This is a genomic window from Lelliottia sp. RD5 (genome assembly GCF_056032945.1).
Window position 1 is genome coordinate 738,674 of sequence record NZ_JBVYHQ010000001.1, and the last position, 56,518, is coordinate 795,191.

58 protein-coding genes (1 of these 58 only partly in view) are annotated in these 56,518 nt (G+C 53.0%); 35 read left to right on the forward strand and 23 right to left on the reverse strand.

The window, feature by feature from the left end; genetic code table 11:
* The 4 genes in view from AC0LWE_RS03680 to AC0LWE_RS03695 are tightly spaced (each overlapping or abutting the next) and all read left to right on the forward strand, a layout consistent with a single transcriptional unit that may run on beyond the window.
* A protein-coding gene (locus AC0LWE_RS03680; protein WP_474265158.1) for an AMP-binding protein crosses the window boundary here: on the forward strand, positions 1-543 show its 3' end. 714 nt of this gene lie to the left of the window's left edge; the window shows 543 of its 1,257 coding nt (coding positions 715-1,257); the start codon falls outside the window, past its left edge; it ends in the stop codon at positions 541-543.
* Entirely contained in the window at positions 540-1,205 is a 666-nt protein-coding gene (locus AC0LWE_RS03685) for a TenA family transcriptional regulator (RefSeq protein ID WP_059178080.1), read from the forward strand. The genes AC0LWE_RS03680 and AC0LWE_RS03685 overlap by 4 nt, the downstream gene beginning before the upstream one ends.
* Positions 1,192-1,998, forward strand: coding sequence for an SDR family oxidoreductase (locus AC0LWE_RS03690; protein ID WP_131487461.1), 807 nt, complete (start codon positions 1,192-1,194; stop codon positions 1,996-1,998). Before AC0LWE_RS03685 ends, AC0LWE_RS03690 begins: the two co-directional genes overlap by 14 nt.
* Positions 1,995-2,615 (forward strand): tetratricopeptide repeat protein, encoded by a 621-nt coding sequence (locus AC0LWE_RS03695; RefSeq protein ID WP_219346651.1) that lies wholly within the window; start codon positions 1,995-1,997, stop codon positions 2,613-2,615. Before AC0LWE_RS03690 ends, AC0LWE_RS03695 begins: the two co-directional genes overlap by 4 nt.
* Before the next feature lie 256 nt (positions 2,616-2,871).
* Here the strand turns inward: AC0LWE_RS03695 and AC0LWE_RS03700 are convergent, their stop codons facing one another.
* Complete coding sequence (locus AC0LWE_RS03700; RefSeq protein WP_219347697.1) at positions 2,872-3,561, reverse strand: VIT1/CCC1 transporter family protein; 690 nt, start codon at positions 3,559-3,561, stop codon at positions 2,872-2,874.
* Between the two features lie 818 nt (positions 3,562-4,379).
* On the opposite strand from AC0LWE_RS03700, the gene rstB reads away from it, so the two are divergent.
* Complete coding sequence (rstB, locus tag AC0LWE_RS03705) at positions 4,380-5,678, forward strand: two-component system sensor histidine kinase RstB (protein WP_219346652.1); 1,299 nt, start codon at positions 4,380-4,382, stop codon at positions 5,676-5,678.
* A gap of 6 nt (positions 5,679-5,684) precedes the next feature.
* Here the strand turns inward: rstB and nikR are convergent, their stop codons facing one another.
* The 6 genes from nikR to nikA are packed head-to-tail and all read right to left on the reverse strand — an operon-like array spanning position 5,685 to position 10,980.
* Positions 5,685-6,086 (reverse strand): nickel-responsive transcriptional regulator NikR, encoded by a 402-nt coding sequence (gene nikR / locus AC0LWE_RS03710; RefSeq protein WP_059178083.1) that lies wholly within the window; start codon positions 6,084-6,086, stop codon positions 5,685-5,687.
* A complete protein-coding gene (nikE, locus tag AC0LWE_RS03715) occupies positions 6,068-6,874 on the reverse strand; it encodes a nickel import ATP-binding protein NikE (protein ID WP_219346653.1) in 807 nt (268 codons plus the stop codon). The genes nikR and nikE overlap by 19 nt, the downstream gene beginning before the upstream one ends.
* Positions 6,871-7,635 (reverse strand): nickel import ATP-binding protein NikD, encoded by a 765-nt coding sequence (gene nikD, locus AC0LWE_RS03720; RefSeq protein ID WP_219346654.1) that lies wholly within the window; start codon positions 7,633-7,635, stop codon positions 6,871-6,873. Before nikD ends, nikE begins: the two co-directional genes overlap by 4 nt.
* On the reverse strand, positions 7,635-8,468 hold the full coding sequence (gene nikC, locus AC0LWE_RS03725) for a nickel ABC transporter permease subunit NikC (protein ID WP_219346655.1): 834 nt from the start codon (positions 8,466-8,468) through the stop codon (positions 7,635-7,637). The genes nikD and nikC overlap by 1 nt, the downstream gene beginning before the upstream one ends.
* Complete coding sequence (gene nikB / locus AC0LWE_RS03730) at positions 8,465-9,409, reverse strand: nickel ABC transporter permease subunit NikB (protein WP_202712978.1); 945 nt, start codon at positions 9,407-9,409, stop codon at positions 8,465-8,467. The genes nikC and nikB overlap by 4 nt, the downstream gene beginning before the upstream one ends.
* Positions 9,409-10,980, reverse strand: coding sequence for a nickel ABC transporter substrate-binding protein (gene nikA, locus AC0LWE_RS03735; protein WP_267970683.1), 1,572 nt, complete (start codon positions 10,978-10,980; stop codon positions 9,409-9,411). Before nikA ends, nikB begins: the two co-directional genes overlap by 1 nt.
* Positions 10,981-11,220: 240 nt before the next feature.
* Here nikA and tus point away from each other — a divergent pair, with 240 nt between their 5' ends.
* Positions 11,221-12,150, forward strand: a complete 930-nt coding sequence (gene tus / locus AC0LWE_RS03740) for a DNA replication terminus site-binding protein (RefSeq protein ID WP_131487453.1) — start codon at positions 11,221-11,223, stop codon at positions 12,148-12,150.
* Here the strand turns inward: tus and fumC are convergent, their stop codons facing one another.
* Both fumC and fumA read right to left on the reverse strand, forming a co-directional pair.
* Positions 12,151-13,545, reverse strand: coding sequence for a class II fumarate hydratase (gene fumC, locus AC0LWE_RS03745; protein ID WP_219346656.1), 1,395 nt, complete (start codon positions 13,543-13,545; stop codon positions 12,151-12,153).
* Positions 13,546-13,683: 138 nt separating this feature from the next.
* On the reverse strand, positions 13,684-15,330 hold the full coding sequence (fumA, locus tag AC0LWE_RS03750; protein WP_131487452.1) for a class I fumarate hydratase FumA: 1,647 nt from the start codon (positions 15,328-15,330) through the stop codon (positions 13,684-13,686).
* 199 nt (positions 15,331-15,529) lie between these two features.
* Here fumA and manA point away from each other — a divergent pair, with 199 nt between their 5' ends.
* Both manA and AC0LWE_RS03760 read left to right on the forward strand, forming a co-directional pair.
* On the forward strand, positions 15,530-16,705 hold the full coding sequence (gene manA / locus AC0LWE_RS03755; RefSeq protein ID WP_219346657.1) for a mannose-6-phosphate isomerase: 1,176 nt from the start codon (positions 15,530-15,532) through the stop codon (positions 16,703-16,705).
* A gap of 101 nt (positions 16,706-16,806) precedes the next feature.
* Entirely contained in the window at positions 16,807-18,351 is a 1,545-nt protein-coding gene (locus AC0LWE_RS03760; protein ID WP_219346658.1) for a YdgA family protein, read from the forward strand.
* Positions 18,352-18,418: 67 nt separating this feature from the next.
* On the opposite strand, the gene AC0LWE_RS03765 is transcribed toward AC0LWE_RS03760, so the two are convergent.
* Positions 18,419-19,447 (reverse strand): Mal regulon transcriptional regulator MalI, encoded by a 1,029-nt coding sequence (locus AC0LWE_RS03765; RefSeq protein WP_131487449.1) that lies wholly within the window; start codon positions 19,445-19,447, stop codon positions 18,419-18,421.
* A gap of 177 nt (positions 19,448-19,624) precedes the next feature.
* On the opposite strand from AC0LWE_RS03765, the gene malX reads away from it, so the two are divergent.
* The 3 genes from malX (at position 19,625) to add (ending at position 23,536) form a co-directional block, all read left to right on the forward strand.
* Entirely contained in the window at positions 19,625-21,217 is a 1,593-nt protein-coding gene (gene malX, locus AC0LWE_RS03770) for a maltose/glucose-specific PTS transporter subunit IIBC (RefSeq protein ID WP_131487448.1), read from the forward strand.
* A 50-nt stretch (positions 21,218-21,267) separates the two neighbouring features.
* Entirely contained in the window at positions 21,268-22,440 is a 1,173-nt protein-coding gene (locus AC0LWE_RS03775) for a MalY/PatB family protein (RefSeq protein ID WP_474264832.1), read from the forward strand.
* 97 nt (positions 22,441-22,537) lie between these two features.
* Positions 22,538-23,536, forward strand: a complete 999-nt coding sequence (gene add, locus AC0LWE_RS03780) for an adenosine deaminase (RefSeq protein WP_219346660.1) — start codon at positions 22,538-22,540, stop codon at positions 23,534-23,536.
* A 33-nt stretch (positions 23,537-23,569) separates the two neighbouring features.
* Here the strand turns inward: add and AC0LWE_RS03785 are convergent, their stop codons facing one another.
* Complete coding sequence (locus AC0LWE_RS03785; RefSeq protein ID WP_059178097.1) at positions 23,570-24,610, reverse strand: oxidoreductase; 1,041 nt, start codon at positions 24,608-24,610, stop codon at positions 23,570-23,572.
* A 246-nt stretch (positions 24,611-24,856) separates the two neighbouring features.
* Between AC0LWE_RS03785 and blr the strand changes: the two genes are divergently transcribed.
* The 12 genes from blr (at position 24,857) to gstA (ending at position 35,446) form a co-directional block, all read left to right on the forward strand.
* A complete protein-coding gene (blr, locus tag AC0LWE_RS03790) occupies positions 24,857-24,982 on the forward strand; it encodes a division septum protein Blr (protein WP_174342498.1) in 126 nt (41 codons plus the stop codon).
* 234 nt (positions 24,983-25,216) lie between these two features.
* Complete coding sequence (gene ydgT, locus AC0LWE_RS03795; RefSeq protein WP_041689386.1) at positions 25,217-25,432, forward strand: transcription modulator YdgT; 216 nt, start codon at positions 25,217-25,219, stop codon at positions 25,430-25,432.
* A gap of 87 nt (positions 25,433-25,519) precedes the next feature.
* Positions 25,520-25,960 carry a DUF2569 domain-containing protein gene (locus tag AC0LWE_RS03800; protein WP_012017216.1) on the forward strand — a complete coding sequence of 147 codons (441 nt, stop codon included), beginning with the start codon at positions 25,520-25,522 and terminating at the stop codon, positions 25,958-25,960.
* Positions 25,961-26,036: 76 nt separating this feature from the next.
* Positions 26,037-26,618: an electron transport complex subunit RsxA gene (gene rsxA / locus AC0LWE_RS03805; RefSeq protein WP_059178099.1), complete on the forward strand. Its 582-nt coding sequence runs from the start codon at positions 26,037-26,039 to the stop codon at positions 26,616-26,618.
* A complete protein-coding gene (rsxB, locus tag AC0LWE_RS03810) occupies positions 26,618-27,196 on the forward strand; it encodes an electron transport complex subunit RsxB (RefSeq protein WP_131487445.1) in 579 nt (192 codons plus the stop codon). The genes rsxA and rsxB overlap by 1 nt, the downstream gene beginning before the upstream one ends.
* Positions 27,189-29,600 carry an electron transport complex subunit RsxC gene (rsxC, locus tag AC0LWE_RS03815; protein ID WP_219346661.1) on the forward strand — a complete coding sequence of 804 codons (2,412 nt, stop codon included), beginning with the start codon at positions 27,189-27,191 and terminating at the stop codon, positions 29,598-29,600. The genes rsxB and rsxC overlap by 8 nt, the downstream gene beginning before the upstream one ends.
* Positions 29,601-30,653: an electron transport complex subunit RsxD gene (rsxD, locus tag AC0LWE_RS03820; RefSeq protein ID WP_204772679.1), complete on the forward strand. Its 1,053-nt coding sequence runs from the start codon at positions 29,601-29,603 to the stop codon at positions 30,651-30,653.
* 9 nt (positions 30,654-30,662) lie between these two features.
* Positions 30,663-31,283 (forward strand): electron transport complex subunit RsxG, encoded by a 621-nt coding sequence (gene rsxG / locus AC0LWE_RS03825; RefSeq protein WP_204772678.1) that lies wholly within the window; start codon positions 30,663-30,665, stop codon positions 31,281-31,283.
* A gap of 2 nt (positions 31,284-31,285) precedes the next feature.
* Positions 31,286-31,972 carry an electron transport complex subunit E gene (locus tag AC0LWE_RS03830; RefSeq protein ID WP_059178104.1) on the forward strand — a complete coding sequence of 229 codons (687 nt, stop codon included), beginning with the start codon at positions 31,286-31,288 and terminating at the stop codon, positions 31,970-31,972.
* On the forward strand, positions 31,969-32,604 hold the full coding sequence (gene nth, locus AC0LWE_RS03835) for an endonuclease III (RefSeq protein WP_131487441.1): 636 nt from the start codon (positions 31,969-31,971) through the stop codon (positions 32,602-32,604). The genes AC0LWE_RS03830 and nth overlap by 4 nt, the downstream gene beginning before the upstream one ends.
* Positions 32,605-33,222: 618 nt before the next feature.
* Positions 33,223-34,731, forward strand: coding sequence for a dipeptide/tripeptide permease DtpA (gene dtpA, locus AC0LWE_RS03840; protein ID WP_174341960.1), 1,509 nt, complete (start codon positions 33,223-33,225; stop codon positions 34,729-34,731).
* Positions 34,732-34,840: 109 nt separating this feature from the next.
* Positions 34,841-35,446 (forward strand): glutathione transferase GstA, encoded by a 606-nt coding sequence (gene gstA, locus AC0LWE_RS03845; RefSeq protein WP_059178107.1) that lies wholly within the window; start codon positions 34,841-34,843, stop codon positions 35,444-35,446.
* Between the two features lie 56 nt (positions 35,447-35,502).
* Here gstA and pdxY read toward each other — a convergent pair whose 3' ends face one another.
* From pdxY to anmK, 5 genes are all read right to left on the reverse strand, one after another.
* Positions 35,503-36,363 carry a pyridoxal kinase PdxY gene (gene pdxY / locus AC0LWE_RS03850; protein WP_219346662.1) on the reverse strand — a complete coding sequence of 287 codons (861 nt, stop codon included), beginning with the start codon at positions 36,361-36,363 and terminating at the stop codon, positions 35,503-35,505.
* A 65-nt stretch (positions 36,364-36,428) separates the two neighbouring features.
* A complete protein-coding gene (gene tyrS / locus AC0LWE_RS03855; RefSeq protein ID WP_219346663.1) occupies positions 36,429-37,703 on the reverse strand; it encodes a tyrosine--tRNA ligase in 1,275 nt (424 codons plus the stop codon).
* A 125-nt stretch (positions 37,704-37,828) separates the two neighbouring features.
* On the reverse strand, positions 37,829-38,485 hold the full coding sequence (gene pdxH, locus AC0LWE_RS03860; protein WP_202666889.1) for a pyridoxamine 5'-phosphate oxidase: 657 nt from the start codon (positions 38,483-38,485) through the stop codon (positions 37,829-37,831).
* Positions 38,486-38,542: 57 nt separating this feature from the next.
* On the reverse strand, positions 38,543-38,866 hold the full coding sequence (gene mliC / locus AC0LWE_RS03865) for a C-type lysozyme inhibitor (RefSeq protein ID WP_059178111.1): 324 nt from the start codon (positions 38,864-38,866) through the stop codon (positions 38,543-38,545).
* A 96-nt stretch (positions 38,867-38,962) separates the two neighbouring features.
* The gene (gene anmK / locus AC0LWE_RS03870) at positions 38,963-40,087 is read right to left on the reverse strand and encodes an anhydro-N-acetylmuramic acid kinase (RefSeq protein ID WP_202712963.1); all 1,125 of its coding nucleotides are present in this window, start codon (positions 40,085-40,087) and stop codon (positions 38,963-38,965) included.
* Positions 40,088-40,341: 254 nt separating this feature from the next.
* On the opposite strand from anmK, the gene slyB reads away from it, so the two are divergent.
* Both slyB and AC0LWE_RS03880 read left to right on the forward strand, forming a co-directional pair.
* Positions 40,342-40,809: an outer membrane lipoprotein SlyB gene (gene slyB, locus AC0LWE_RS03875; protein WP_059178113.1), complete on the forward strand. Its 468-nt coding sequence runs from the start codon at positions 40,342-40,344 to the stop codon at positions 40,807-40,809.
* A gap of 197 nt (positions 40,810-41,006) precedes the next feature.
* A complete protein-coding gene (locus AC0LWE_RS03880) occupies positions 41,007-42,428 on the forward strand; it encodes a GGDEF domain-containing protein (RefSeq protein WP_219346664.1) in 1,422 nt (473 codons plus the stop codon).
* On the opposite strand, the gene slyA is transcribed toward AC0LWE_RS03880, so the two are convergent.
* Positions 42,403-42,843 carry a transcriptional regulator SlyA gene (gene slyA / locus AC0LWE_RS03885; RefSeq protein ID WP_059178115.1) on the reverse strand — a complete coding sequence of 147 codons (441 nt, stop codon included), beginning with the start codon at positions 42,841-42,843 and terminating at the stop codon, positions 42,403-42,405. The two genes, AC0LWE_RS03880 and slyA, sit on opposite strands and share 26 nt — an antisense overlap.
* Positions 42,844-43,019: 176 nt before the next feature.
* Here slyA and AC0LWE_RS03890 point away from each other — a divergent pair, with 176 nt between their 5' ends.
* The 3 genes from AC0LWE_RS03890 to AC0LWE_RS03900 are packed head-to-tail and all read left to right on the forward strand — an operon-like array spanning position 43,020 to position 46,152.
* Positions 43,020-43,256, forward strand: coding sequence for a DUF1656 domain-containing protein (locus AC0LWE_RS03890; protein ID WP_059178116.1), 237 nt, complete (start codon positions 43,020-43,022; stop codon positions 43,254-43,256).
* Between the two features lie 2 nt (positions 43,257-43,258).
* Entirely contained in the window at positions 43,259-44,119 is an 861-nt protein-coding gene (locus AC0LWE_RS03895) for an efflux RND transporter periplasmic adaptor subunit (protein ID WP_219346665.1), read from the forward strand.
* Positions 44,119-46,152 carry an FUSC family protein gene (locus AC0LWE_RS03900; protein WP_131487436.1) on the forward strand — a complete coding sequence of 678 codons (2,034 nt, stop codon included), beginning with the start codon at positions 44,119-44,121 and terminating at the stop codon, positions 46,150-46,152. Before AC0LWE_RS03895 ends, AC0LWE_RS03900 begins: the two co-directional genes overlap by 1 nt.
* Here AC0LWE_RS03900 and sodC read toward each other — a convergent pair.
* The 3 genes from sodC to AC0LWE_RS03915 all read right to left on the reverse strand — a co-directional run bounded on the left by sodC (position 46,131) and on the right by AC0LWE_RS03915 (position 47,914).
* The gene (sodC, locus tag AC0LWE_RS03905) at positions 46,131-46,649 is read right to left on the reverse strand and encodes a superoxide dismutase [Cu-Zn] SodC (protein WP_174341968.1); all 519 of its coding nucleotides are present in this window, start codon (positions 46,647-46,649) and stop codon (positions 46,131-46,133) included. The genes AC0LWE_RS03900 and sodC overlap by 22 nt on opposite strands.
* Before the next feature lie 80 nt (positions 46,650-46,729).
* Positions 46,730-47,626 (reverse strand): aldo/keto reductase, encoded by an 897-nt coding sequence (locus AC0LWE_RS03910; protein WP_219346666.1) that lies wholly within the window; start codon positions 47,624-47,626, stop codon positions 46,730-46,732.
* Positions 47,627-47,674: 48 nt separating this feature from the next.
* The gene (locus AC0LWE_RS03915; protein ID WP_059178121.1) at positions 47,675-47,914 is read right to left on the reverse strand and encodes a DUF1289 domain-containing protein; all 240 of its coding nucleotides are present in this window, start codon (positions 47,912-47,914) and stop codon (positions 47,675-47,677) included.
* Between the two features lie 145 nt (positions 47,915-48,059).
* Here AC0LWE_RS03915 and eptA point away from each other — a divergent pair, with 145 nt between their 5' ends.
* The 5 genes from eptA (at position 48,060) to rnt (ending at position 52,738) form a co-directional block, all read left to right on the forward strand.
* Positions 48,060-49,688, forward strand: coding sequence for a phosphoethanolamine transferase EptA (gene eptA / locus AC0LWE_RS03920; protein ID WP_474265161.1), 1,629 nt, complete (start codon positions 48,060-48,062; stop codon positions 49,686-49,688).
* A 38-nt stretch (positions 49,689-49,726) separates the two neighbouring features.
* On the forward strand, positions 49,727-50,326 hold the full coding sequence (locus tag AC0LWE_RS03925) for a TetR/AcrR family transcriptional regulator (RefSeq protein WP_219346667.1): 600 nt from the start codon (positions 49,727-49,729) through the stop codon (positions 50,324-50,326).
* 53 nt (positions 50,327-50,379) lie between these two features.
* The gene (nemA, locus tag AC0LWE_RS03930; RefSeq protein WP_059178123.1) at positions 50,380-51,477 is read left to right on the forward strand and encodes an alkene reductase; all 1,098 of its coding nucleotides are present in this window, start codon (positions 50,380-50,382) and stop codon (positions 51,475-51,477) included.
* Between the two features lie 99 nt (positions 51,478-51,576).
* Positions 51,577-51,984 carry a lactoylglutathione lyase gene (gene gloA, locus AC0LWE_RS03935; protein ID WP_059178124.1) on the forward strand — a complete coding sequence of 136 codons (408 nt, stop codon included), beginning with the start codon at positions 51,577-51,579 and terminating at the stop codon, positions 51,982-51,984.
* A gap of 97 nt (positions 51,985-52,081) precedes the next feature.
* The gene (rnt, locus tag AC0LWE_RS03940) at positions 52,082-52,738 is read left to right on the forward strand and encodes a ribonuclease T (RefSeq protein ID WP_059178125.1); all 657 of its coding nucleotides are present in this window, start codon (positions 52,082-52,084) and stop codon (positions 52,736-52,738) included.
* 43 nt (positions 52,739-52,781) lie between these two features.
* On the opposite strand, the gene grxD is transcribed toward rnt, so the two are convergent.
* Positions 52,782-53,129 (reverse strand): monothiol glutaredoxin 4, encoded by a 348-nt coding sequence (gene grxD / locus AC0LWE_RS03945; protein ID WP_012017187.1) that lies wholly within the window; start codon positions 53,127-53,129, stop codon positions 52,782-52,784.
* Positions 53,130-53,467: 338 nt separating this feature from the next.
* Here grxD and AC0LWE_RS03950 point away from each other — a divergent pair, with 338 nt between their 5' ends.
* Together AC0LWE_RS03950 and sodB are read left to right on the forward strand one after the other, a co-directional pair.
* On the forward strand, positions 53,468-54,238 hold the full coding sequence (locus tag AC0LWE_RS03950) for a C40 family peptidase (protein ID WP_059178126.1): 771 nt from the start codon (positions 53,468-53,470) through the stop codon (positions 54,236-54,238).
* Positions 54,239-54,360: 122 nt separating this feature from the next.
* Complete coding sequence (gene sodB, locus AC0LWE_RS03955) at positions 54,361-54,942, forward strand: superoxide dismutase [Fe] (RefSeq protein WP_059178127.1); 582 nt, start codon at positions 54,361-54,363, stop codon at positions 54,940-54,942.
* A gap of 38 nt (positions 54,943-54,980) precedes the next feature.
* Here sodB and AC0LWE_RS03960 read toward each other — a convergent pair whose 3' ends face one another.
* Positions 54,981-56,147, reverse strand: a complete 1,167-nt coding sequence (locus AC0LWE_RS03960) for an MFS transporter (RefSeq protein WP_131487433.1) — start codon at positions 56,145-56,147, stop codon at positions 54,981-54,983.
* 163 nt (positions 56,148-56,310) lie between these two features.
* Positions 56,311-56,400: a cytochrome bd-I oxidase subunit CydH gene (gene cydH / locus AC0LWE_RS03965; protein WP_040075924.1), complete on the reverse strand. Its 90-nt coding sequence runs from the start codon at positions 56,398-56,400 to the stop codon at positions 56,311-56,313.
* Positions 56,401-56,518 lie beyond the last annotated feature (118 nt).

Below are 56,518 nucleotides of genomic sequence, written 5' to 3' on the forward strand. Positions count from 1 at the left end.
GGGGCGACAAAAAAGAACAGTGTCGGCAGACCATTGCCCGGCATAAGGGTGAGTGTTGATCACTTACAGCAACTCAGCGTGATGAGTCCGGCCAATGCCCTGGGGTATCTTGGGGAGGAACCCCAGAAAGCAGACGTGATCACAGGCGACCTTGCGACGGTTGATGAAGAAGGATTTATTCATATTCTCGGTCGATTGAAAAATGTTCAGATCAACGCATATGGTCGTAATTTTTCACCAGAATGGCCTGAAGCAGAAGCGATGGCATGTCCCGCTGTGCGCCGTGTTGTGATTTTCGGTGACGGTTTGAGACGTAACGTTGCTCTCGTAGATGCTTTTGAAGGACAGCAGGATCTGGCGCGTGAGCAGCTTATGGGAGTTTGCGCGCACTTGCCTGACTACGCCCAATTTCATCGACTGCTGTTCACGTCCGAAATATCTTCTCCCGAAATGATTACCGCTAATGGTCGCCCTAAACGGAGCGCCATCTGGCAGTCCCTAAAAGAAAATATTCTCACCTGCAGTGAGGAGGAAGACGCATGAGCTTTTATCAAGAATTACAGAATCAGACCGCTGTTGAACGTCAACGTTTACTTTCGTCCCCTGCTATCGCCCGGTGTAAAACAGGCGATATCTCGCCGGAGATGTATATCGCATTTTTGACGCAAGCTTATTATCACGTCAGCCATACCGTTCCACTGCTGATGTGTGCTGGTGGTCGGCTTCCTTCAACGCACGAAGCAGTGCGCGGCGCACTAGCCGAATATATTGATGAAGAATATGGGCACCAGGAATGGATCCTCAATGATATTCGCGCATGTGGTGGTAATCCTGAGGCTGTTAGAGAGGGTATGCCGGGCCTGCCCATCGAAATGATGATTGCCTATCTTTACTACCGTATTGAGCGGGTAAATCCAATGAGCATATTTGGCATGGTGCTCGTGCTGGAAGGCACCAGCGTGGCAATTGCAACAGCTGTCGCGGCTCAACTGGAGAATACGCTGGCCCTACCTCAACAGGCAACAACCTACCTGCGCTCTCACGGAGAACTCGATCAGGGGCATCTGCAATTCTTTGCATCCCTCATGGATTCAGTCACTGATAAGAGTGACCAGGACGCCATTATCCACACCGCGCGCCGTATTTATCATCTTTATGGGCAGATGCTTGATCAGTTGGGAGAGAGTGCATATGAATCTGCTTAACAAAACCGTTCTGCTCACCGGCGCCAGCGGCGGGATCGGTCAGGCGCTGGCCAGAGAACTGGCGCAAAAAGGGGCGAGACTCTATCTGGTTGGTCGCAATGAAAAAGCAATGACTCTTCTACAGAATACCCTCCCTCACCCGGAGCGCCACAATATCGCGCTGATGCGTAGCTATTCCGACGAAGAGATATCGGCGCTTGCCGCCAGGTTTTTAAAGGACGGTGGGCTGGATATCCTGATCAACAACGCTGGGAGCAGTTGCTTTGCGTTGTTTGAAGAACAATCATTTGATGATATTCGTGAACAGATCCGCACCAATATCGAGATTCCAGCCCTACTGACCCGGGCCTTACTCGATAAAATGAATACGCCTGGCATCGTGCTTAATATTGGTTCAATTTTTGGAGAAATAGGCCATCCGGCATGGAGTGTCTATAGTGCGACCAAGGCTGCGACCCACCGTTTTTCCGAAGCCCTTAGCAGGGAATTACAGGGCAGTGGTATTACCGTTCTGTATGCCGCGCCACGTGCAACAGAAACCTTACTGAACAACGACCACGTGTATGCCCTGAACCGGAAACTCGGTAATAACACCGATTCACCAGTGTATGTGGCTGCCCGACTTGCACGCCTTCTTGAAAAAGAACAGAAATGTTATCGCTTTGGCATGATGGAACGTCTTTTCGTCAAGATTAATGCCTGGTTTCCCACCGTCGTCGACGGAGCATTAGGCAAAAAATTGCCTGTAATTCAGGAATTCGCCAGAAAATCGGTCAGAGGAGACAACAAATGAAAACCCTGTACGCAATCTTGCTTGTTACAGCAGCACCCGCGTCAGCACTGGCGGATACGACACTTGGGGATTTACAACACGACTGGTCTGTCTGTCAGTATCAAACGCTGGAGGCCAAAAAAGAGAACTGCTTCAGTACCGTTAGCCAGAAAGCCCATAATGCCAGTCAGGCACAAAAAAACAGTAACGCGCCACTTTTGATTTGGTCAGCCATTATCGACAGTAGCTGGGCTGGCGCGAAAGGCGGTCTGGGTGCGCTAAGCCTTGTTAAAGAAGCCCGCAGCAACCTCGAAAAAGCGATTGAAATTGACCCATCCGCCCTCCAGGGATCAGCCTGGACCAGTCTGGGCGCTCTGTATTATCAGGTTCCCGGCTGGCCAATTGGCTTTGGTGATAAAGAAAAAGCAGACGAGATGTTGAAAAAAGCGCTGGCCATTAACCCGGATGGTATAGACCCTAACTACTTCTACGGTGACTATCTTCTTAAAGAGAAAAAAACAGATGAAGCCAGGCGCTACCTAACCAAAGCACTTAAAGCCCCAGATCGTCCCGGGCGTGAAATCGCTGACAGTGGTCGCCGCCGTGATATTGCGAGAGACCTGGAGAGCATCCAGTAAAAACATCCTTCGTAACAGAACTCAGGATGCCGTTTGATGAGTAACATGAGAACGGCATCTCTGCCTACGGCGAGTCAAAGAAGTGCGATAGGGCTAAAAACATAAATTAATTGTCGTTCACCATTTGTTATCAGAGTCCAGACTAAATATATGAACCGTTCAAAATATTCAAATTAAATATCAGTTCAACTTCACCAAAGGTTAAATAATAGAACACTTCACTCTGGCCGTTTACTCTCCTTCTCGCTCCATGCTGTTAAATCAAATTCTGACCCGCGAAATGCCCAACACCAATCGATAAGCCCATTGCCATGGCACTCCAGAAAGTAATTCTTATTATGGCTTTTACCGGAGACGCATTGCCAACTACCGAAGAAATATAACCAAGAATAGCGAGTGAAAAAAGCGTGGTAAGAATGATGAATGTAGAAATATAAGCGTGCGGCGCTAACCACGCAACGATTAAGGGTAAAATGGCCCCAGCAGAAAAACTGACTGCCGAGAAGAGAGCGGCTTGCAGTGGCTGCGCAGAATTAGTATCCGTTAATCCTAGTTCTTCACGAGCGTGAGCCCCCAAAGCGTCCTTCTCCATGAGTTGCTCAGCAACCTCACGCGCCAGGGTTGGGTTGAGACCACGTTTTATATACAGAGAAGTAAGTTCCTGTGTCTCTCCTTGAAAATCATTTTCCAGCTCACCTTTCTCCTGAGCAAGAGCTGCGTTCTCAGTATCAACCTGTGAAGAAACAGAAACATACTCGCCTGTTGCCATCGACATTGCACCTGCCACAAGGCCTGCAACCCCGGCAAGTAGAATACCCGATGAAGAAGTATTCGCTGAAGCAACGCCAAGTACAAGACTGGCTGTCGAAACAATGCCATCATTAGCCCCTAGAACAGCAGCCCTAAGCCATCCCACTCTTTCGATACTATGTCGTTCGAGATGCATTATTAAGCCCCCGGTTAAAAAACGATTTAATAAAACCATGCCTGATGAGAATAAACTCATCATAACCTATTTCATTTTATCATTCTTAACAAGTTATTGAGATTGCGCAAGTATAACCCTCAATCTGCATTCACCCTTGAACTTTACTGTTTTAATGAGAAATGATAATAGATATCATGGACATTTAATAATGGCTCGCAAGAGCATATTAATCAGTATAATTGCTAGCTTAATGTATTATTAATAAAGATTAGTGACAGGTATATTTTCAGGGGCTCAACGTTTGATTGCTGATGGCATTCATTCTTTCTCAGATTTAGTGGCTGGGACCTGCTCACAGCATTAGATACACATTTCAGCAAGCCGCTTCACTTAGGAATCTTCATGCCGCCAAACGTCTTGCGCCGAGTGTAAAGGTCGCAACTGAGATAGCATGCTCTCAGGCAGCCCCCCAGTTTCGGCCTCGCGAAGGATACTGACGATCTGTTCTTCGGAAAACGCTTCCTAAAGAGGATGTCTACAGTGGCGAAGAAGGCATTACTGGCATCGCGGTGTGTTAATCAGCGTGGCACAGGCAAGGGTCATACGTCTGCATGTTGGATGTTGTCAGCCGGAGCAAACCCTGCTTTCATAGCAACTCAAATAGGACATAAAAATGCACAGAGGGTTTATTGCGTTTATTCTGCCTGGATACATGCTTTGGACGGCGATCGGATTGCGCTCCTCAATCAGCGCGTAGATGAATATAACCCTGCCCCCATAGCGCCGCTAAAGGTAAAATCAGTTTAGTTAACTCATTGTAATAATGGTGTGATTTCATGAAAAAGCTGTTTGTGCAGTTTTATCTTTTGCTGTTTGTCTGTTTTCTGGTGATGACCATGCTGGTCGGGCTGGTCTATAAATTCACCGCCGAGCGCGCAGGCAGACAGTCTCTGGATGACCTGATGAAAAGTTCGCTCTATTTGATGCGCAGCGAATTACGTGAAATCCCGCCGCACGACTGGGCGCGCACGCTGAAAGAGCTGGATCTGAATCTGTCGTTTAATATGCGCATCGAGCCGCTTAAAAATTACAGTCTGGATGCCCCCACCGCTCAGCGCCTGCGCGAAGGCGACATCGTGGCGCTGGACGACCAGTACACCTTTATCCAGCGGATCCCGCGCAGCCATTACGTGCTGGCCGTCGGCCCGGTTCCATATCTCTATTTTTTACACCAGATGCGGCTGCTGGATATGGCGCTGATGGCCTTTATCGCCATTTCGCTGGCCTTTCCGGTGTTTATCTGGATGCGTCCCCACTGGCAGGATATGTTGCGCCTGGAGGCTGCCGCGCAGCGCTTTGGCGACGGTCATCTGACGGAGCGTATACATTTTGACAGCACCTCCAGCTTTGAACGGCTGGGCGTCGCCTTTAACCAGATGGCCGACAATATCAACGCCCTGATTGCCAGTAAAAAGGCGCTGATTGACGGCATCGCGCATGAGTTACGTACGCCGCTGGTGCGCCTGCGCTATCGTCTGGAGATGAGCGAAAACCTGACCGCTGCGGAGTCTGTGGCGCTGAATCGCGATATCGGTCAGCTCGAAGCGCTGATAGAAGAACTGCTCACCTACGCCCGTCTGGATCGTCCCCAAAATGAACTGAAACTCAGCACCCCGGATTTTTCAGCATGGATAAGCAGCTATGTTGAAGACGTCCAAAGCGTCAACCCGCAGCGCGAGCTGTTACTGGACAATCATCCCGGCGATTACGGCGCGCTGGATATGCGCCTGATGGAACGCGTGCTGGATAATCTGGTGAATAACGCCCTGCGCTACAGTGAGAACCGACTGCGAATTCGTTTAGAGCGGAACGGCAGCGAGGCGAGTTTATCCATTGAGGACGATGGACCCGGTATTGCGGCCGAAGAGCGCCATCGGGTATTTGAACCGTTCGTGCGCCTGGACCCGAGCCGCGACCGTGCCACCGGCGGCTGCGGGCTGGGGCTGGCGATTGTCCATTCAATCTCTCAGGCCATGGGCGGACACGTCAGCTGCGAAGCCAGCGATCTGGGCGGCGCAAAATTCTGCTTTAGCTGGCCGGTTTATCACCACATTGCTCTGCCTGCCGCGGTCTGATGCGGGTTATTCCTCATCAGGAAGACACTGCAGGTGACCATGTCGCACACCGCGCTGGGCGATAACATCATCAGCAAAATGCTGGATATCGCCCATATCGCCTTTTAACACCGCGATCTCAAGACAATCTTCATGGCTGACGTGAACGTGCAGCGTCGCGACGGACAAATCGTGGTGGTGATGTTGGGTCGACACCAGGCGCCGGGCCAAATCGCGCTTCTCATGTTCGTAGACGTAAGAGAGCACCGCAAACCCTTGCGTGCCGTGTTGCTGCGTGGTTTCCTGCGCCAGCGTTGCGCGCAAAATATCGCGAATCGCTTCTGAGCGGTTGTTGTATCCGCGACGTTGACTCAGGCTATCCAGCGTTTCCAGTAAATCATCATCAAGCGTTATGGTGACACGTTGCATAGGGTTTTAGTCTCTGGTGTAGCGCGACGGCGCACGGGGTAAGCGGGAAGCACCGCGTTCTGCAGCATTCTTCCGGCAACGGATGAAAACGTGAGTACCTCACCCACAGATTGAGTTTCTACGATTTGCCCCTGATCCATCACCATCACACGGTGACAAAAACGCTCCACCAGCCGTAAATCATGGGTAATAAACAGACAAGCGGTGCCGAACTGCTGCTGGAGTTTTTTGAGCAGGCGAATCACACCCGCCTGAAGCACCAGATCAAGATTCGACAGGGCTTCATCGAGGATCAATAGTTTAGGTTCAACGGCCAGGGCACGCGCCAGACAAACGCGTTGCAACTGTCCCCCGCTGAGCTGCGGCGGGCGTTTATGCAAAATACTGTCGTCCAGATCCACCGCCTGTAACAGCGAACTGGCGCGCGTCATTTGTTCGGCTTTAGATAACGTCAACAGATGCCGCATCGGTTCACGCAGAATGTCGCACACCGTTTTACGCGGGTTCACGGCGCTGATTGAATCCTGAAAAACCATCTGAACATCGCGGCGAAAGGCTTTGTGTTGTACCCGGTTGAGGCTCGTCAGAGACTGGCCTTGCCAGTACACCTCGCCCTCATGGGGAGATTCCAGCCCCACCAGTAAACGTGCCAGCGTGCTTTTCCCACATCCACTGCGTCCAAGCAGAGCCACGGTTTCACCGGCTGTCAGGCTCATCGACACGTCGCGTAATACCGTCTGTGACGGCGTATATTTGTGCGAAAGCGCAGAAACCGAAAGTAACGTCATGATGCCAGCTCCTTGCCATAAAGCGCCAGATGGGCAGCCACCAGATTGCGCGTAACCCGATGCTGTGGCGTATGAAACACGGCCTCAACGTTGCCCTGCTCCACTATCACGCCATCGTCCATCACCGCGACTTCATCCGCCAGACGCGCCACGACGCCCATATCATGCGTAACCAGCAGCATTCCGGGGGAGCGGGTTTGCATGATGGAATCCAGCAAATCCAGAATTCTTGCCTGGGCGACGGCATCCAGATCGGTGGTCGGTTCATCGGCGACAATAAACGGGGCATCGCACAGCACAGCCATCGCGATCATCATTCGCTGCAACATTCCACCGCTCATCTCAAAAGGATAAAGCGTTAAGACGCGATGCGCATCTTCCAGCCCGACGGCGCGTAAAGCGGCGATAAGCGCGGCGTTATCAGCGGGCTTGCCGACCGCCAGACAGGTCTCGCGCGCGTGGGTTGCCATGGAATGCAGCGGATTAAACGCGCTTCGTGGGTTTTGCATAATCGTGGCGACCGTTTTTCCGCGCAGCGTTCGGGGTGACATCAGCGTTCCGTCAGCCAGCACCTGGCCTGCGGTCTGACGAACGCCCGCTGGCAAAACGCCGAGCGCGGCGGCGCAGGTCAGTGATTTACCGCTGCCGCTACCGCCCACCAGAGCCAGCACGCGCCCCCGCGTAAGCGTGAGCGATACGCCCTTCACCAGCGGTTTGTCCGCATCAATCACCATATTGCGTAATTCTATCTGCTGGGGCATCAGTGGGCATGCTCCGTCTCAAGATGAGGATCAAGGTGATCGCGCAGCGCGTCACCCACCAGATTAAAGGCCATCACGCTGATGAACAGCGCCAGGCCAGGCCAGAACATTTGCAGCGGCTGAGTCCAGATATACTGGCGCGCGTCGTTGATCATCACGCCCCATTCTGCGGTGGGTGCCGTCACGCCCAGCCCTAAAAACGACATCCCGGCGACGTGCAGCATCATGTGTCCGATATCCAGCGTCGCCAGCACCAGCAGCGATGGCAGCGCAGCCCCCGTCAGATGATCGATAAAGACGCGCGCGTGCCCCGCGCCAGAAAGACGCGACGCCAGTACAAACTCCCGCTGGCGCAGTGAAATAACCAGACTGCGCACCATGCGCGCATACCAGGCCCAGTGCGACAGGGCGATAGCGATGATGACGTTGGTCAGCCCCGTTCCCAGAACGCCCACCAGGAAGAACGACAGAATGGAGGTCGGAAAGGTCATAAACATATCGGCCACACGCATGGTCAACTGATCGACTCGCCCGCCCAACAGCCCTGCCGCGCCCCCTATCGTCAGGCCCAGCACCAGCACCAGCAACAGACAGGCGATTACCGATCCCAGCGATACGCGTGTTGCCGCGAGCAGACGAGAGAAAATATCACGCCCGAGATGATCGGTCCCCAGCCAGTGCTGGCTGTCAGGCGACAGCAAACGCGCGGGCAAATTAATGGCTTGCGGATCGTAGGGCAACCACCACTGGCTGGTGAGTGCGACAGCCGCGAGCAACACGATGATGATCATTGCCAGACGAACCGGCCAGCGCGTCGTGCGTAAAAAACTCATGCGTGCGCGCCCTCATGGCGGCGAATACGCGGGTCAAGCGCGGCATTCAGCACGTCCACCGTCAGATTACAGATAACAAATACCACCACCATGATCAGCGTAAAGCATTGAATCACCGGATAGTCACGGTTAAAAATGGCTGACACGGCGTAGCGCCCCACGCCCGGCCAGGCAAAAATATTCTCGATAATCATCGTTCCGCCGATCAGCTCGCCGATATGCATCCCGACAGCGGTAATCATCGGCAGCGAGGCATTGCGTAAAATGTGGCGGCGCTCGGTCTGTTTGTCGCTCAATCCGCGCAGTCGGGCCCAGGTAACATGCCGCTGTCCGGCAACATCCAGCATGCTGGCGCGCAGCAACCGGGCATTAATTGCCAGCGACATAAACGCAATCGATACGGCAGGCAAAATCAGATGCTGCCAGTCGCCGTAGCCCATCGCGGGCAACCACTTGAGGTAGACGGAGAAAAACATCACCAGCAAAAAAGCGAGCCAGAAATTGGGCATCGACACGCCGAGAAACGACACAGCGCGCACGATAAAATCCGGTAAACGATCGCGGTGACGCGCGGCCCAAATGCCCAGCGGCACCGACGTCAGCAGAATCAATACCAGCGCCGCCCCCGCCAGCAGCAGCGTCGCGGGCAGAAAATGCAGAACATCATCCAGCACCGGACGCTGAGTGGCATATGAGATGCCGAAATCCAGATGCAGTGCTTTCCAAAGCCAGGTGCCGTACTGAACGACGAGCGGTTGATTCAACCCCAGCATCACGCGGGTAGACGCGACCATGTCCGGCGTCGGCGGTAAGTTTGATAGCCGCAGATAGTCCAGCGCCGGGTCGCCCGTTCCCAGGCGCAGCATCAGAAAGATAATCACCGAGGCAGCCAATACCATCGGGATCAGCAGCACGATACGCCGCAAAATGTAACGGATCATCAGCGTTTCACCGGCTGAATGTGCTCAAAGGGAATCTCGGAGGCAATGGGGGCGAACGGAATCACGCCCAGCTCCGGTTTTGCCACCACCATCATCGACACATAGCTGATCGGCAAATAGACGGCGTCATTGTGCAGGCGTGTGAGGATATCGCGGTACAGCGACTGGCGCTTCGTTTCGTCAGTCGTGGAAAGCACCTCGCCGATCGCTTTATCTATTAAGGGTTTGTCCGCCAGCCCGCGCTGTGCCTGATAATCGGCGTGCGACGGTACGCGCATGGAGCTCATGAAGGCGTGGGGATCGTAAGGCGCGCCCCAGGTACGGTTGAAAATCATGCCGAAACGCCCGTCACGCTGGCGCGCATAAATACTGCTCTCTTCTTCCCCAACCAACGCCACCGCTACGCCGACCTGACGCATATCGGCCTGAATAATTTCCGCCATCGATTTGCTGAGCGCATCGGTGCCAATAAAGGCCAGCTCAATTCGCAGTGGCTTACCGTTTTTCTCCCGAATGACTTTGCCCGACGGCACAAGCCATCCCGATTTATCCAGCAGTGATTTCGCCTGCTGCGGATCGTACTGACGCGGTTTGAGGCCGATGTTGGCGTACGGAACCGTCGGGGCGAAGAGCGTGTCCGCAACCTCTTGCGTGCCGTACAGGGCATTTTCAATCAATGATTTTTTGTTCACCGCATGATTAAGGGCTTCACGCACCGCGAGTTCATCGGTTGGCGCGTGTGTCGAGTTGAGCGCCAGCATCACCGTTTCAATGGGCTGCGAAAGTTGGGTGCGAATGGCCGGATTTTGGCTAAAGCGTGCAAAGGTATCGAGCGGTAACAGCCCTTCGTTGCCATACAGCAGATCAATATCGCCCGTTTCAAACGCCACGGCGCGCGTAGTGGGATCGGGGATTACGTTAACCGTTACCTGACGAATCTGTGGCTTTTCACCCCAGTAACGATCGTTACGCACCAGCACGTCATATTGATTCAGTTTCGACGCTTTAAGCACCCACGGCCCCGTTCCAATCGGCGCTTTAATTCCGTTCAGGGTTTCATGATTTTTAAACTGCGACGGGGCAATAAACCGGAAAGGACGCGGCAGCGAGAGTTCTTGCAGGAAAGGATAATAGGCACTTTTTAGCGTGATTTGCAGCTCGTTCGGGCTCAGGGCTTTGACATCGGTGATTTGATTGGTCAACTCAAGCCAGGCGTGACGCTTACGGTTGTCCAGGACGGCACGAAAGTTCTCGACGACTGCCTGCGCAGTGAACGCTTCACCGTTCGAAAATGTGACACCGTCACGTAAAGTGAATACCCACACTTTCCCATCCGCCGAGGGCTTCCAGCTTGTCGCCAGCCATGGCTTAACGGTTCCGTCAGCCTGATATTTCACCAGCGGCTCATACACCATGCTTTGGGCAAACATTTGATTGGGCGTATAAAGATGCGGATTGAGTGGTCCAACGTTAACGGGCCATGCCGTGGTGATTTCATCAGGTGCCGCTGCGTGCAACAAGAATGACGCACCAGCCAGCAGCGCACAGACGATTCGGCCAGGTCTGGACAAAATAGTTGCCTCTCATCATTAAGGAGTAGGAAAAACGTGTGACGATTCTAATAATTCATCATACTTTTAACCTGCTCTGGATCAACTGAGGGGCCGCACGTGTCGCTTAATATACAAAACCCGTATGATTCATCAGCAATCAATAAGCTTTTCATTATCCTGCTGGACACACACCGCACCCTGGCCTGACCCGGTGTGCTGTGCTATAAAAAAGTATGTTGTAACTAATGAGAGTGTTTTATGGCGACTTACGATCTTATCGAACGGTTGAATTCCACTTTCCGCCAGATTGAGCTGGAACTGGTTAATCTTACTGAACGATTAAAGGGCTGTCGGCTGCTGGCCGCGCGCGTTTTTACATTGCCGGATGTAGCCAAAGGCGCGGAGCACGAGGAGCTGAACACCATAGAAGTGGAACAGCATATTGGTCAAGAGGCCGTGGAGCTGACGCTCGCCCACTACCGTCATCTGTTTATCCAGCAGCAGTCGGAGAAACGCAGCAGCAAAGCCGCCGTGCGTTTGCCGGGGGTGATTTGCCTGCAATGCGATGGCGCGCTGCGCGAGGAGATTGAAACGCAGATAGCGCATATTAATACGCTCAAGGTGGCGTTTGAAAAAATCATCACTGAGGAGTCCGGGTTGCCTCCTGCTGCGCGTTTCGAATGGGTGCACCGCCAGTTGCCGGGGCTAATTACGCTGAACGCGTATCGATCGTTAACGGTGTTGCGCCAACCGGCAACCCTGCGATTTGGCTGGGCGAACAAGCATATTATTAAAAATTTCACCCGCAACGACGTGCTTTCGCTGCTGGAAAAAAGCCTGAAATCGCCTCGCACCGTTGCGCCCTGGTCTCGCGAACAGTGGATTGAACGGCTCGAGGAGGAGTACGACACTATCGCCGCCCTTCCGCCAGACACTCGTCTCAAAATCAAACGACCGGTAAAGGTCCAGCCGATCGCCCGCGTCTGGTATGCCGGTCAGCAAAAGCAGGTGCAGTATGCCTGCCCAACGCCGATGATTGCACTGTTTGATGCGGAGCAAGGGGCGATGGTGCCCGATATTGGAGAGCTGTTGAATTACGATGCTGATAATATTCAGCATCGTTATAAGCCTCAGGCACAGCCGCTGCGGTTGATCATTCCGCGGCTGCACCTGTATGTGGCCGAGTGATTATTTCAGGCTGCCAACCATCTCTTCAGGACGCACCCAGGCATCGAATTCTGCGTCGGTAAGATAGCCCAACGCCAGCGCAGACGCTTTCAGGGTCAACCCTTCTTTGTGCGCTTTTTTGGCAATTTCCGCTGCTTTATCGTAGCCAATATGCGTATTAAGCGCCGTCACCAGCATCAGCGATTCATTCAGTAGCTGACTGATACGTTCACGATTTGGCTCAATGCCGACGGCGCAATGCGCATTAAAACTCTCCATGCCATCTGCCAGCAGGCGCACCGATTGCAGGAAGTTATGGATAACCATCGGACGATAAACGTTCAGCTCGAAGTTGCCCGACGCACCGCCCATATTCACCGCCACGTCGTTGCCCATCACCTGACAACACAGCATGGTCAGCGCTTCGCATTGGGTCGGGTTGACTTTCCCCGGCATGATAGAGCTACCAGGTTCGTTTTCAGGAATGCTGATTTCACCGATGCCGCAGCGCGGCCCAGATGCCAGCCAGCGCACGTCATTGGCGATTTTCATCAAGGATGCCGCCAGCCCTTTCAGTGCGCCATGGGCGTGAACCAGCGCATCGCACGTGCCGAGCGCTTCAAATTTATTCGGCGCCGTGACAAACGGCTGATGGGTCATCTCCGCCAGCGCTTTGGCGACGCGCACGGCATACTCCGGATGGGTGTTTAGCCCTGTGCCCACCGCTGTCCCGCCTAGTGCCAGCTCGGCCAGATGCGGAAGACTGTTTTCGATGTGTCTGAGATTATGTTCCAGCATCACTACCCAGCCAGAAATCTCCTGCCCGAGCGTCAGCGGCGTGGCGTCCTGCAAATGTGTACGGCCAATTTTGACGATATTGCTGAATGCCTGTGATTTATCGGCGAGCGTGTTTCTTAACACGTTGAGCTGTGGAATAAGATGTTCGCGAAGGGCCACGATCGCCGCCACATGCATCGCCGTCGGGAACACGTCGTTGGAACTTTGACTTTTGTTCACGTCGTCGTTCGGGTGAATTTTACGTTCCATGCCACGCACGCCGCCCAGCAGTTCGCTCGCGCGATTTGCCAGCACTTCATTCATGTTCATGTTGCTTTGGGTGCCGGAGCCGGTTTGCCAGATAGCGAGCGGAAATTCGTCGACGTGTTTATCGGCCAGCACTTCATCGGCGGCACGAATAATCGCCGTCGCTTTTTCAGCGGGCAGCAGACCTAAATCCTGGTTAACTTTCGCCGCGGCGCGTTTGGTGAGCGCCAGCGCGTGGATCAGCGAGACGGGCATTTTCTCGGTCGAGATGCGGAAGTGCTCTAACGAACGTTGGGTTTGCGCGCCCCAGAGTTTGTCAGCGGGGACGTCGATAGCGCCCATGGAATCTTTCTCACTGCGATGCGTTGTCATTACTTTCTCCTTGATAACAATGAAGTTGGCGACATTGCTCACATGTCAGTCAGGATAAGTATTGTTGGCTATAAATTTGCTGCATGGCGCTTTGTGCGCTCTTATCGATGCCCGGCGTAACCGGGCATCGCGATTAACTTACTTTACACAGGCTGAGCACTGAGAGGACTGGATCTGTTTGAAGAAGTCGTTGCCTTTATCATCCACCAGGATGAACGCCGGGAAGTCTTCTACTTCGATTTTCCAGATAGCTTCCATTCCCAGCTCGGGATACTCGACGCACTCCAGGCTCTTAATGCTGCCTTGCGCCAGTACTGCGGCCGGGCCGCCAATGCTGCCGAGATAGAATCCGCCGTGCTTATGGCAGGCATCCGTCACCTGCTGGCTGCGGTTGCCCTTCGCCAGCATGATCATGCTGCCGCCGTTGGCCTGCAGCTGATCGACGTAGGAGTCCATGCGCCCTGCAGTAGTGGGTCCAAGCGAACCCGACGCGTATCCCTCCGGCGTTTTGGCCGGTCCTGCGTAGTAAATCGGGTGATCTTTCACGTACTGCGGCAGCCCTTCGCCGTTATCCAGACGCTCCTGCAATTTCGCATGGGCAATATCACGTCCGACGATAATCGTGCCATTCAGCGAAAGACGCGTAGAAACCGGATATTGCGACAGCTGAGCCAGAATTTCATTCATTGGACGGTTGAGATCGACATGAACCGCTTCACCCTCGCCGGCCTTGCGCAGCGCTTCAGGGATGTATTTCCCCGGGTTGTTTTCCAGCTTCTCGATCCAGATACCGTCGCGGTTGATTTTGGCTTTGATATTGCGGTCGGCGGAGCAGGACACGCCCATCCCTACCGGGCACGAGGCACCATGACGCGGCAGGCGAATCACGCGGACATCGTGGGCAAAATATTTGCCGCCAAACTGCGCGCCCAGCCCAAGATTTTGCGCTTCGACCAGCAGTTCCTGCTCAAGCTGAATATCGCGGAACGCCTGACCGTGTTCGTTCCCTTCTGTCGGCAGCCCATCGTAATATTTGGTCGACGCCAGTTTGACCGTTTTCAGGGTGCTTTCCGCAGACGTTCCCCCGATCACAAAGGCAATGTGATACGGCGGACAGGCTGCCGTGCCAAGCGAACGCATCTTGTCGACCAGATAATTTTTGAGTTTGCCCGGTGAAAGTAGCGCTTTGGTCTCCTGATACAGATAGGTTTTGTTCGCTGAGCCGCCGCCTTTGGCGATACAGAGGAATTTGTACTCGTCGCCGTCCACGCTGTAGAGGTCGATTTGTGCAGGCAGGTTGGTGCCGGTATTGACCTCTTTGTACATATCCAGCGCAGCGTTTTGTGAATAGCGCAGGTTATCTTCGATATAGGTGTTGTACACGCCATGCGCCAGAGCCGCCTCATCACCGCCGCCTGTCCAGACGCGCTGGCCTTTTTTACCGGTGATGATGGCCGTGCCGGTATCCTGACAGGTCGGCAAAATGCCTTTCGCGGCGATATCGGAGTTACGCAGGAATTGCAGCGCCACATATTTGTCGTTTTCGCTGGCCTGCGGATCGGTCAGGATATCGGCGACCTGCTGCTGGTGCGCGGGGCGGAGCATAAATGAGGCATCATGAAATGCCTGCTGCGCCATAAGCGTCAGCGCCTGTGGCTCAACTTTGAGGATCTCCTGACCTTCAAATTCAGAGACAGAAACGTGGTCGCGGGTTAACAGATAGTATTCGGTCTGATCCTGACCTAAAGGGAAAGGATTTTGGTAATGAAAGGGTTTGTTCGACATTTGGCTCTCACTGACGACATTGCACATTCTGATCCAGGCAGATCTTCGTCTACCCTGCTTAAAAACGCGTTGGCTTATCCTACACAAATTTTTAACAAAAACTGAGACTAGTACGACTTTTTGTGCGCGCAGGTTACTTCTATGCGGTTTATTGCTTTAATACAGGCAGATAATTCCACATGAGAAACAGGGCTTGATAATGCAAAAACTCATCAACTCAGTGCAGAACTATGCCTGGGGAAGTCAAACTGCGTTAACGGATCTCTACGGCATCCCCAATCCAGATAATCTGCCAATGGCAGAACTGTGGATGGGCGCGCATCCGAGGAGCAGCTCAAAAATTGAAGATGCCAGCGGCAACGTGCGCGCGCTGCGCGATGTGATTGAGGCGGATAAAACTGCACTGCTGGGTAATGCGGTTGCTGACCGTTTCGGCGAACTGCCCTTCCTCTTTAAAGTGCTGTGCGCCGATCAACCGCTGTCGATTCAGGTTCACCCGAACAAGAAAGCGTCTGAACTGGGCTTTGCAAAAGAGAATGCAGCCGGTATTCCACTTGATGCGGCCGAGCGCAACTACAAAGATCCGAATCATAAGCCGGAGCTGGTTTTCGCGCTGACGCCATTCCTGGCGATGAACGCCTTCCGCGAGTTTTCTGAGATTGTCTCTTTATTGCAGCCGGTTGCCGGTGCGCATACAGCGATTGCGCATTTCCTTGAAAACCCTGACGCCGCAAGCCTGAGCCAGCTTTTTGCCAGCCTGTTGAATATGCAGGGTGACGAAAAGTCCCACGCGCTGGCGATTTTAAAAACCGCCCTCGACAGCCAGCAAGGCGAACCCTGGCAGACCATCCGCGTGATTTCTGAATTTTACCCGGACGACAGCGGTCTGTTCTCCCCACTGCTGTTGAACGTGGTGAAGCTCAACCCTGGCGACGCCATGTTCCTGTTCGCCGAAACGCCACATGCCTATTTACAGGGCGTGGCGCTGGAAGTGATGGCGAACTCCGACAACGTGCTGCGTGCTGGCCTGACGCCCAAATACATTGATATCCCTGAACTGGTCGCTAACGTCAAATTTGTCGCAAAACCGGCGGCAGATCTGCTGACCCAGCCGGTGAAAAACGGCGCGGAACTGGATTTCCCGATCCCGGTCGAGGATTTTGCATTCTCCTTGCACGATCTCAGCCACACAGAAACGACCGTTGCACAGGAGAGTGCTGCGATCCTGTTCTGCGTCGAAGGCGAAGCGGTGCTCAGTAAAGGTGAACAACGGCTGGTGCTCAAACCGGGCGAGTCAGCGTTTATTGCGGCGAAAGAATCACCGATTACGATAAGTGGCACAGGCCGTCTGGCCAGAGTTTTCAATAAGTTCTAGCAACTTACTGACGTTTTTAACAACTCTTGCTAAGCTAGACAGAGACTTCTTACATTGCCAGGCGGTTAACTCCGCCTGGTTTCATTTTAGGGATAATGACGATGAAAAAATCGGTTATAGCGGTTGGAGTTGTAGTCGCGCTGGGCGTGGTCTGGACGGGCGCGTCCTGGTTCACCGGAAAGCAGCTGGAAAGCCGTCTGGCAGAGATGGTCGCACAGGCCAACAGCGAAATGAAACGCACCACCCCGGAAGCCGGGCTGGAGCTAAGCTATCAGGATTATCAGCGCGGCGTGTTTACCAGCCATATGCAGCTGGTCGTTAAGCCCGCTGCCGGGACTGAAAACACCTGGCTGAAAGCCGGGCAAAGCGTTGTGCTGGATGAAGTTATCGATCACGGTCCGTTCCCGTTTGCGCAGCTGAAGCATTTCAACCTGATCCCTTCCATGGCGTCGGTAAAAACCACGCTGGTCAACAACGAAGCGTCCAAGCCGCTGTTTGATCTGGCGAAGAACGAGCCACCGTTTGTTATTGATACCCGCATTAGCTATGCCGGTGATACGCGCTCTGATATCGCCCTTAAAGCCCTGAACTACGAAAAAGGCGACGAGAAAGTGGCCTTCAGCGGCGGCAATTTCCAGCTTGATGCCGATCGTGAAGGTAACGAATTCTCACTGTCGGGTAGCGCAGAAAGCGGACTGGTTAACGCAGTGAATGAATACGATCAGAAGGTTCAGTTGACCTTTAATAATCTGAAAGCTGACGGTAGTAGCCGCCTCACCAGCTTTGACGAGCGTATTGGCGATCAAAAAATTTCCCTCGGTAAGCTGTCCATCGGCGTTGAAGGGAAAGAGATGGCCGTACTGGAAGACATGGATCTCAATGGTAAATCTGAGATTTCTAAAGACGGCAAGAATATCGACAGCCAACTGGATTACACCCTGAAAAGCCTGAAAGTACAGGGTCAGGATTTGGGTTCCGGCAAACTGACCGCGAAAGTGGGCAATATCGATGGCCAGGCGTGGCACCAGTTTAGCCAGCAGTATCGTGCGCAGAGCCAGGCGTTGCTCGCGGATAAAGAGCTGATGACAAAGAATCCTGAGCTGTATCAGCAAAAAGCGATGGATGCACTGCTCAGTAATCTGCCCATTCTGTTAAAAGGCGAACCGGTTATTACGATTGCGCCGCTGAGCTGGAAAAACAGCAAAGGCGAAACCAACTTTAACCTGTCGTTGTTCCTGAAAGATCCCGCGACTGCAACTGGCGAGGCACAAACGCTGGCGCAGGAAGTGGATCGCAGCGTGAAATCGCTTGAAAGCAAGCTGACCATTCCCGTGGATATGGCAACCGAGTTTATGACTCAGATTGCGAAGCTGGAAGGGTATAACGAAGCGGACGCCGCAAAACTGGCGAGCCAGCAGGTGAAAGGGATGGCGGCCATGGGCCAGATGTTCCGTATCACCACGCTTGAAGACAACGTGATTGGGACCAGCCTGCAATATGCCAATGGCCAGGTCACACTTAACGGTCAGAAAATGCCGCTGGAAGAGTTTGTCGGCATGTTTGGTATGCCTACCCTCGGTCTGCCGGGACAGGCAGCACCTGCCGAATCCGTAGCCCCCGCAATGCCTGCTGTACCGCAGCAGTAATTTTTAAAGCCCCTCGGTTGAGGGGCTTTTCATTTGCCCGAAACGCGCGTCTCTCAGAAACATCCCGCTATTTCACCGTCACCAGTCGCGCCGACACAATCTGATGACCGGCCTGCACTTCCGATTTATCAATGCGCTGCATGATGCGATCCGCGAGCGTATAACCCATCTCACGTGCAGGGGTCGTCGCCCAGACGATGGGTAAATCATCGAGCGCATTTTCACCAACGTCCGCAAATGCCCCCAGCGCCACCTGATGGTCGAAAAACGCCTCAACGCCGCCTTCTCCCGTCTGGCGACCCGCACGAATCAACCCGAACCATGCCCCCATCGCAATAATGTCGTTATAGCAAATGACCGCGCTGATAGTTGGGTTGCTGCTAAGCAATGCGCCCATCGCTTCCGCCGCTTTCTTTTGACTGGACTCGCACTCGACAACCCATTCGCTGTGGAAAGGTAAACCGTATTTAATCAGCGTGGCGCAGTAGCCGCCCACTCGCTCGGCGCGCGTCAATGAAGAACTTTTACCGCCTAGCCATGCAATACGCTGATGCCCGCGACGAATAAGATGTTCGGTCAGCATTTGCGCGGCCTGCATGTTGTCGGGTCGCAGCGTGTCGGCTTCATCGAGATAGCTGGCACGTGAAGCAAACACCAGCGGAATGCCTTTGTCGGCCGCGCGTTCGCAAAGTTCGCTCCCCGCGCCAGAAGCGCCCGCGATAATTACGCCGTCCACCCCCTGAGTAAGTAACATATCCAGACGAGACAGCAGCTGTTCCGGCTCGCGGCCACCGTGCATCAGAAAAACCATCCGCCCCTGTGCTTCCAGTGCTTCGGTAAGCCCCGCGGTCAGTTCAGCATAAAACGGGGATGTCAGATCGCGAACAATCAGGCCGATGACGCCACTTTGCCCGCCTCGCAGTGATGCCGCCTGTCGATTGCGCACAAACCCCAGTTGCTCAACCGCATCATTGACGCGCTGGCCCGTGGCGGCAGAAATTCGTCCTTTCCCACTCAAGACCAGCGACACGGTGCTAACCGAGACGCCCGCCGCCAGCGCAACGTCATTAATGGTGATTTTTTTCGCAACAGACATGTGAACGCGTAACTCCCTGATGTTCAGACCGGTAAAACGTTTTATCAACACGTTATCTTTATACTGCGAATTAAAGCATGAGAATGTGATTCAGAGCGCACTAAACTTTGGTAAAACGTTTTATCTTTCGCTGCAATGAAGACGTAACATTTATTTTAACAATAAAGGAGTCGTTTTATGACGGCGAAAGCAGCACAAAAAATATCGTTGTGGGAGTTTTTCCAGCAACTGGGTAAAACCTTTATGTTACCCGTGGCGCTCCTCTCTTTTTGCGGGATCATGCTGGGGATCGGCAGTTCATTAAGCAGCCACGATGTCGTGACGCTGATTCCGTTCCTGGGCAATCCGGTGCTGCAGGCGATCTTTGTCTGGATGAGCAAAGTCGGCTCCTTCGCGTTTAGCTTCCTGCCCGTAATGTTCTGTATTGCTATCCCGCTGGGTCTGGCGCGTGAGAACAAAGGCGTCGCGGCTTTTGCCGGTTTCGTCGGTTACGCCGTCATGAATCTGGCGGTGAATTTCTGGTTGACGGCGAAGGGGATTCTGCCGACCACCGACGCAGCCGTTCTCAAAGCCAATAACATCCAGAACGTGATCGGCATTCAGTCGATCGATACCGGTATTCTCGGCGCGGTTATCGCCGGGGTGATTATCTGGATGCTGCACGAGCGTTTCCATAATATTCGTCTGCCGGATGCGCTGGCCTTTTTCGGCGGTACCCGTTTTGTGCCGATCATTACCACTGTGGTGATGGGCCTGTTTGGCCTGGTGATCCCGCTGGTATGGCCGGTCTTTGCCCTGGGCATTACCGGTATTGGTCATATTATTAACAGCGCGGGTGACTTTGGCCCGATGATTTTTGGTACCGGTGAGCGCCTGCTGCTGCCGTTTGGTTTGCAGCATATTCTGGTGGCGTTGATCCGCTTTACCGAAGCAGGCGGCACGATGGACGTCTGCGGCCACGATGTGAGTGGCGCGCTGACCATCTTCCAGGCGCAGCTGAGCTGTCCAACCACGCATGGCTTCTCTGAGAGCGCCACACGCTTCCTGTCACAGGGTAAAATGCCGGCCTTCCTGGGTGGTTTACCGGGGGCGGCGCTGGCGATGTACCACTGTGCGCGCCCTGAGAATCGTCATAAAATTAAAGGGTTGCTGATCTCTGGCGTAATCGCCTGCGTGGTCGGCGGTACGACCGAGCCGATCGAGTTCCTGTTCCTGTTCGTCGCCCCGGTGCTGTATCTCATTCACGCGGTGCTGACGGGTCTGGGCTTTACCACCATGGCGGTTCTGGGCGTCACTATCGGCAATACCGACGGCAACGTGATCGACTTCGTGGTGTTCGGCATTCTGCATGGCCTGTCAACCAAGTGGTATCTGGTGCCGGTTGTCGCGGCCATCTGGTTCGCGGTGTATTACGCGATCTTCCGCTTCGCAATCACTCGCTTTAACCTGAAAACGCCGGGTCGCGATACGGACACCGCCAGCAGCGTTGAAACGGCTGTCGCAGGCACGGTCGGGAAATCAGGCTATAACACCCCGGCAATTCTGGCGGCACTCGGTGGCGCGGATAATATTACCTCGCTGGATAACTGCATCACTCGTTTACGTCTGTCGGTCAGCGATATGTCCAAAGTCGACACCAACGCGCTGAAAGCGAATCGCGCTATCGGCGTGGTACAGCTCAACCAGCATAATCTGCAGGTGGTCATTGGCCCGCAGGTGCAATCGGTCAAGGATGAGCTTTCAACCCTGATGAGAACGGTAGAAGCCTGACGTCTCGCCCCCTTCGCTGAAGGGGGTTTTCACTTAAAGGACGAACAAAAATGTTTGATTTTTCAACGGTGGTCGATCGGCACGGAACCTGGTGTACGCAGTGGGATTATGTGGCCGACCGTTTTGGCGCTGCCGACCTGCTGCCGTTTACCATCTCGGATATGGATTTCGCGACCGCGCCCTGCATCACCGCGGCGTTGTACCAGCGCATTAGCCACGGCGTATTCGGTTACAGCCGCTGGAAAAATGACGAATTTCTTGCCGCTGTCGCGCACTGGTTTAAGCAACGTTTTAACAGTGATATCGATGTGAACTCAATTGTGTATGGGCCGTCGGTGATCTACATGGTTTCCGAACTGATCCGCCTCTGGTCAAAACCTGGTGATGGCATCGTGGTTCAAACGCCTGCGTATGATGCTTTCTATAAAGCCATTGAAGGCAATCAGCGCCACGTTGTGCCCGTAGCGATGGAAAAGCAGGCTTCGGGCTGGCAATGCGATATGGCCAAACTCGAAGCGGCGCTCTCTCAGCCTTCAAACACGGTTTTACTGCTTTGCAGCCCGCAAAATCCGACCGGCAAAGTCTGGACCCGCGATGAGTTACAGACGATGGCTGAACTGTGCAAGCGCTACGACGTTGCAGTAATCAGCGATGAAATTCATATGGATATGGTCTGGGGAGATCATCGCCATACGCCGTGGAATGAAGTGGCGAACAGCAAATGGGCGCTCCTGACCTCGGGGTCGAAAAGTTTTAATATTCCGGCCCTGACCGGCGCGTATGGTTTGATCGATGATGACGAAGGCCGTAACGCCTATCTGAGTGCGTTGAAAGGGCGCGATGGACTCTCTTCCCCTTCTGTTCTGGCCCTGACGGCACATATCGCGGCGTATCAGCAAGGTGAGCCGTGGCTGGATGCGCTGCGAGAATATCTGGCCGACAACCTTCGCTATATCGCTGAAAAATTAAACAGCACTTTTCCGAATCTTCACTGGCAGCCGCCAGAAGCCACCTATCTGGCGTGGATCGATCTTCGCCCTTTAAACATTGACGACAACGCGCTGCAAAAAGTGCTGATTGAGCAACAAAAAGTCGCCATCATGCCGGGATTTACCTACGGCGCGGAAGGCAATGGATTTGTGCGCCTGAATGCGGGTTGCCCGCGCAGCAAGCTGGAGCAAGGTGTCCAACGGCTCATTGCCGGGATCACCACCCTGCTCTAATCACATTGCGCAATAGAATATTCCGTTGCGCAAATAGCTTTTTTCCCCGTTTTGTTTTTATAATGTGTCGCACTTTAACCAGAAAAAGAGTGCGACCATGATCGATACACGCCTTCCTTTAACGGACATTCACCGCCATCTTGACGGCAACATTCGCGCCCAGACCATTCTCGACCTTGGCCGCCAGTTTAATTTGTCACTTCCCGCAGCAACGCTTGAGTCATTAATTCCTCATGTACAGGTCACCGCTAACGAACCGGACCTTGTGAGTTTCCTGAGTAAACTCGACTGGGGTGTCAAAGTGCTGGCGTCTCTGGATGCCTGTCGCCGCGTGGCGTTTGAGAACATCGAAGACGCAGCGCGTAACGGCCTGCATTATGTCGAATTACGTTTTTCCCCTGGTTATATGGCCATGACCCACGGTCTGCCGGTTGAAGGCGTGGTAGAGGCGGTTATCGAAGGCGTTCGCGAAGGTTGCAAAGCCTTTAACGTCCAGGCGCGTTTAATCGGGATTATGAGCCGCACTTTCGGCGAGTCAGCCTGTCTGCAGGAGCTGGAGGGTCTGCTGGCCCATCGTGACCATATCACGGCTATCGATCTGGCTGGCGATGAGCTGGGCTTCCCGGGCAGTCTGTTCCTCTCTCACTTCAACCGTGCACGCGACGCTGGCTGGCATATCACGGTTCATGCCGGGGAGGCGGCGGGCCCAGAAAGCATCTGGCAGGCTATTCGCGAGCTGGGCGCAGAGCGTATCGGCCACGGTGTGAAAGCCGTTGAAGATCGCGCGCTGATGGATTTTCTCGCAGAACAACGTATCGGCATTGAATCCTGTCTGACGTCCAATATTCAGACCAGCACCGTCGCTTCTCTGGCGCAGCATCCGCTAAAAACATTCCTGGAACATGGCGTTCTGGCAACGTTGAACACCGACGATCCGGCGGTACAGGGTGTTGATATTATTCACGAATATAATGTTGCGGCACCGCAGGCGGGTCTGAGCCGTGAACAGATTCGTCAGGCGCAGATTAACGGGCTGGAAATTGCGTTCTTAACGGCATCTGAGAAACAAGCGCTGCGCGAATTAGTCGCAGGATGATTTGAAAGGCCGGCATTTCGCCGGCCTTCTTTTTTACGCGAGGCAGAGCGTCGAGCGATGCTTAGCGGATTCGATACCCAGTTCAATCAGCTCCATAATCTGAATGGCCTGACTGGCCGGCACCGGGTTTTCGCCCGTGCCGTTAAGCGCATCGCGGATTCCCGCGTAATAAGCCGGATAGTTTCCCGGAAGCGTCAGCCAGGTTTCCTGTACCTGCTCTTCACCTTCCACGCGCGTCAATACGCCATCACGCATGTCGTACCCCCAGTCTTCCTGCGGCAAACGCTCGCCGTTTTTCAGTCGGTCTTCCTGCGGATCTAAGCCAAACTTAACGTAACTGCCGCGCGTACCGTGGACGATATAGCGAGCAGATTCTGCTGCGGCCAGCATGGTGCCGTGAAGCACTACACGGCGCTGCGGATAGCTCAGAACGGCGTGGAAATAATCCGTGGCCTGTGCGCCTGGACGCAGTTGCGCCAGATCGACCGTCATACTGACCGGCAAACCGAACAGATTAACGGCCTGATCGAGTAGATGAGGTGCCAAATCGTACCAAATTCCACTGCCCGGACCGGCCTGCTCGCGCCAGCGGTTGCGCACCTGAGGGCGGAAACGGTCAAAGTGGGATTCGAAGTAAGCCACCTCGCCTAACGTTCCTTCGCCGATCAGCGCTTTGACCGTGAGAAAATCACTGTCCCAGCGACGGTTATGGAAAACGGAGAGCAAGCGCCCCAGGCTTTTTGCCAGCGCATCCAGCTCCCGCGCCTGCGACAACGTTACGGTGAACGGTTTATCGACAACCACATGCTTCCCCGCTTCGAGCGCCGCTTTCGCCAACGGGAAGTGGGTATCATTTGGCGTAGGAATAACAATCAAGTCGATATTGGGATCGTCAAAAAGTTTTTTAGGTTCAGAAACGACGGCCACGGTTGGCCAGTCCGCATGTACTTTTGACGCATCACTGCTTGAGACGGCGGCCAGCTCCATCCCGGGCGTGCCCGCAATCAGCGGCGCGTGAAAGGTCTTACTGGCGTAGCCGTAACCAATTAATCCAACGCGAATTTTGTCACTCATGTCGTTGCCTCTTATCTTGTCGTTCACGCATTTTCACACTATCAACAATGACGTCACAATCATTTTGTAATGGATTACATAAACAAAAATAGCACGATCCCGCGTATGTCCCGGAGATATTCAGATAACTCACTGAATTGCTAAAGGTAAACCGTCTTCAAAAGACTTGCGATGCGGGATATCGCGCTGTAACATTCACATCCTGTATTTATGGATAAATTACAAACTCAAATCATGGCGTCAATAATCAATCGAATCATTGAGTTAGCAGGATGGATTGTCCTGGGTGTTTCCGTCGTTCTTCTCGGCGTGGCAAGTCATATTGATAACTACCAGCCGCCTGAGCCGATTGCCGCCTCGCAGGCAAAGTAACCTTCCCCACCTAAAGAGTGACACATGTTGTCAGTTGCATATTGCCTGGGATGTTAATCAGGGTTAACCTTCTTTTCCAGGTGTCGTCCGACGCCTGTTTTCTCCCTAGAAAACTCCTAATTTAGCCTTAACATTTGAATGGGCCATTTACGCCTTTCTTTATCCGTTTATTATTCGTGCGAATTACCCTACAGGTGCTCGGTACGACTTACTTTAAAATGGAAACTTATTAATATGACGGTTCAGGACTATTTATTAAAATTTCGCAAAATCAGTTCTCTCGAGAGCCTGGAAAAACTGTTTGATCATCTGAACTATACGCTGACCGACAATCAGGAAATCATCAATATGTACCGTGCAGCCGATCACCGCCGAGCAGAGCTGGTTTCTGGCGGACGCCTGTTCAATGTCGGCGAGGTTCCGAAAACCGTTTGGCGCTACGTGCTCTAAGACGGTACCCAACCGCGCGAAATGTTATATACTCACGCCCCGGCAAATTTGCAGGGTTTCATTTCGCGCAGAATTTTGGGAGATAACATGGCCACATTGCCTGGAGAGAAAATCGGAGGCTGGTTATTCGCTCCGCTTGCCTGGTTGCTGGTTGCATTATTAAGTGCCTCGCTGGCGTTGCTGCTTTATTCCACCGCGCTCGTTACACCCTACGCACTTAAGAATTTGACCTCACAAAGCACAATGAATATTGCCATGTGGTTTATTTCTTTCGGCTTTGCGATTGCGATGTGGTACTACACCCTCTGGCTGACCATTGCATTCTTTAAGCGACGTCAGAAAGTGCCTAAACACTATATTATCTGGCTGCTTATTTCTGTGCTGTTGGCGTTAAAAGCCTTTGCCTTTTCGCCTGTTTCAGACGGATTAGCGGTGCGCCAGCTGTTGTTTCCGCTGCTGGCAGCCTCACTCTTTGCCCCTTACTTCAGGCGCTCTGCTCGCGTGAAGAAGACCTTTGTGAATCCGTAATAACCTTACAGTTATCCTGTTGTCGCCCGGTGTGGTTTATCCGATAATAGGCGGCTTTTTTATTTCAGGCGTAATAATGACAGATTACTTACTGCTCTTCGTCGGAACGGTACTGGTTAACAACTTCGTGCTGGTGAAGTTCCTTGGCCTTTGCCCGTTTATGGGGGTTTCCAAAAAGCTGGAAACCGCTATGGGAATGGGCCTGGCGACCACTTTTGTAATGACGATGGCCTCAATTTGCGCCTGGTGGATTGATACCTGGATATTGATCCCGCTGGGCTTGATCTATTTGAGAACGCTCGCGTTTATTCTGGTCATCGCTTTTGTGGTGCAATTTACCGAAATGGTGGTACGTAAAACCAGCCCCGCGCTGTACCGTCTGCTCGGCATCTTCCTGCCGCTGATCACGACCAACTGCGCCGTTCTCGGCGTTGCGCTGCTGAACATCAACCTCGGGCATAATTTCCTGCAATCCGCGTTGTACGGTTTTTCCGCCGCGGTCGGGTTTTCGCTGGTGATGGTGCTGTTTGCCTCCATTCGCGAACGTTTGGCCGCCGCAGATATTCCGGCCCCTTTTCGCGGGAACGCCATCGCGCTCGTGACGGCCGGTTTGATGTCTTTGGCCTTTATGGGCTTTAGTGGTTTGGTGAAGTTGTAATGAGCACTATCTGGATTGCTATTGTAGCCATCAGCATTCTGGGGCTATTTTTTGGCATAATCCTGGGTTATGCCTCGCGCCGCTTTGCGGTCGAGGGTGATCCCGTCGTCGAAAAAATCGATGAACTGTTACCGCAAAGCCAGTGTGGGCAATGCGGTTACCCTGGCTGTCGCCCCTACGCTGAGGCGGTGGGCAGTCAGGGCGAAAAAATTAACCGTTGTGCGCCGGGTGGCGAAGCCGTGATGCTGAAAATAGCCACGCTGCTTAACGTTGATCCCCAGCCTGTTGATGGCGATGAAAGCGCGCAAGAGCCAGCGCGCGTGTTGGCCGTTATTGACGAAGCCAACTGTATTGGCTGCACGAAGTGCATCCAGGCATGTCCTGTTGATGCGATCGTCGGCGCAACGCGCGCCATGCATACCGTCATGGCGGATTTGTGTACGGGCTGCAACCTCTGCGTTGCCCCCTGCCCGACGCAGTGCATTGAACTGCGTCCGGTCGAAACGACTCCCGAAAGCTGGAAGTGGGATCTTCAAACCATTCCAGTTCGCATAATTCCAGTGGAACACCATGCTTAAGTTATTTTCTGCTTTCAGAAAAGAGAAGATTTGGGATTTTGATGGCGGCATTCATCCGCCAGAGATGAAATCCCAGTCCAGCGGCGTACCGCTGCGCCAGATTCCGCTGGCGAACCGTTTTATCATGCCGTTAAAACAGCACATCGGCGCTGAGGGCGAACTGCGCGTCAACGTGGGCGATACCGTGCTGCGCGGCCAACAGCTGACCTTCGGTCGCGGACGTATGCTCCCGATCCACGCCCCAACGTCCGGAACCGTGGTGGCGATTGCCCCGCATACGGTGGCTCACCCTTCGGCACTGGCGGAATTGAGCATCATGATTGAGCCTGACGGCGAAGACCGTTGGATCGATCGTGAGGGCTGGAGTGATTTTCGCGCGCAAAGCCGCGAGGCGTTAATTGAACGCATCCATCTGTTTGGTGTTGCTGGTCTGGGCGGCGCTGGCTTCCCGACCGGGACCAAACTGCGCGGCGGTGGTGATAAGATCCAGACGCTCATCATCAATGCCGCGGAATGTGAACCTTATATAACCGCCGACGACCGTCTGATGCAGGATTGCGCGGCACAGGTCGTAGAAGGCATCCGCATTCTCGCGCATATTTTGCAACCCCGCGAAGTGCTGATCGGTATTGAAGATAACAAACCGCAAGCGATTTCAATGCTCCGTGCGGTGCTGGCAGGCAGTCATGATATTGGCCTGCGCGTGATTCCCACCAAATACCCGTCCGGTGGTGCAAAACAGCTCACGCAGATCCTGACAGGAAAACAGGTTCCGCATGGCGGACGCTCCTCCGATATTGGCGTGCTGATGCAAAACGTCGGAACGGCGTATGCGGTAAAACGCGCGATTATTGACGGTGAACCCCTGACCGAACGCGTGGTCACGCTTACCGGTGAAGCAGTTTCGCAGCCCGGTAACGTCTGGGCGCGCCTGGGCACACCGGTTCGCCATCTGCTGGAGCACGCGGGATTCTCTCCGGGTAGCGAGCAAATGGTCATTATGGGGGGCCCGCTGATGGGCTTTACCCTGCCGTGGCTCGACGTGCCGGTGGTTAAAATTACCAACTGTCTGCTGGCCCCATCGGCCAGCGAGATGGGTGAAGAGCAGGAAGAAAAAGGCTGCATTCGTTGCAGCGCCTGCGCTGATGCCTGCCCGGCAGATTTACTGCCACAGCAGTTGTACTGGTTCAGCAAAGGTCAGCTTCACGATAAAGCAAAGGCCCACAACCTGGCCGACTGCATTGAGTGCGGTGCTTGTGCCTGGGTGTGTCCGAGCAGCATTCCGCTGGTGCAATACTTCCGTCAGGAGAAGGCCGAGATTTACGCCATTTCGCTTGAAGATAAACGCGCAGCAGAAGCAAAAGCGCGCTTTGAAGCGCGCCAGGCACGTCTTGAACGCGACAAAATCGCCCGTCAGGAACGTCACAAGAAAGCGGCCGTTCAGCCTGCCGAGAAAGATCAGGAAGCGATTAATGCCGCGTTGGCCCGCGTTCGTGAGAAAAAAGCGACCGCCGCAGAGGTTGTGGTTATCCCTGCCGGTGAGAAACCTGACAACCGCGAAGTGATTGCCGCGCGTGAAGCACGTAAAGCACAGGCGCGAGCCCATCAGGCAGAAAAGGCACAAGTTTTAGCGTCGGAGGCCGGTGTCGATCCGCGCAAAGCTGCGGTTGAAGCCGCTCTCGCGCGTGCTAAAGCGCGTAAAGCTGGCGCATCGGAAGAGACAACCGCGCAAAACACGCCGGTCGATCCGCGCAAAGCTGCGGTTGAAGCGGCTATCGCTCGTGCTAAAGCGCGTAAAGCCGCCGCATCAGAAGAGACTATCGTGCAAGACGCGCCGGTCGATCCGCGCAAAGCTGCGGTTGAAGCGGCTATTGCACGTACCAAAGCGCGTAAAGCCGCCGCATCAGAAGAGACTATCACGCAAGACACGCCGGTCGATCCGCGCAAAGCTGCGGTTGAAGCCGCAATTGCGCGTGCCAAAGCGCGTAAAGCCGCCGCATCAGAAGAGACTATCGTGCAAGACGCGCCGGTCGATCCCGATCCGCGCAAAGCCGCGGTTGAAGCCGCTATCACGCGTGCTAAAGCGCGTAAAGCTGGCGCATCAGAAGAGACAATCGCGCAAGACACGCCGGTCGATCCGCGCAAAGCCGCGGTTGAAGCCGCTATCGCGCGTGCTAAAGCGCGTAAAGCTGCCGCACCGGAAGAGGCGACCGTACAAAACACGCCGGTCGATCCGCGTAAAGCTGCGGTTGAAGCCGCTATCGCGCGTGCTAAAGCGCGTAAAGCCGCGGCACAAGACGCGGAACACGCAGCGAATGACGACCCACGCAAAGCCGCAGTCGCCGCCGCGATTGCACGCGTTCAGGCTAAGAAAGCCGCACAGCAGGCAGTAAACGAGGATTAAATGGTTTTCAGAATCGCAAGCTCCCCCTACACCCATAACCAGCGCCAGACGTCACGCATCATGATGCTGGTCTGCCTGGCCGCATTGCCAGGCATTGCCGTCCAGTTCTGGTTTTTTGGCTGGGGGACGCTGTTTCAAATTATCCTCGGTTGCGTCAGTGCACTCGCTGCAGAAGCGCTGGTCCTCACGCTGCGTAAAATGCCGGTCTCGCGCATTCTAGCGGATAACTCCGCACTGCTGACTGGCCTGTTGCTGGCGATCAGCATTCCGCCCTTCGCGCCATGGTGGATGGTGATCCTGGGGACAGTCTTTGCCGTCATCATTGCAAAACAGCTGTACGGTGGTCTTGGGCATAACCCGTTCAACCCGGCCATGATCGGGTATGTGGTGTTACTTATCTCATTCCCGGTGCAGATGACCAGTTGGCTGCCGCCGCAGGAGATTGCCGCGACCGCTCCCGGCTTGCTGGATGCTCTACAGGTGATCTTTACCGGGCATACCGCTACCGGGGGAGATATGACCACGCTGCGAATGGGCGTTGATGGAATCAGTCAGGCCACGCCTCTCGACACCTTTAAAACGTCACTGCATGCCGGTCACAGCGTCGATCAGATCATGCAATACCCTATCTTTAGCGGCGTTCTGGCCGGGGCTGGCTGGCAGTGGGTCAACCTGGCGTATCTGCTCGGAGGGGTTTTCCTCCTGTGGAACAAAGCGATCCGCTGGCATATTCCGGTGAGTTTCCTGGTGACGCTGGCGTTCTGCTCAACCCTGGGTTGGCTCTTTTCGCCTGAATCGATGGCAAGCCCGCAGATCCACCTGCTCTCCGGTGCGACGATGCTGGGCGCATTCTTTATTTTGACCGACCCTGTCACCGCCTCCACCACTAACCGTGGGCGTCTCATCTTCGGCATGCTGGCTGGTCTGCTGGTCTGGCTGATTCGCAGTTTCGGGGGATATCCGGATGGCGTTGCGTTTGCTGTTTTACTGGCCAACATCACCGTGCCGTTAATTGATTACTACACGCGTCCTCGCGTGTACGGTCACCGTTAAGGATTTGCCATGCTGAAGACAATGCAAAAACACGGCATGACGCTGGCCATTTTCGCGGCAGTGCTGACCGGATTGACTGCCCTGGTCAATCAACTGACTAAAACGACCATTGACGAGCAGGCCGCGAAGCAGCAAAAGGCGTTATTCGATCAGGTCATTCCGTCTGATTTCTACGACAATAATTTGCAGGAAAGTTGTTTTGTCGTTCAGGCTCCGGAGCTAGGTAAAGGCAACCACCGCGTGTTTATCGCCCGAAAAGGTGATAAAGCGACAGGCGCAGTGATGGAAGCGACGGCCCCAGACGGGTATTCCGGCGCAATCCAACTGCTGGTCGGCACTGATTTTTCCGGTACGGTTCTGGGCACGCGCGTGACAGAGCATCACGAAACGCCGGGTTTGGGTGATAAAATCGAAGTGCGTTTAAGTGACTGGATTTTGCACTTTGCCGGGAAAATCATTCACGGCGAAGATGACGCTGCTTTTGCGGTGAAAAAGGACGGCGGTGAGTTTGATCAGTTTACCGGTGCCACTATCACTCCACGCGCAGTCGTCAATGCCGTGAAGCGCGCCGGACTGTATGCCGAGACGCTCCCGTCGCAACTCAACCAGCTTCAAGCGTGTGAGGAATAACAATGAGCCAGGTTAAAGACGTTATCGTTCAGGGTCTCTGGAAGAACAACTCCGCGCTGGTCCAGCTACTGGGGTTGTGCCCCCTGCTGGCCGTAACGTCCACCGCCACCAATGCCCTTGGGCTGGGCCTGGCGACGACGCTGGTGCTGACGCTCACCAACTTAGCAGTATCCGCGTTGCGTCGCTGGACGCCATCGGAAATTCGCATCCCGATTTACGTCATGATTATCGCGTCTGTCGTGAGCATCGTGCAGATGCTGATTAACGCCTATGCATTTGGCCTGTATCAATCGCTGGGGATTTTTATCCCGCTCATCGTGACCAACTGTATCGTGGTGGGCCGTGCTGAAGCCTTTGCGGTCAAAAACGATCCGCTGATCTCCGCTCTCGATGGTTTCGCGATTGGCATGGGCGCGACCTGCGCCATGTTCGTCCTCGGGTCGATGCGCGAGATTCTGGGGAACGGAACGCTGTTTGATGGTGCGGACGCGCTGTTGGGCGGCTGGGCAAAATCACTGCGTATCGACGTGTTCCATACCGACACACCGTTCCTGTTAGCGATGCTACCGCCCGGCGCATTTATTGGCCTTGGCATGATGCTGGCGTTAAAATACCTGATCGATGAAAAACGTAAACGCCGCGCCGCGGAACGTCGCGTGCAGGAAGGGATGCCAGAGAAAGCGTCATGAATAAAGAAAAACGCCTTACGATTTTGACGCGTCTGCGCAATGAGAATCCTCATCCGACGACAGAGCTGAACTTCACCTCTCCTTTCGAGCTGCTGATCTCAGTCCTTCTTTCCGCGCAGGCAACCGACGTCAGCGTGAACAAAGCGACGGCAAAGCTTTATCCTGTCGCGAACACGCCACAGGCCATTCTGGCGCTCGGCGTCGAGGGTGTGAAATCCTATATCAAAACCATCGGCCTGTTTAACAGCAAGGCGGAGAACGTTATTAAGACGTGTCGTATCCTGCTGGAACAGCACGGAGGCGAAGTTCCCGAAGACCGTGAGGCACTGGAAGCCCTGCCGGGGGTGGGACGTAAAACAGCGAACGTCGTCCTTAACACCGCCTTTGGCTGGCCGACGATCGCCGTCGACACCCATATCTTCCGCGTCTGTAATCGCACCCATTTTGCGCCAGGGAAAAACGTCGAACAGGTCGAAGAGAAGCTGCTGAAGGTCGTACCCGCGGAGTTTAAAGTCGACTGTCACCACTGGCTGATCCTGCACGGGCGTTACACCTGTATCGCGCGTAAACCGCGCTGTGGCAGCTGTATTATTGAAGATTTATGCGAGTTCAAAGAGAAAGTCTATTCCTGATGAAGAGGGCTCAGCCCTCTTTTGCTGTCCGCCTTTCTTCACGCAGACTACGCCTAACCGCATTCCTCTCATTTTGCGAACAATTATCCCCCACCTTGCCTTTTTATCCTGTCGATGCTCCGGCGCTTTAACACCCGTCCAGGTTAATTGTTTTTTCGTGAACGAAAATTTCTATACATTTGTGATCGCGATCACTCTGATAACGCGATGTTGGATTTTTGTTTAAAAAGACATCCCAAGCCTTTGTCCAGACAAGTTGCATACCTTCATTAGCCAAAGATTAAACCATTCATTTTTAGGATTATGGGCTATATCACTGGATTGATAGCTTGTCAGCAGAACATATCGCCATAAGGCCTCATGACCGGGGATTGGGTAGTGAAAAAAACCGTCATTTCACATGCTGAAAGATTTAACGCTGAATAACATTTATATGACCCCTGGATTATACCGCCATCGTTATATGTAACAGAATATTGCAAATGTATTGCCAGACGAGTCAAGATAGTGAACATTACCCGCCGTTTCCCCCTCCCAATATAACTATAAGGCGAATGGACTTTGGTCATTACGCCGTGAACACCCCCGTTAATATGGGATGTAAAAAAAGAGGTATAAGTGTCTACTGCAAACAATAAACCAACAGATGAAAGCGTTAGCTTAAACGCCTTCAAACAGCCTAGAGCGTTTTATCTCATTTTCTCAATCGAGTTATGGGAACGTTTTGGCTTTTACGGCCTGCAAGGGATTATGGCTGTTTACCTGGTCAAACAACTGGGTATGTCCGAAGCGGATTCGATCACACTGTTCTCTTCTTTTAGTGCTTTAGTCTACGGTCTGGTCGCCGTTGGCGGCTGGTTGGGCGATAAAGTCCTCGGCACCAAACGCGTTATCATGCTGGGCGCAATCGTTCTGGCCATCGGTTATGCACTGGTCGCGTGGTCTGGTCATGATGCAGCTGTCGTTTATATGGGTATGGCGACGATCGCCGTAGGTAACGGATTGTTTAAAGCAAACCCGTCTTCCCTGCTCTCTACCTGCTACAACAAAGATGACCCGCGTCTTGATGGCGCATTCACCATGTATTACATGTCGGTGAACATCGGTTCCTTCTTCTCAATGCTGGCAACGCCGTGGTTGGCCGCGAAATTCGGCTGGAGCGTTGCGTTCTCGCTGTCCGTCGTCGGTATGCTGATCACCGTTGTTAACTTCGCGTTCTGTAAGAAGTGGGTGAAAAACTACGGGTCAAAACCCGATTTCGAACCGGTTCATATCGGCAAACTGCTGGCTACGATTGTCGGTGTTGTCATCCTGGCGACAATCGCAACATGGCTGCTGCATAACCAGGGCGTGGCGCGTGCCGTACTGGGCGTGGTGGCACTGGGTATCATCTGCATCTTTGCGAAAGAAGCGTTCGCCATGCATGGCGCTGCGCGTCGTAAGATGATTGTGGCTTTCATCCTGATGCTGCAGGCGGTTGTATTCTTCGTGCTTTACAGCCAGATGCCAACGTCTTTGAACTTCTTCGCGATTCGTAACGTAGAACACTCAATTCTGAGTATCGCGTTCGAACCGGAACAGTTCCAGGCACTGAACCCATTCTGGATCATGATTGGTAGCCCGATTCTGGCCGCTATCTACAACAAAATGGGCGATCGTCTGCCGATGCCACACAAATTTGCTATCGGCATGGTGCTGTGTTCAGGTGCGTTCCTCGTGCTGCCGCTGGGGACGAAATTTGCTACTGACGCGGGTATCGTTTCGGTTAACTGGCTGATTCTGAGCTACGCCCTGCAGTCCATTGGTGAGCTGATGATCTCTGGTCTGGGCCTGGCGATGGTTGCACAGCTGGTTCCGCAGCGCCTGATGGGCTTCATCATGGGTAGCTGGTTCCTGACTACCGCTGGTGCCGCACTGATTGCAGGTAAAATTGCGAACCTGATGGCCGTTCCAGAAAACGTGACTGACCCGCTGGTCTCACTGGAAGTGTACGGTCGTGTATTCATGCAGATCGGTATTGCGACAGCGATTATTGCTGTTCTGATGCTGTTGACTGCACCGAAACTGAATCGTATGACGCTGGACGACGACAAGACTGCAAAAGCGACGGATACCGCGACTGCATAATTGCCATCGGGAAACGACGGAAGAGAAGCCGCTAACTGTGCGTTAGCGGCTTTTTTTTTATTCTACCTGGCGTTAACATCATTATAACCTCAGCAAAAAGGAGTTACCGATGAAACTGTTCTATAAACCTGGCGCCTGCTCTCTTGCCTCTCATATCACTCTGCGCGAGAGCGGAAAAGATTTTACGCTTGATAGCGTAGACCTGATGAAAAAGCGTCTGGAGAATGGCGAAGACTTTTTCGCTATCAACCCAAAGGGACAGGTTCCGGCTCTTGTTCTTGACGACGGTACGTTGCTCACTGAGGGTGTGGCTATCATGCAGTTCCTGGCCGACACGGTTCCCGATCGCCAACTGCTGGCGCAAACGGGCAGCGCATCACGCTATAAAACGCTGGAATGGCTGAATTACATCGCCACTGAACTGCACAAAGGCTTCACGCCGCTGTTCCGTCCGGATACGCCGGAAGAGTACAAACCTACCGTGCGCGCTCTGCTTGAGAAAAAACTGCACTACATTAACGAATCGTTGAAGGATGAGCAGTGGATCTGTGGCCAGCGCTTCACCATCGCAGATGCGTATCTGTTTACGGTCTTGCGTTGGGCGCGTGCCGTGAAGCTCAATATGGAAGGATTGAATCATATTGATAGCTATATGGCGCGTGTTGCAGAGCGTCCTGCGGTAGCCGCAGCGCTGAAAGCTGAAGGGTTGAATTGATTTAACGTCTGTTGCCGTGCCGGGTAATGGCGGCGCCTTACCCGGCCAGTAAAAATTTACAACTCAGTGGCGCTAAAATAATGCTCCGGCTTCGCGATGCGATCCTGTGCCGCCACAACCTGCAATTCGTACTCCTGCATATTTTTCGTGGCGATCATAATTTCATAAACCGCTGCGGTAACATGCTCCAGCGCCTCACGCAGCGCTGCGCCTTGCAGCAGTTTCACCAACAGCAAACCGCTGGTTACATCTCCCACCCCCACGGGCTGACGAAGACCAAAATCCACCAGCGGGCGGCTGATATGCCAGGCTTCATCTTTTGTCACCAGCAGCATTTCGAACCGATCCAGGCTCAAGCCAGCGCGCGCAAGGTGTTTAACCAGCACAACTTCGGGTCCCTGAGCGATGAGTTCGCGTGATGCGGAGACCGCTTCTTCAACGGTATTGACGGGGTGCTCACAGAGGATTTCGAGTTCTAACAGATTAGGCGCAATAATATCGCTCGCGGGAAGCGCATAACGAACATGAAACTCAGCCACGCCCGGCGCAACGATGCAACCTTTTTCAGGATGCCCCATTACCGGATCGCAAAAATACTTTGCCGAAGGGTTCGCAACTTTAACCTGACGAACGATGCCAAGAATATGTTCACCCTGCTCCGCAGACCCCAGATAGCCGCTTAACACGGCATCGCAGCGCTTGAGCTGATCGATATCCGCAATCCCCTGCACAATGTCAGTCAAATGCGCTGGCGGCATGACGCAGCCCGTCCATTTGCCATATTGCGTATGGTTAGAAAACTGTACGGTATTGAGCGGCCAGACGTTGGCCCCAAGACGGCGCATCGGGAATTCCGCGGCGCTATTGCCAGCATGTCCAAAAACAACGTGGGACTGTATGGCGAGGATGTTATTCATTTTTCTTACCACAACCCTGAAAAAATAAAGGGGCGTGGTTTCCCACGCCCCTTATGTCCTGATAATTACTTCCAGCAAATCAGACAGTAATTTTTCTTACCACGACGCAGCAGCGTATAACGCCCATACAGGCGATCACTCTCGACGAAGGTGTATTCCGGATCCGCCTGCTTCTCGCCATTAATGGTGATGGCATTGGAGGCGATAGTTTTACGCGCCTGTCCGCGAGACGGTTGCAGCTCAGAATCCACCAGCGCCTGCATCAGGTCCGCGCCCTTTTCCATCTCAACCATCGGCACGCCATCCTGCGCAAGCTGTTCAAAATCAGCTTCGCTCAGATCGCTCAGGGTACCGTTAAACAGGCTTGCGGTGATGCGTTTTGCAGCCGCCAGGCCGTCCTCACCGTGAACCAGGCTGGTGACCAGATCGGCCAGCACATACTGCGCACGTGGTGCTTTACCGCTATTTTTATCTTCTTCTTCAAGGGCATTGATCTCTTCAATGTCCATGAAGGTGAAGAACTTCAGGAAGCGATACACGTCAGCGTCAGCGGTGTTAATCCAGAACTGGTAGAACTTGTACGGGCTGGTCTTTTTAGGATCAAGCCATACCGCGCCGCCTTCGGTTTTACCGAATTTCGTGCCATCCGCTTTGGTGATCAGCGGAACGGTCAGACCGAATACCTGGTTTTGATGCAAACGACGGGTCAGGTCGATACCGGAGGTGATGTTACCCCACTGATCGGAGCCGCCGATCTGCAGCGCCACGCCGTGCAGTTCATTCAGACAGGCAAAGTCATAACCCTGCAACAGGTTGTAAGAGAATTCGGTAAAGGAGATGCCCTGATCGTCACGGTTCAGACGCTGCTTGACCGCTTCTTTGTTGATCATCTGATTGACGGAGAAGTGCTTGCCGATGTCGCGCAGAAAGGTCAGCACGTTCATGTTGCCAAACCAGTCATAGTTATTCGCGGCAATCGCTGAGTTTTCACCGCAATCGAAGTCGAGGAACGGCGCAACCTGCTTGCGAATCTTGTCCACCCACTCCTGCACGGTGTCTTCCGTATTCAGTTTACGCTCGGCGGCTTTAAAGCTCGGGTCACCAATCAGACCGGTTGCGCCACCTACCAGTGCAACAGGCTTATGGCCCATCTCCTGGAAGCGTTTCAGGCATAACAAAGGAACAAGATGCCCCAAATGCAAGCTGTCAGCGGTGGGATCGAAGCCGCAATAGAGCGCGATCGGGCCTTGCGCCAGTCGCTCTGCTAACGCTTCTTCGTCCGTCACCTGAGCCACGAGGCCCCGCTCTTGCAATTGTTTAATCAAGTTACTGCTTGCCATCAAATTCTCCATGTATAAACGACTGCACCTCTGTCGGTACACGACTTTTCGCCTGGTGCGAAAGGTACATAGAATAAAGCGCTGACACCTGTAGCGCCAGCGCTTAACACAACAAATTTCGGGGATTACGGGGCAAGACGGTCGATTTTCCACGCGGCATTGTCGCGTTGGTATAAAAAGCGGTCATGAAGGCGATGTTCACCGCCCTGCCAGAACTCCATCTGTTCAATAGGAACACGGAATCCGCCCCAGAAGCTCGGCAAGGGGACTTCACCCTGCTGAAACTTCTGCTTCAGCTCAAGGAATTTACTCTCCAGCACGCCACGCGCAGAAATGCGGCTCGACTGTTTTGACACCCAGGCGCCGATTTGGCTATCGCGCGGGCGACTGTGGAAATACTTCAGTACCTCCAGCGTAGAGAGTCGTTCCGCTTTGCCCGTTACCATCACCTGACGCTCCAGCATGTGCCACGGGAACAGCAGGCTGATACGGGGATTATTCTCAAGATGATGCGCTTTACGGCTGCCAAGATTGGTGTAAAAAACCAGCCCTTTTTCGTCGTAATGTTTGAGTAAGACGATCCGCTGATAAGGCTGACCATTTTCATCTACCGTCGCCACAACCATGGCCGTAGGATCGGCCAGTTTGGCTTCGCAGGCTTGTTTCAGCCAGCGCTCAAACAGATCCAGAGGCTCAGCGGGAAGATCCTGACGACGGAGACCGCCTTTGGTGTACTCGCGGCGCAGATGCGCAATTTGCTGCAATTCATCGTTATCGGACATGGCGTTAGCTGAAATGAGAAGTAGGTGGCGCTATTGTGCGCCGCCCCTGGAAAAATCTCAACGCTTCGGATTTTGAAGCTCACAGTTGTTCAGCACTACGCGGTCACGTTTATAGACTGTCGCGCTATCGCCTTTAGACCAGAACACATAGATTCCATCCGTATATCGTGTGCCAGAGGCTGACATACCTTGCTTTAAGTTCAGTAGCGTATTGTCGTAAACAAAACTGGCTTCCTGACGCGTATTGTTCAGCTTCACGGTCAACGGTTTTTCATCACAGCGGTATTCCAGGGAATCGGTGTGCATACGTTCGACAAACTGGTTGTAATAGCTACAACTGGCCAGTAAAAGAGGGGCAAAAGCAACGAGCAGTTTTTTCATGGGCGAGTTCCGAAGACTATCCAGGTCTGTAGAGGGCGAATTCACCCTCCTGTATTCCTTTATATTTTACCGCCAACGGTCCCCGCTGAAATTAAGCTAACTCTGATTATGACGGGGATTTGCTGGAAAAATAGCGCCTAACACGCTGGCTTCACGTGCGCCAGTCACGGACGGTAAATTACCCGGCAGCCCGGCGACCGTGCGCCACGCAAGCCAGGCAAACGCCAGCGCTTCCATGTCATCTCCGCTAATACCGGCTTCATCTGTGGTGCTGACTTCTGTCCCTGGCAGCAATCCGGCAAGTCGCGCCATGACCAGCGGGTTTCGACTTCCGCCACCGCAGACCAGAAGTCGCTCACAGCCCCCGCTCAACATCACCTGTTCAGAAATCGTCACCGCCGTGAGTTCAACAAGCGTTGCCTGAACATCCTGCGGAGCAAGGCCGGGGAATTGTCCAAGTTGACGCTCAAGCCAGCCGTAATTGAAATACTCACGCCCCGTGCTTTTTGGCGCAGGGGCGGAAAAATAAGGATCGCTTAAAAACGTTTGCAGCAACGGGATAATCACTTTCCCTTCACACGCCCACTGTGCATCTTTATCGTAAGCCTTACGGCGCTGACGCCAAATCCAGGCGTCCATTAGCATATTTCCAGGGCCCGTATCGTAACCGCGCACCGGTTGCCCTGGAATGAGCATAGATAAATTAGCAATCCCACCAATATTCAACACCATACGGCGTTCAACCGGGTGCGCCAGCAACGCCTCGTGAAAGGCCGGAACCAAAGGCGCGCCCTGCCCGCCAAGTGCGATATCACGGCGACGGAAATCGCCTACCACGGTCACGCCTGTTTTCGCCACGATCTGATTATTATCACCGATTTGCAGCGTATGCGGTGCTTCGCCCGTCGGCTCATGCCAGACGGTTTGTCCATGGCACCCGATCGCCACGATATCCTTAGGGTGGAGATTTTCCTGATGCATGAGCGCCAGTACCGCGTCACCAAATAGTGCACCGAGCTTGACGTCCAACTGTCCCAGTTGGGAAAGCGTGAGTTGTTGGCCCTGGCAAATGCCCAGAATCGCTTCTTTTAACGCAACGGGAATCGGCCAGGTGAGGCTGGCCTGCTGCGCCACCATATTTTCATCAATTGCGGCAAGGACAACATCGACTCCGTCCAGGCTTGTGCCTGACATAACGCCTATATAGCGACCCGATTTCATGCACTTTCCTTAAATTGCGTGGGCTGATTGCCTCACTCCACCATAAACAGATGGGCATTTCTACGACGGGTTAATATTTTTTAACAATGTCAGAGGCAGAGCAGTGGTCGCGCTTCGTTTATGTCTCGTTAAGTCAAATTCAAGTACAATTTTCCTATTGTTAGTGCAAAGATATGATCTATGGCTGCCAATGCCATATAATTTAGCCATAACGGATGCTCAATTTGAGCGTTTTGGGTGAACAGGAGATTCAAATGATTTTACGTGTACTGGGCGTTTCGCTGATTGGATTAACTCTTGCAGGTTGTGTAAACAACGACTCACTTTCTGGGGACGTTTACACCGCTTCTGAAGCTAAACAAGTTCAAAACGTGACTTACGGTACTGTTGTAAACGTTCGCCCGGTTCAGATTCAGGGTGGCGATGACAATAACGTAATTGGCGCAATTGGTGGGGCTGTGCTGGGCGGATTCCTGGGTAACACCGTGGGTGGCGGTACCGGACGTTCACTGGCAACTGCTGCGGGTGCTGTTGCCGGTGGTGTCGCAGGCCAGGGCGTTCAGGGTTCAATGAACAAAACGCAGGGTGTTGAGCTGGAAATTCGCAAAGATGATGGCAACACCATTATGGTGGTTCAGAAACAAGGCAAAACGCAGTTTGCCAGCGGCCAACGTGTCGTACTGGCAAGCAATGGCGGCCAGGTAACTGTTTCTCCACGCTAATATCGGCAGAATGTGGCCTTCGGGCCACATTCTCTAATGTCTTCTATCCATTCGTTACATCATATTAAGCATGTACAATGTTTAATTTACGCACCTCCTTTTATATTGTCCCAGCGCAAAGTAATTCCGTCGAAAATCGATAGTCTCCCTTTTTACTCTCTGCTTTAAAGCTGATTTCTCATCCTTAAGAAACGCCTATGATTACGATAAATCGACGACTGGGAAACAGATATGTTGCCTTTACTTTTTTCTGCCTGATGTTCTTTGTGGCGTTACATTTCCTTTCCGTTAAACTGCTAAACTTCGCGCCCGCCTTTTCCCCATTACTCTTTCCGCTACTCACCAGTTTCCTTGCGGTTTTTCATTTATTCATTGCCTGTTTTATGGTGATGAAATACTGGTGTGACAAAAAGCGAATTTATCATCTCGCTATCGCGTTCGCCTTTTCGGGCTCAACCGTCCTGTTATTCGGAACACTGAAATGTTTTCCTGTCTGGCTGATGCAGCCCGGCATGCCTCACGTCAATTACAGTGGCGCAATGATTTTCTTCTTGATGCGCAACGTCATGATGGCCGTTTTGCTCACGCTTGCCGCGGTACTGTTCATTGTTCGCCATAACCCGTTAACGCGCCTGATGCGTCACATGATCTTTGCTGGATTATTGCTTTTTACGCTGACAATGGTGGTGCTGGCGTGGTTTTATTCAAGTCATAGCGAGCTGTTCCCTCTCGATCTTATCGACAATAAAACCCGACAGTTCACGGTATTATGGAAACAAACAATTAATGTGGCGTTGATTATATTATGGCTTGTTGCGCTCATGACATTGTTAATCATTACCCGCTTGCGCAATCTATTCTGGGCGAGCGGGACGTTCTTATGCGTTTGCTACGTGGTTATATTAGTCACATTATTGCCCGCCGAATTCATTGGCAGTTCAGTCTGGTATAGTGCGCGTTTGTTTGAAACCGCAGCGTCATTGTTGATCATTTTAACCCTATTGCATGATGTCTTCAGTCTTTACCGAAATTCCCATCTCAAATACCAGCAGTCTTATCAGAATTCAATTCGCGATGCGCTGACGCGACTCTACAATCGCAGCTACTTTTACGAAAGCCTGAATCAGGCACTGGGCAAGATAACGGACAGTCACCCGGTTTCCGTTATTGTTTGCGATCTCGACTATTTCAAACGTATTAACGACAACTACGGCCATCTGCAAGGGGATAAAGTGCTGCAGTTCGTCGCCAATGTGCTGATGGACTCAGTGCGGCCGCAGGATATTACCGCGCGCATTGGAGGAGAAGAGTTTGTGTTGTTGCTGAGTAATACACATTCTGAAGCCGCGAGGCTCGTGGCAGAACGCATTCGCCTGAGTTTAAGCAGCTTTGATCGGCTCACTACAGAAGGAATGCTCCCGGAACCTATCACCATTAGTATGGGCATTTACACCGCCACTACGTTGCCGGTCACCGCTGAGGAGTCCGTGGAGCGTGCGGATAAGGCGATGTATGAGGCAAAAGAGGCAGGTCGAAATCGAGTGGTGGTGTATCAGGAAAATAAAGCCTTGCGAGACAAGGCTTTTCATGACGTTAATCGCGGGTTTGCAACTCGTTAATGTTGTGCTCAAGACGCGCAATCATTCCGATGAGTTGCTCCAGTTCCGCAGGCGAAATACCCGACAGAATTTCCCCACGTGTTTTACTGATGACGGCTTCCATCTCAGTGATGATAGGTGCCGCTTTGTCAGTCAGTTTGATACGTTTGGCACGACGATCGCTGGCGCAGGTTTGCCGGGAAATTAACCCCTTCTCCTCCAGTTGATCGAGCGTTCGTACCAGAGACGGCTGTTCAATTCCTATCGCTTTTGCCAGTTGAATTTGCGACTGCTCAGGCGGCAACTGATGGATGTTATGCAGCGTAACCCAGTGCGTCTGCGTCAATTCCAGAGGTTTCAGGCGATGGTCAATCAGAGCACGCCAGATGCGTACCAACCTGGCCAGATCAGAACCTAATGGCGATTCCAATTTCATCTCCTTATAATTAGCTTGCTAAGTTATTATACTGATTTTAGAATAGTGTGCAGCAATTATATTGCCAAAACAAATGCAATACGGCATTCCTCCACGTTGGACATATAATTTACAATTATGGCTGCTTATCGTGCTAAGCCCCTCAGGCCACTTTCCACTGTAAAGGATCTCTGCTTGTGACGTTCTCATTTAGCGCTGCAGGATTACCCCTTCAGGACCTGATTGTCGGTGCGTCCGTCTATTTCCCTCCCATTTTTAAAGCGGTGATGCTGGGTTTTCTTATCTGGCTTGTCGCGCACAGAGTGCTTCGTGACTGGATGTATTCCGGCGAGATCTGGCATCCGATGCTGATGGATCTTTCTCTGTTTGCCCTCTCCGTCTCTCTGGGTCTGGCTTTACTGATTGCGTGGTGAATATGTCTCTGAAAACCGTAAAATACTTTTCTACTCTGCTTGTTCTTGCACTGGCGCTCGTCGCGGGGTGGTGGTTGTGGAATTTTTACATGCAGTCGCCCTGGACGCGCGATGGAAAAATTCGTGCCGAGCAGGTCAGCATTACGCCTCAGGTCTCCGGCAGCATCACGACTCTTCTCATTAACGATAATCAGTTCGTTAGAAAAGGGGACGTTTTATTTCGAATTGATGAGACACCGTTCCATATTGCGGTGCTGAATGCCGAGGCACAGCTTACAAAAGCGCAGTCCGATTTGGCTAAAGCGAATAACGAAGCCACTCGCCGCCGTCATCTTTCGCAGAATTACATCTCGGCCGAAGATCTCGATACTGCGAATATTAACGTCAAGGCGATGCAGGCGAGTGTGAAAGTAGCCGAGGCAACGCTGAAGCAAGCGCAATGGCAGCTGACGCAAACCGTAGTCAAAGCGCCGGTAGATGGCTGGATAACGAATCTTTCGACCCGCGTGGGGGATTATGCAACGCAGGGAAAACCGGTATTTGCGCTGGTGGACAGCTACTCGTTTTACGTTATCGGGTATTTTGAGGAGACGAAACTTCGCCACATCCGCGAAGGCGCTCCAGCACAAATCACCCTGTACAGCAGCGCCGTAACGTTACAGGGTCACGTAGCCAGCATAGGCCGCGCGATCTACGATCAGAGCGTTGAGACCGATTCGGGTTTAGTTCCCGATATCAAACCTAACGTGCCATGGGTACGCCTTGCCCAGCGCGTTCCGGTACGCGTTGAGTTCTCCGCCCTCCCCAAAGACGTTACGCTGGTGTCCGGGACGACGTGTACCGTGTCTATTGGGAATCATTGATGAAACTGGCCGCGTTCTCATGGCGTAAGTTGCCATGGCTCAACGCCACCCGCCCGCAGTGGCGGTATGCGTTGCGCAATGGCATCGCCATGTGTCTCGCGCTTACCGTCGCCTATTATCTGAATCTCGATGAACCCTACTGGGCGATGACCTCAGCGGCTGTCGTCAGCTTTCCGACCGTGGGCGGCGTGATCAGCAAAAGTCTGGGACGTGTTGCGGGCAGTTTATTGGGTGCCACAGCGGCGCTGATCATTGCCGGACACACGCTGAACGATCCCTGGCTATTTCTCTTGAGCATGGCTGCATGGCTGGGGCTGTGTACCTGGGCCTGCGCGCATTTCACCAATAATGTTGCCTACGCATTCCAGCTCGCGGGATACACGGCGGCAATTATTGCTTTCCCAGTCGTCAATATTCTGGACACGACAGAGCTGTGGGACATCGCCCAGGCTCGCGTGTGTGAAGTCATTATCGGCATCCTGTGTGGCGGGGTCATGATGATGATTCTGCCAAGCACCTCAGATGGGACGACGCTGATCTCCGCGCTAAAAACCCTGCATACGCGACTGCTCGAACATGCGAGTCTGCTCTGGCAACCCGACACCAACGACACCATCCGGCTTGCACATGAAAAAGTGATTGGGCAGATCCTCACCATGAATTTGCTGCGCATTCAGGCGTTCTGGAGCCACTACCGCTTTCGTCGCCAGAACAGGTTGCTAAATTACCTGCTCCACCAGCAGCTCAGAATGACCAGCGCCATTTCAAGCCTGCGCAGAATGCTGCTGAATTGGCCCAACCCGCCGGAAAATACGCGACATATCATTGAACAGGTTTTGGCCGCGCTGGCTCATCCTAATGCCGATATGTACACCGTGGCGCGCATTATTGCCCCACTCGCGCCAGTCGATGAGTATGATTATCGACACCGCGCCTTCTGGTCCCGGCTACAGTATTTTTGTCGTATTTATCTGCGCAACAGTCGCTGGATCAAAACCCTTGAAGACGCGACGCCTGTGACTGAATTCTCCGTGCCCGCGAGTCCTTCGCTGACACGACATACCGACAATCTTGAGGCACTGTGGAGCGGATTTCGCACCTTCTGCGCCCTGATGCTGGTTGGCGCGTGGAGCATCGCCACTCAATGGGAATCGGGTAGCGCGGCCTTGACGCTGGCTGCAATCAGTTGCGTGCTTTATTCCGTCGCCACCTCCCCGTTTAACTCTCTCACGCTGCTGCTGCGCACGCTGGTGTTGCTTTCGCTCTTCAGCTTTGTGGTGAAATTTGGGTTGATGGTTCAGATAACCGACCTGTGGGAATTTCTGTTATTCCTGTTCCCGCTGCTCACCACAATGCAACTCCTGAAATTGCAAATGCCTAAATTTGCAGGATTATGGGGACAGCTGATCGTCTTTATGGGGTCATTTATCGCAGTGACGAATCCGCCGGTCTATGATTTTGCAGATTTTCTGAATGATAATCTGGCGAAAATTCTGGGTGTTGGCCTGGCATGGCTGGCGTTTGCTGTACTGCGACCAGGCTCTGATGCGCGTAAAAGTCGACGACATATCCGTGAATTACGACGGGGTTTCGTTGACCAGCTCAGCCGCAAGCCGCATCTTCGCGAAAATGAATATGAGTCATTGGTTTACCATCACGTGAGTCAGTTAAACAGCAGTCAGGATGAATTATCCCGTCGCTGGCTACTGCGCTGGGGCGTCGTGCTGCTGAATTGCTCACATGTCGTGTGGCAGTTGCGCGCGTGGGAAACGCGTTCAGATCCGCTTTCGCAGGTGCGTGATGTGTGCATTACATTGCTGCGGGATGTCATGAGTGAACGCGGTGTTCAGCAACGACCGCTGGCGGTAACGCTTAACGAATTGCAACGAATTTGCGATACCCTCGCGCGCCACCATCAGCCAGCAGCGCGCGATCTGGCGTCAATCATCTGGCGGTTACACTGCTCGCTTTCACAGCTGGAACAAGCACCGCCACCCGGCACGATTGCCGATCAAATCACGCCACAGGCATAACGCGCCCCGCCGCCGCCCAACGGTTTAGGCTGATCGGACATGTTATCGCCGCCAACGTGGATCATCAGCGCTTTGCCTTTTACGTCATCGAGCTTTTTCAGCCGCGGCGCAACAACAGCCTCTGTCGCTTTCCCGTCATTATTAACCACTAATACAGGAAGATCGCCGGTATGCCCCATGCCTTCTGGCCCTTCATGTTTGGCCGTTTGGTGAGGATCTAAATGACCGCCAGCCGCTTCTGCCGCAGACGCTTTTCCGTCTTTAAGCGCAGGCTGACAACTGCCTTTGGCATGAACATGAAAACCATGTTCACCGGGAGGGAGAGCCTTGAGATTGGGCGTAAACTCCAGCCCTTTGTCGGTTTCAGTAATGTTTACTGTCCCGATAGACTGGCCTATTCCCTGAGAGGTGACGAGATTTATTTCAACTTCATCGCTGGCTGCCTGTGCGCCTGCACACACAAGCAGCGCGATTGCTGCCAGAGCAAAATGCTTCATGAGACCTCCACGGGTTATTTTTGCCCCTTAAGTTTATACCAGGGGCAACGTTTTCACCGGAAAGTCGCCAATAAACGTTATTAAGGTACGTCGTAACCCAGCGCTGCTTTACGAATTCGGAACCATTGCTGACGCGTCATCTGCAGCTCTTCAGCCCCGATAGCCGAACGCACGCGCTCAATTTTGCCCGAGCCGATAATCGGCAGCGGTTGAGAAGGCAAGCGCATGATCCAGGCGTACACGACTTGCTCAATGCTTTCGGCGTTGAGTTCACGGGCAACGGTCTGGAGCTCATCACGTAACGGCTGGAAAGCGTCGTCATTGAACAGACGGCCACCGCCGAGACAAGACCACGCCATAGGCCGAATACGCAGCTGTTGCAGCTGATCGAGCGTGCCATCAAGCAGCAGTGGCTGGTGTACCGGGGAGATTTCAACCTGGTTGGTCGCGAGCGTAAACGGTAAACGGGACTGAAGCAGCGAGAATTGCGCAGGGGTAAAGTTGGATACGCCAAAGTGACGCACTTTTCCGCTCTGGTGCAAATTGAGGAACGCGGCAGCGACTTCATCGGCGTCCATCAACGGGTCTGGACGGTGGATCAGCAGCAGATCAAGGCGGTCGGTCGCCAGATTCATCAGCGACTGCTCGGCACTTTTGATGATGTGATCGCTGTCAGTGATGTAATGCCCCAGCGCATTGTCCGGATTCGCCGTAGTCGCGATGCCGCATTTAGTGACAATCTCCATACGTTCACGCAGCGCAGGCGCTAACTTCATCGCCTCGCCAAACGCGGCCTCACAGAGATAACCGCCATAAATATCAGCATGATCGACGGTGGTGATCCCCAGGTCGAGATGTTCCTCAATGAAACTCACCAGCTGGCGCGGGGACATATTCCAGTCCATTAAGCGCCAGTAACCCATGACAAAACGTGAAAACTCCGGGCCCTGCGGGGCAAGGGCAATGCGCTGAACCATAACAATTTCCTCAAGGAAGTAATGTCATGAGTATACGCATTAACACCGCTAAAAAAGTGAAGGTTGCTGGGGTTCTTCGGTTTCGGAAGGTTTGTTTGCGCGTAATTTACGCAACAAACGCTGACGGCACAGGCGGATCACGTCCTGCTTCTGCGCATCGCTCATCTTTTGCCAGTTAAAACGTTCGTCACGACTGCGCATGCAGCCCCGGCAAAAACCGCGTTCATCCGACTGACAAATGCCCCGGCATGGGCTCTGGACGGGGAAAAACTCCAGCTGCTCTGCCACACATACCTCCTAGACTCTTCTCATCTACAGTGAAGCCGCTAAACGCCCCGTCCGCAAGGGATTTACGGAGAAATGTGGCATTAAGGTTTCACTAATCTTCACTCCCTATACTCACCTCATCAATAAAACAGTTGGTTTCTCAATGATGTGGTCAGTGAAAAAGTTACAGTGTAGCGATTTAACCTTCACCCTGGGCTGTGCCCTGTTTTTTACCCTCGTTAATGCGATGTTCATTAGCCGTAGCTGGAGCATTATCGCGCCAGCGCATTTGCATGACCTGTTATTCGCCGCATCGGTGCCTCTGGTGCTGTTTTGCGGGTGGGTGATCGTTTTTAGCGTGATAGGTCTCCCTTTTATCCGCAAGCCCTTGCTCATTTTGCTAGCGTTGGGATGCGCCGGTGCGACTTACTTTATGCATACCTACGGCGCGGTTATCGATAAGAACATGATGGTAAATGTTTTCGAAACGAACTTGCAGGAAGCCACCGCGCTGGTGACACCGCAGATGCTGCTGTGGATTGCAGGCATTGGCCTGATCCCTTCCATCGCGTTGCTGTTCATTCGTGTTCGTTCCGGTAAATGGTGGTACACGCTGCTGATGCGTTTAGCCGCCTTCCTCGGCGCGTTAATGGTCATTATCCTGGTAGCCTCTGTGTTTTATAAGGACTACGCCTCGCTGTTTCGCAACAACAAAAGCATTGTCAAAATGGTCACCCCGGCCAATTACGTCAGCGCAATGATGAAATACAGTCAGGAACGCTGGTTTGCAGGCGACCAAACGCTGGTGCGTATCGGACAAGATGCCCATAAAGGCCCGGCAATCCTTGCCCAGAAGAAAAAGACCGTACTGATCCTGGTGGTGGGCGAAGCGTCTCGCGCAGCGAACTATTCTCTGAACGGATATGAACGCGACACCAATCCGCAGTTGAAGCAACAAAATGTGATCAATTTCCCACATGCCTCATCGTGCGGCACAGAAACAGCGGTTTCCGTTCCTTGCATGTTCTCGGGTATGCCGCGTAAAAAATATGACGCCGATTTAGCGCATCATCAGGAAGGGTTGCTGGACGTACTGGCACATGCTGGCGTTAACGTCCTCTGGCGTGAAAATGATGGCGGCTGTAAAGGCGCATGTAATCGCGTACCGCATACCGACATGACGCAGTGGAAGCTGGATCAGTTTTGCAAAGATAAATCCTGTATTGACGATGTGAATTTCAATCGGCTCGATAACGTGCTGGATGGCCTTAAGCAGGATACCGTACTGGTGATTCACCTGATGGGTAGCCACGGCCCGGCCTACTTTCAGCGCTACCCGCAGGCATACCGACGCTTCACCCCAACCTGCGACACCAACCAAATTCAGGACTGCGATCACCAGGCGCTGATAAATACTTATGACAACACCATTCTTTATACGGACAGCGTGCTCGGCAAGGCGATCGACACCTTAAAAGCACGCCAGGCGACGATGAATACCGCCCTGATTTATCTGTCCGATCACGGTGAATCATTGGGTGAGAATGGCGTGTACCTGCACGGCACACCGTATCTGTTAGCACCAGAACAGCAAACGCATATTCCCTTTATGTTCTGGCTCTCACCGGACTACGTCAAAAACTTCCGCGTAAATGAGACTTGCTTGCGCGAGCAGGCGGCAAAACAGACCGTATCGCAGGATAATTTATTCTCGACCGCGCTGGGTATGATGAACATAAAATCATCGGTTTATCAGCCACAAATGGACATTCTGACACCGTGTCGCGCATCATGACGCTTGCATTAGACCGAACGGTCTATTAGAGTGACGGCATGAGCAGAAATACTGAACACGATACGCGCGAACATTTACTGGCAACCGGCGAGCAGCTTTGTATGCATCGCGGGTTTACCGGCATGGGTCTTAGCGAGTTGCTTAAAACCGCTGAGGTGCCTAAAGGTTCGTTTTATCACTACTTTCGCTCGAAAGAGGCGTTTGGCGTCGCGATGCTGGAACGGCACTATGCTTGCTACCATCAGCGACTCGCCACTCACTTTTCGTGTGGTGAAGGCAGCTACAGGGATCGTGTTCTTAACTATTATCAGGAAACACTGAGACAATTTTGCGAGAAAGGCATTATCAGTGGTTGTCTGACCGTCAAACTGTCTGCCGAAGTGTGCGATCTTTCTGAAGATATGCGCACGGCGATGGACAAGGGTGCCAGCGGCGTTATCGCTTTGCTAGCCCAGGCGCTGGAAAAAGGTCGCGATGAAAAAACGCTGAACTTTACCGGTAACGCCCTGACCCAGGCTCAAGTCCTTTATGCGCTGTGGTTAGGGGCAAACCTGCAAGCTAAGATTTCCCGCAGCGCCGTGCCGCTCGAAAGCGCGCTGGCGCATGTGGAAAACAGCATTACGACGCCTGTCGTTTAACAGGCGTTTTTATTTATTAAATCACTAGACGACCGGTCTACTCAGGAGTCACGATGTCAGCAGAAAAATTATTCACCCCACTAAAAGTGGGCGCGGTTACTGCGCCGAATCGCGTATTTATGGCCCCACTCACCCGTCTGCGTAGTATTGAGCCGGGTGATATTCCTACCCCGCTGATGGGTGAATACTATCGCCAGCGCGCCAGCTCCGGCCTGATTATCTCCGAAGCAACGCAGATTTCCGCACAGGCTAAAGGTTATGCTGGCGCACCTGGGCTGCACAGCCCAGAGCAAATCGCGGCATGGAAAAAAATCACCGCGGGTGTTCACGCTGAAGATGGCCGCATCGCCGTTCAGCTGTGGCACACCGGTCGTATCTCACATAGCAGCATTCAACCTGGCGGCGAAGCCCCTGTTTCTGCCTCCGCGTTAAACGCTGGCACGCGCACTTCTTTGCGTGATGAAAACGGCCAGGCCATTCGTGTCGACACCTCTACGCCGCGCGCACTTGAACTCGACGAAATCCCAGGCATCGTTAACGATTTCCGCCAGGCTGTGGCGAATGCGCGTGAAGCCGGCTTTGATTTAGTCGAACTGCACTCCGCGCACGGTTATCTGTTGCACCAGTTCCTGTCACCGTCATCCAACCAGCGTACCGATCAGTACGGCGGTAGCGTTGAAAACCGTGCTCGCCTGGTGCTTGAAGTGGTGGACGCCGTGTGTCAGGAGTGGAACCCGGATCGTATCGGTATTCGTGTTTCTCCAATCGGTTCTTTCCAGAATGTGGATAACGGTCCAAACGAAGAAGCTGATGCACTCTATCTGATCGAAGAGCTGGCAAAACGCGGGATCGCGTATCTGCATATGTCCGAGCCAGACTGGGCAGGCGGCGCGCCGTACTCTGATGCATTCCGTGAAAAAGTCCGTGCGCGTTTCCACGGTGTGATTATCGGTGCAGGCGCCTACACGCCTGAGAAAGCGGAAGATTTAATTAACAAAGGTTTGATCGACGCGGTGGCATTTGGTCGCGATTACATCGCGAACCCTGACCTGGTGGCACGTCTTGAGCGTAAAGTGGAATTGAACCCGCAGCGCCCTGAGAGCTTCTACGGCGGAGGCGCTGAAGGCTACACCGACTACCCTTCTTTATAATCCCTCTGCTGTCCATTGATAGCGGCGATGATTCGCCGCTATACTAAAACATCGTTTCTGTTCAAAAAGATAAGCCATTGAGTTGGTTAAGAGGAAATTATGCGCCTACTTCACACCATGCTGCGCGTTGGCAACCTGCAACGTTCGATCGATTTCTACACAAACGTTTTGGGGATGCAACTGCTGCGCACCAGCGAAAACCCGGAATATAAATATTCACTGGCGTTTGTGGGCTACGGTCCGGAAAGCGATGAAGCCGTTATCGAGCTAACCTATAACTGGGATGTCGACAGCTATGAGCTGGGCACGGCGTACGGCCATATCGCACTGGAAGTGGATAACGCCGCTGAAGCCTGCGAACGCATCCGCAGCAACGGCGGTAACGTCACTCGCGAAGCCGGTCCGGTAAAAGGCGGCACCACGGTCATCGCCTTTGTTGAAGATCCAGACGGTTATAAAATCGAACTGATCGAAGCCAAAGACGCTGGTCGCGGTCTGGGCGATTAATCCCTCCGGGCGCATTTTGCGCCCGTTGTTTTACTGCATCCCCTCTCAAAATTTGCCATAATGCGCACTGCTTTTTTTCCCCTTGTAAGAGACCCTGATGTCCGATAACGCTCAACTTACCGGTCTGTGCGACCGTTTTCGTGGTTTTTATCCTGTTGTTATTGATGTTGAAACAGCCGGATTTAACGCTAAAACCGATGCGCTGCTTGAGATTGCTGCCATCACGCTGAAAATGGATGAACAGGGCTGGCTTACACCGGACACCACGCTACATTTCCATGTTGATCCTTTCGAAGGTGCCAATCTTCAACCCGAAGCGCTGGCTTTTAACGGCATCGATCCGCATAACCCACTGCGCGGCGCGGTAAGCGAATATGACGCGTTGCACGCCATCTACAAAATGGTGCGCAAAGGGATGAAGGACAGCAATTGCAATCGCGCGATCATGGTGGCGCACAACGCTACATTCGATCACAGCTTTATGATGGCGGCCTCTGAACGCGCATCACTGAAACGCAACCCGTTCCACCCGTTTGTGACCTTCGACACCGCCGCGCTGAGCGGCCTGGCGCTGGGGCAAACGGTGCTGTCTAAAGCCTGTATCACTGCGGGCATTGATTTTGACGGTACGCAGGCGCACTCCGCGCTGTACGATACGGAACGCACGGCGGAATTATTCTGCGAAATAGTGAACCGCTGGAAACGCCTTGGCGGCTGGCCGTTGCCGATGGCCGAAAGCGATAGCGAGGAATAAAAAAAGCGACCGGATGGTCGCTTTTTTATGTCTGGTGCAAAAATTATTCTGCGTCAGGTTCTTCGGTTTTGTACTTCGCCGCGGTTTCTTTGATCAACTGCTGCAGTTCGCCACGCTGATACATTTCGATCAGGATGTCGCAACCGCCAACCAGCTCACCATCAACCCACAGCTGCGGGAACGTTGGCCAGTTCGCATATTTTGGCATTTCAGCGCGGATATCCGGGTTCTGCAGAATATCAACGTAAGCAAAACGCTCGCCGCAGGCTGAAAGCGCCTGCACAGCTTGTGCGGAAAAGCCGCAGCTTGGCAGCTTTGGAGAACCTTTCATGTACAGCAGAATCGGGTTTTCAGCGACCTGGCGCTGAATTTTTTCAATAGTCGTGGTCATTTCTTGCTTCCTTATACTTCTGTTACGGCAATCGTCTGACATTGTAGCGGTTCAGACCAATATCGGAAAATAACATTTTTGTCACGTTTATATATCTTAACGTGTGTCTGCTGAAGTTGCATTCGCAATATAGTTTAACCCTGCGTTGTCTGTGGCCTTGCTCATAGTGTGAGCAAAAGCGCTTCAGTTTGGCGAAAATCTTTGCACTTGCTAGCGAAACGCGATTTTAGATCTAAAAAGAGACTTAACGAATTGGGTTTTTATAGATTAGAATCGACGGGCTTTGTAAATCACACGCAGGTATTATTGATGACCTGCTTTAACCAGGGGAATGCCCAGTGGCGCGGATAAATAAAATCTCGATCACGCTCTGTGCTTTACTGTTTACAACACTCTCATTCACGCCGATGGCTAACGCCTCTGAGCAGGCGCGGCATTCGGCCGTACAAAAAACGCATCTGGCAAAAAGCACAGAACGTAAGAAAAAAACCACCAGTAAAAACGAAAAGAAAAAGACAGCGACTCACAAGCAGCAAACCGTTTCCAGCAAGACCAGCAAACCTGCCGCTAAGAAATCCCGCAAAACTTCTCGTACCGCCTCGACTCTCGTCACTGAAAAATGCACCGTGCGTAAAGGGCATAAATCAAATTGTCTGAAAGTGGGGAAAACGGCGAAACTCTCAGAAGTGCATAAAGTCCGCGTGCAGAAGGCACAAAAAACGGCCATGAATAAACTGATGGGCCAAATTGGCAAGCCTTATCGCTGGGGAGGCACCTCGCCGCGTACCGGTTTTGATTGCAGCGGTCTGGTGTATTACGCCTACAAAGATTTAGTGAAATTCCGTATCCCGCGTACCGCTAACGAAATGTACCATCTGCGTGACGCGGCATCCGTCAATCGTGGTGAGCTGGAAAGCGGCGATCTGGTGTTCTTCCGCACGCAGGGTCGCGGCACCGCCGACCACGTGGGTGTTTATGTGGGCAATGGAAAATTCATTCAGTCCCCACGTAGCGGCCAGGATATTCAGATAACCTCCTTGAGCGAAGATTATTGGGTCCGCCACTACGTTGGCGCTCGCCGCGTAATGACCCCGAAAACCATCCGTTAATCCCTGCCCTGCCGCGCTGTCGGCAGGGTAAGTTCCTCTTTTGCCGACTCTTTCAATTTGCTACTCTATCCTTGCATTCAGTGTGGTTATTGGGTGTATATAAAATAATAAGGAGAGAAGCAATGTCGTTCGAATTACCTGCATTACCGTATGCAAAAGACGCCCTGGTCCCCCATATTTCCGTGGAAACCCTGGAGTACCATTACGGCAAACATCATCAAACCTATGTCACCAACCTGAACAATCTGATCAAAGATACGGCCTTTGAAGGGAAAACCCTGGAAGAGATCGTACGCAGCTCAGAGGGCGGTGTATTCAATAACGCCGCACAGGTCTGGAATCATACTTTCTACTGGAACTGTCTGGCACCTAACGCAGGCGGAGAACCCACTGGCGAACTGGCAACTGCCGTCAACAAGGCTTTCGGCAGCTTTGCAGAATTTAAAGCGAAGTTTACGGATGCGGCGGTTAAAAACTTTGGCGCAGGCTGGACCTGGCTGGTGAAAGAGGCGGATGGCAAACTGGCGATCGTGTCGACGTCCAACGCGGGAACGCCGTTGACTACAGCTGCCACACCGCTAATGACCGTCGATGTGTGGGAACACGCTTACTATATCGATTACCGCAACGCTCGCCCAAACTACCTGGAGCATTTCTGGGCGCTGGTTAACTGGGAATTTGTTGCGAAGAACTTCGCCGCGTAAAAACGACTCGCAGAAGGGCTAACCCTTCTGCGTTTTTATCACTCGGCTGCGCAAGCGGGTTGCGGTTGTTGGCGCCCGGACAAAAGCACCAACAGCAGACCCAACCCCGCAATAATCGCCCCCATAACCGGAACAAAACTGTATCCCAGCCCAGCGGAAATCACCGCGCCCCCTGCCGCTGCACCCAGCGCATTGCCCAGGTTAAACGCCCCGATATTCACGGAAGATGAAAGCCCAGGTGCTTCGTGCGCCACTCGCATGACACGCATCTGCAACGGCGGTACCACCGCAAACGTCGCAGCACCCCATACCACCATGGCGATAGCAGCGCCGAACTCGTTACGAGCCAGCCAAGGAATGGCGACCATGATGACGATGAGCAACGTCAAGAATCCTTTCAATGTACCGCTCACTGAACGGTCCGCCAGTTTGCCGCCCAGGTAGTTGCCGAGGGTGAATCCCACACCAATCAACACCAGCATTGCCGTTACAAAGAACGGTGTGGCATGCGTAATGTCGTGCAGCACGGGCGAAATATAGGTATAGAGCGTAAACATCGCTCCAGCGCCCAGTACCGTCGTCAACAGCGCAGACAGCACCTGCGGACGGAGCAGAACCGACAGCTCTTTGCGCACATCCGGACGCTCGCCCGCTCCGCCTTTCGGCAATGAGAAGAACAGCGCGATCATCGCCACGACACCCAGCATCGCTGTCGCAAGGAAAGACATACGCCAGCCGATGACTTCACCCAGCCAGGTGGCCGCCGGCACGCCGCCAATATTCGCAATCGTTAGCCCCATAAACATCGTGGCGACCGCGCTCGCCTGTTTGTGCTTGGGTACCACGCTTGCGGCCACTACCGACCCCAGGCCAAAGAATGCGCCGTGATTGAGGCTGGTCAGAATGCGCGACAACAGGAGGGTGGTGTAGTCCGGAGAGAGCGCCGAAAGCACATTACCCAGGGTGAAGATGGCCATCAGAAAAATAAGCGCATTACGACGCGCGCGATGGGAAAGCAGTAACGTCATCAGGGGTGCGCCGATCATCACGCCAATGGCATAAGCACTGATCAGCATGCCCGCCGCAGGAATAGAAACGTCAACCCCTTTAGCGATGACCGGTAAAAGCCCCATTGGGGAAAACTCGGTGGTGCCGATCCCAAATGCGCCAATTGCAAGGGCCAGCAGTGGAAAATTGATTTTCATTCATTAACTCCGGATACCGTGCCTTTATGCGACACAGAAAAACATGCCGAAAGCATGACAGCAATCACAAAAAATGAGAAGTTAACAAATTGGCAAAAGATTATTGTCGGGAGAGTAACAATGAAAGGAAGAAAACGAGGGAGAAGGCTCTCCCCCGCCTGAATCAGTGCAGAATAGCTGTAAAACTTGCCGCAACAATCAAACCCAGCACGATAATCGTGGTCGTTAACGAAAACTTAAGATCGGTATTCATCAATTTTTCTCCTTTTAATCCCCACATGAAAAGTGAGCTTGCTCATTTTTACACAGTTTACCTCAAAAATCTTCCTGGATTTAGGCTGATAACCGTTTTTGCGCTTCCCCTTTTCATC

Bases quoted from the DNA above. Each gene is read 5' to 3' on its own strand.
- AC0LWE_RS03685 (WP_059178080.1), top strand. From the start codon at position 540: ATGAGCTTTTATCAAGAATTACAGAATCAGACCGCTGTTGAACGTCAA.
- AC0LWE_RS03690 (WP_131487461.1), top strand. From the start codon at position 1,192: ATGAATCTGCTTAACAAAACCGTTCTGCTCACCGGCGCCAGCGGCGGG.
- AC0LWE_RS03695 (WP_219346651.1), top strand. From the start codon at position 1,995: ATGAAAACCCTGTACGCAATCTTGCTTGTTACAGCAGCACCCGCGTCA.
- AC0LWE_RS03700 (WP_219347697.1), bottom strand. From the start codon at position 3,561: ATGCATCTCGAACGACATAGTATCGAAAGAGTGGGATGGCTTAGGGCT.
- rstB (WP_219346652.1), top strand. From the start codon at position 4,380: ATGAAAAAGCTGTTTGTGCAGTTTTATCTTTTGCTGTTTGTCTGTTTT.
- nikR (WP_059178083.1), bottom strand. From the start codon at position 6,086: ATGCAACGTGTCACCATAACGCTTGATGATGATTTACTGGAAACGCTG.
- nikE (WP_219346653.1), bottom strand. From the start codon at position 6,874: ATGACGTTACTTTCGGTTTCTGCGCTTTCGCACAAATATACGCCGTCA.
- nikD (WP_219346654.1), bottom strand. From the start codon at position 7,635: ATGCCCCAGCAGATAGAATTACGCAATATGGTGATTGATGCGGACAAA.
- nikC (WP_219346655.1), bottom strand. From the start codon at position 8,468: ATGAGTTTTTTACGCACGACGCGCTGGCCGGTTCGTCTGGCAATGATC.
- nikB (WP_202712978.1), bottom strand. From the start codon at position 9,409: ATGATCCGTTACATTTTGCGGCGTATCGTGCTGCTGATCCCGATGGTA.
- tus (WP_131487453.1), top strand. From the start codon at position 11,221: ATGGCGACTTACGATCTTATCGAACGGTTGAATTCCACTTTCCGCCAG.
- fumC (WP_219346656.1), bottom strand. From the start codon at position 13,545: ATGACAACGCATCGCAGTGAGAAAGATTCCATGGGCGCTATCGACGTC.
- fumA (WP_131487452.1), bottom strand. From the start codon at position 15,330: ATGTCGAACAAACCCTTTCATTACCAAAATCCTTTCCCTTTAGGTCAG.
- manA (WP_219346657.1), top strand. From the start codon at position 15,530: ATGCAAAAACTCATCAACTCAGTGCAGAACTATGCCTGGGGAAGTCAA.
- AC0LWE_RS03760 (WP_219346658.1), top strand. From the start codon at position 16,807: ATGAAAAAATCGGTTATAGCGGTTGGAGTTGTAGTCGCGCTGGGCGTG.
- AC0LWE_RS03765 (WP_131487449.1), bottom strand. From the start codon at position 19,447: ATGTCTGTTGCGAAAAAAATCACCATTAATGACGTTGCGCTGGCGGCG.
- malX (WP_131487448.1), top strand. From the start codon at position 19,625: ATGACGGCGAAAGCAGCACAAAAAATATCGTTGTGGGAGTTTTTCCAG.
- AC0LWE_RS03775 (WP_474264832.1), top strand. From the start codon at position 21,268: ATGTTTGATTTTTCAACGGTGGTCGATCGGCACGGAACCTGGTGTACG.
- add (WP_219346660.1), top strand. From the start codon at position 22,538: ATGATCGATACACGCCTTCCTTTAACGGACATTCACCGCCATCTTGAC.
- AC0LWE_RS03785 (WP_059178097.1), bottom strand. From the start codon at position 24,610: ATGAGTGACAAAATTCGCGTTGGATTAATTGGTTACGGCTACGCCAGT.
- ydgT (WP_041689386.1), top strand. From the start codon at position 25,217: ATGACGGTTCAGGACTATTTATTAAAATTTCGCAAAATCAGTTCTCTC.
- AC0LWE_RS03800 (WP_012017216.1), top strand. From the start codon at position 25,520: ATGGCCACATTGCCTGGAGAGAAAATCGGAGGCTGGTTATTCGCTCCG.
- rsxA (WP_059178099.1), top strand. From the start codon at position 26,037: ATGACAGATTACTTACTGCTCTTCGTCGGAACGGTACTGGTTAACAAC.
- rsxB (WP_131487445.1), top strand. From the start codon at position 26,618: ATGAGCACTATCTGGATTGCTATTGTAGCCATCAGCATTCTGGGGCTA.
- rsxC (WP_219346661.1), top strand. From the start codon at position 27,189: ATGCTTAAGTTATTTTCTGCTTTCAGAAAAGAGAAGATTTGGGATTTT.
- rsxD (WP_204772679.1), top strand. From the start codon at position 29,601: ATGGTTTTCAGAATCGCAAGCTCCCCCTACACCCATAACCAGCGCCAG.
- rsxG (WP_204772678.1), top strand. From the start codon at position 30,663: ATGCTGAAGACAATGCAAAAACACGGCATGACGCTGGCCATTTTCGCG.
- AC0LWE_RS03830 (WP_059178104.1), top strand. From the start codon at position 31,286: ATGAGCCAGGTTAAAGACGTTATCGTTCAGGGTCTCTGGAAGAACAAC.
- nth (WP_131487441.1), top strand. From the start codon at position 31,969: ATGAATAAAGAAAAACGCCTTACGATTTTGACGCGTCTGCGCAATGAG.
- gstA (WP_059178107.1), top strand. From the start codon at position 34,841: ATGAAACTGTTCTATAAACCTGGCGCCTGCTCTCTTGCCTCTCATATC.
- pdxY (WP_219346662.1), bottom strand. From the start codon at position 36,363: ATGAATAACATCCTCGCCATACAGTCCCACGTTGTTTTTGGACATGCT.
- tyrS (WP_219346663.1), bottom strand. From the start codon at position 37,703: ATGGCAAGCAGTAACTTGATTAAACAATTGCAAGAGCGGGGCCTCGTG.
- pdxH (WP_202666889.1), bottom strand. From the start codon at position 38,485: ATGTCCGATAACGATGAATTGCAGCAAATTGCGCATCTGCGCCGCGAG.
- mliC (WP_059178111.1), bottom strand. From the start codon at position 38,866: ATGAAAAAACTGCTCGTTGCTTTTGCCCCTCTTTTACTGGCCAGTTGT.
- anmK (WP_202712963.1), bottom strand. From the start codon at position 40,087: ATGAAATCGGGTCGCTATATAGGCGTTATGTCAGGCACAAGCCTGGAC.
- slyB (WP_059178113.1), top strand. From the start codon at position 40,342: ATGATTTTACGTGTACTGGGCGTTTCGCTGATTGGATTAACTCTTGCA.
- AC0LWE_RS03880 (WP_219346664.1), top strand. From the start codon at position 41,007: ATGATTACGATAAATCGACGACTGGGAAACAGATATGTTGCCTTTACT.
- slyA (WP_059178115.1), bottom strand. From the start codon at position 42,843: ATGAAATTGGAATCGCCATTAGGTTCTGATCTGGCCAGGTTGGTACGC.
- AC0LWE_RS03895 (WP_219346665.1), top strand. From the start codon at position 43,259: ATGTCTCTGAAAACCGTAAAATACTTTTCTACTCTGCTTGTTCTTGCA.
- AC0LWE_RS03900 (WP_131487436.1), top strand. From the start codon at position 44,119: ATGAAACTGGCCGCGTTCTCATGGCGTAAGTTGCCATGGCTCAACGCC.
- sodC (WP_174341968.1), bottom strand. From the start codon at position 46,649: ATGAAGCATTTTGCTCTGGCAGCAATCGCGCTGCTTGTGTGTGCAGGC.
- AC0LWE_RS03910 (WP_219346666.1), bottom strand. From the start codon at position 47,626: ATGGTTCAGCGCATTGCCCTTGCCCCGCAGGGCCCGGAGTTTTCACGT.
- eptA (WP_474265161.1), top strand. From the start codon at position 48,060: ATGTGGTCAGTGAAAAAGTTACAGTGTAGCGATTTAACCTTCACCCTG.
- AC0LWE_RS03925 (WP_219346667.1), top strand. From the start codon at position 49,727: ATGAGCAGAAATACTGAACACGATACGCGCGAACATTTACTGGCAACC.
- nemA (WP_059178123.1), top strand. From the start codon at position 50,380: ATGTCAGCAGAAAAATTATTCACCCCACTAAAAGTGGGCGCGGTTACT.
- gloA (WP_059178124.1), top strand. From the start codon at position 51,577: ATGCGCCTACTTCACACCATGCTGCGCGTTGGCAACCTGCAACGTTCG.
- rnt (WP_059178125.1), top strand. From the start codon at position 52,082: ATGTCCGATAACGCTCAACTTACCGGTCTGTGCGACCGTTTTCGTGGT.
- grxD (WP_012017187.1), bottom strand. From the start codon at position 53,129: ATGACCACGACTATTGAAAAAATTCAGCGCCAGGTCGCTGAAAACCCG.
- sodB (WP_059178127.1), top strand. From the start codon at position 54,361: ATGTCGTTCGAATTACCTGCATTACCGTATGCAAAAGACGCCCTGGTC.
- AC0LWE_RS03960 (WP_131487433.1), bottom strand. From the start codon at position 56,147: ATGAAAATCAATTTTCCACTGCTGGCCCTTGCAATTGGCGCATTTGGG.
- cydH (WP_040075924.1), bottom strand. From the start codon at position 56,400: ATGAATACCGATCTTAAGTTTTCGTTAACGACCACGATTATCGTGCTG.